Source organism: Emticicia sp. BO119, from assembly GCF_013912375.1.
GTDB lineage: Bacteria > Bacteroidota > Bacteroidia > Cytophagales > Spirosomataceae > Emticicia.
This window is the reverse complement of the sequence record NZ_JACETV010000006.1, coordinates 346,029-403,699: the sequence shown is the minus strand read 5'-3', so window position 1 is coordinate 403,699 and position 57,671 is coordinate 346,029. Positions and strand designations below refer to the sequence as shown.

The following is a 57,671-nucleotide window of genomic DNA, read 5'->3' as shown; positions in this document are numbered from 1 at the left end:
CTGTAAAAGTGGGATAATGAGCTCTTTCAGTTGAAAACCATTAATCTCAATAAAATACTCAGGGAAGAAATACGCAATAGAAACTGCTGCTATCAGGCAGAGTGTATAAATGTAATTTCTCATTAATTAGATAGAGTTTTAGGTTGAATGTTATGGGTCTTGTGTGGTGTGCTATAGCGATCAATCTTTCAATCAGGCTTTAGGGTGTGCCTGCTGAAAAACTTTCTTCAGTTTTTCAATAGTATTATGGGTATATACCTGTGTAGCAGCAAGGCTTGTATGCCCTAATAAATCTTTAATAGCATTAAGGTCGGCACCACGGTTCAGTAAGTGAGTGGCAAAGGTATGCCTTAATACATGAGGGCTGCGTTGTTCAAGAGAGGTAACCAAAGACAGGTATCGTTTCACCAGGCGTTGAATAAACATCGGGTACGCCTGTGTACCATTATCTGTAAGAATCAAATAGTGCGAATCTTTGTTTTCCTGATTTTCAATAAGCACTTCCTCTCTATAACTTAAATAGGCATTAATAGCCTCCATAAGACTTTTACTGATAGGAATCACCCGATGCTTATTTCTTTTACCAAGAACAATCAGTGTATGATTATACAGATTAATATCGTTTATTTTTAAAGCTATCAGTTCGGCAAGCCGCATACCTGTACCATAGAGTAATTCTAACACTAATTTGTCTCGCAGACCTTTAAAATCACTGGCAAACTCCACATCATCAAGCATGGTTTGCATCGGTTTTTCTTCTACAAATTTGGGTAGGCTACGGTCAGTTTTTAATGCTTTGATTTTAAGCATAGGGTCGGCAGAGATAGCCTTACGCCGAAGCAGAAAATTATAATAGCTGCGTAGTGTAGCAATCTTACGATTGATACTGCGGTTATCCATCTTTTCTTCGGCCAGACTCGCAATCCAGGATCTGATCATCTGAGAGTCGGCCTTTTCAGGTTCTTTTAACTCATATTGAAATTCGAGGTAGAGAGAAAACTGCTTCATGTCATTTTCATAGGCCATAAGCGTATGATGACTGAGCCTTTTTTCGAATTGTATATGCTGTAGAAAATAAGAAACCATACTACCAGTAAACAATTTGCGTGGGCAAATGAAACTGCTAATATGGTTTAAAATATATCAGGAAACAATCAACTACACGAAATTTATCGCCTTTGTTAATCGCTTATTGACTAAATATCTTCGTTGCTTCTTAATTGACCAACGTAACGGGCATGAATAATTTCGTTACGACGAGCTACAGAAGGTTTTTCAAAAGCCTGGCGTTTACGCAACTGGCGCAATACACCCGTTTTTTCAAATTTCTTTTTAAAACGTTTCAATGCTTTATCAATAGACTCGTTTTCTTTTACATTTACTACTAACATATTAATACACCTCCTTTTGTTTGGGGTTGCAAAAGTAAGGAGAATTATTTGCATTTTCAAATAGTTTCTTGATTTTCAGTAAATTAAATCAATGATATCATTCATGTTTTCTGAAATGATGTAGTTTTGTACATTAATCTTCATTTAACCTGTTCTTCATGAAAATCGCAATCATTGATTTGGGCACGAATACTTTCCATTTATTAATTGCCGAAAACAACCAGAAACTACATATGGAGTCTATTCCAGCAAAGATTGGCAAAGGAGGTATAAGTCAGGGAATTATTTCAGAAGAGGGTATTCAAAGAGCTTTAAATGTGTTAAAGCATTTTAGAGTAATAATAGATACGCATCAGGTAGATACCAGAAATATTTTTGCTATTGGTACCAGTGCAATAAGAAATGCTTCAAATAAAGAGGAGTTTATGAAAAGAGCAACACAGGAGACAGACATAAACATTCAGGAGATTTCAGGTGATAAGGAAGCAGAACTCATTTATTATGGCATTAAAGAAGCACTCCAGATCAATGAAACATCTATGATTATGGATATTGGTGGGGGTAGTGTAGAGTTCATCATCTGTAATCAGGATAAGATTTTCTGGAAACAGAGTTTTGAGATAGGAGGGCAGCGATTGATGGATAGATTTATGAAAAACGATCCGATTTCGATGCGCTCAGTACACCAAATGGATGATTATTTCCGTGAAAAACTATTACCTCTTGCCAATGCCTGCCACCAATATGCTCCGCAAACATTAATTGGTTCATCAGGTTCATTCGATACCCTGATAGATATGCTTTTTATGAAAGAAAAAGGCCAGTTACCGCCTGCTGACCAGGTGGGCTTTGAATACTCATTAATGGAGTTTTACCAGGCTTATGACGAATTACTTTTCAAAAACCATGAAGAAAGGATGCAGATTCCGGGTATGATTGAGTTAAGGGTAGATATGATAGTTGTTGCCGTATGCCTGATTAAGTATATTATACAGACTTTTGAAATCAGTCATATCCGGGTATCCAATTACTCATTAAAAGAAGGGATTCTCGCTAAAATCTTATCTGATAATTCTCTTCAGTAAATCTACTCTATATATCAGCAAATAAATTCTTGATGTGCAGTTAGATGTATGGTAAAACAATAATCGCAACTCTCATATCTGTTATGATAAAAGGTTGCGTTGTCAACAAAATGTTTCTTCATCTACTAAATCATTTTATGCTCGCTATAAAGCAAGAAATTAGCTAAAACAACCCATTTATAGGTACATTTATTAACAAATAATAAAATATCCAGTTCCTGTTATTGAAAACGGTTGTCCTAACATGGGCAAAACGTTTAATCACGTATAACATCAGTATAGTCTATCAGTTAAGAATTTGGTGAGCCAATCAATTTATGATCATTTCATTTAAACCTTACAATAATAATAAAACCTGTAAGCGTACGGTCTGACTTTTAACCGTCCTTTAATTCATCTTCAATTTTCTTTTTATTTCTCTGTCCTTAATTTGTCTCAACAAGATGCCCGTCATTTTGGTTAAGATTTTATAGTATCATAATTAGACCTTTTTCATATAAAATTCTAAGGGGGAATTCAGCATGGCAGAGAAAAAATTAGCAGGACAGTCGGCTCTGGTTACGGGAGCAAGTTCAGGTATTGGCGAAGGCGTAGCATTAGCTTTAGGCGAAGCAGGGGCAAATGTTATTGTCAATTATAATTCTAACCCTGATTCTGCCAATGCAGTAGTCGAAAAAATCAAAGCTTTTGGTAGTAAAGCTATTGCCATACAAGCCGATGTAAGTAAAGAAGAATCAGTGCAATCGATGTTTAAACAGACAATTAAGGAGTTTGGAACAATTGATATTTTGGTAAACAACGCTGGCTTGCAAAAAGATGCCAAATTTGATGAAATGACCTTGGCTCAATGGCAAACAGTAATAGACATTAACCTGACAGGCCAGTTTCTTTGTGCCAGAGAAGCTATCAGAGAATTTCTCCGCCGTGGCCCGGTGCCTGAACGCTCATTGGCTACCGGAAAAATTATTTGCATGAGCTCAGTACATGAGTTAATTCCGTGGGCAGGGCACGTAAACTATGCCTCGTCTAAAGGAGCTATCAAAATGCTTATGCAAAGTCTGGCCCAAGAATATGGCGATAGAAAAATCCGTGTGAATAGCATTTGCCCGGGTGCTATCCAGACGCCCATTAACAGAGCAGCATGGGAAACACCACAAGCCTTGAACAGTTTGATGACCCTGATACCTTATAACCGTATCGGACAGCCCAGCGATATCGGCAGGTTGGCGGTCTTTTTAGCATCAGACGATTCAGACTACATTACAGGAACCAGTATCTTCATTGATGGAGGTATGACAGTATTTGAAGGCTTTGCAACCGGGGGATAATTGCCAATCTATATATAAATTACGCTACTAAATCCACTGCCTGAATATCAACAAACTTAAAATGGTTGCATGAATCCAGAACAAGAAAGGCTCAGAAAAAATGAACAAAAGGAAGTTCCTTTAGAAAAATGGGGTCCCTATTTGTCTGAAAGACAATGGGCAACCGTAAGAGAAGATTATAGTGCCAATGGTGATGCTTGGGCTTACTTTCCGCACGACCACGCTCGCTCAAGAGTGTATCGCTGGGGAGAAGATGGATTGGGAGGGATTTCAGATTCACGCCAGAACCTATGCTTTGCTTTAGCACTCTGGAATGGCAAGGATAGTATTTTAAAAGAAAGGCTTTTTGGATTAACCAACAGCGAAGGGAATCATGGTGAAGATGTAAAGGAATTATACTATTACTTAGATAATACTCCGACACATGCCTACATGAAGTTTCTCTATCAATATCCTCAGTCTGCATTTCCTTATGAGCAATTAATAGAAGAAAACCGAAATCGTAACAGACTACAACCAGAGTACGAACTCTTAGATACGGGAGTTTTTGATAATAACCGATATTTTGATGTTTTTGTAGAATATGCCAAAAATAACTCCGAAGATATTTGTATTCAGATAGAGGCATGGAATAGAGGAGATGAAAGTGCAACTATTTGGGTTTTGCCAACGTTATGGTTTCGGAATAGGTGGGCGTATGGAGAGTTAAACCAGAAGCCATTGATTCAGGCCTATCAAGATGGTTGTGTGCGGGCAAGCCATGAGTTCCTGGAAGATTATTTCCTTTATTTTCAGTCGGCGAAAAATACCTTGTTTACTGAAAATGAAACAAATATAGAGCGGGTCTTTGGTGACACAAATAGGAGCCCCTTTGTAAAGGATGCTTTTCATGAAGCTATTTGTAAGAAAAATGAAGAACTCTATTCTTTGCTGAAGAATACCCACCAAGGAACAAAATTTGCCCCGATTTACGAACTAAACATAGAGCCGAAGTCTTCACAAAAGATTTTGCTCCGATTATCTAATACAGAAAATGCTGACCCTTTTAATCATAGCTTTAGCCAGATATTTTCAGATAGACTTCAGGAAGCTGAAGAGTTCTATCAGCGATATGTGCCGCAAAAAAGTAAAGAATCAGAACAAGATAAATCATCTGATTCCAAACCCACAGACCTCAGGTCAGTCGATTTAAAGAATATCCAACGGCAAGCCTTTGCAGGTCTTTTGTGGAGCAAGCAATACTATCATTATGATGTAGAACGCTGGCTCGAAGGAGACCCGAATCAGATTGCACCACCCGATGAGCGTTTTCTTGGAAGAAATGCCGAATGGACACACCTGAAAAATCAGGATGTGATTTCAATGCCCGATACCTGGGAATATCCCTGGTATGCTGCCTGGGATCTGGCCTTTCATTGTGTGCCTATGGCCATGCTTGACCCAACCTTTGCCAAAAATCAACTCATTTTAATTACAAGAGAATGGTATATGAGCCCAAATGGGCAGATACCAGCTTATGAATGGAATTTCTCTGATGTCAATCCCCCTGTACACGCATGGGCAGCTTTGTCAATTTTCCGTATCGAAAAAACCTTGCATGGCAGAGAAGATATTAACTTTCTGAAAAGGATATTTCAGAAACTTCTTATCAATTTTACGTGGTGGGCTAATCGTGAAGATGAAAACGGCAACAATATTTTTACAGGAGGCTTTTTAGGCTTAGATAATATTGCGGTAATAAATAGAGATAAACTCCCGCTTAATTCACATTTAGAACAGGTAGATGCCACAGCATGGATGGCAATGTATGCACTGAACATGATGGATATCGCCTTGGAAATTGCCCAACATGATACAAGTTTTGAAGACACCGCCACAAAATTCTATGAGCATTTTGTTCTGATAGCCGAATCATTGAATAAAGGACTATGGGATGCCGACGAGCATTTTTTTTATGATTTGCTATATTCGCAGGGTGGGCGAATCACTCCTATGAAAGTACGCTCTATTGTAGGTTTAAGTGCTTTATTTGCTGTGTCGATTATTGATCAGAAGAAAATTGCCAATTTGACAGACTTCAAGAAACGTATTGCTTATATTAAAGATTACCGGACTAAAGCCAACAAATTTCTGCCAAGCGAGCAAATGGCAGAAGATGGCAATATTCTCCTTTCGTTAGTAAACAAAACAATGCTTGCCAGGCTTTTGCAGGTAATGCTCGATGAAAAAGAATTTTTATCAGTTGGCGGTATCAGGGCTTTATCAAAATACTACGAAAAAAATCCTTATTCAGTAATAATACGTAATCAGGAATATACTATTAACTATGTCTCGGGCGATTCAGATTCAGAAATGTTTGGAGGTAACTCTAACTGGCGCGGGCCGGTATGGATGCCTATTAATTACTTAATTATTAAGTCTTTGAAGAAATATTATCAGTTTTATGGTGATAGTTTCAAAATAGAGTTTCCTACCGGGTCTGGTCTGACAAAGAATCTGAACGAAGTTTCTGGTGAAATATCAAATAGAATATTGGGTATTTTTCAAAGAAACGAGGAAGGAGAACGACTGGTACATGGAGTATATCAGGAATTTTATAACCGACCGCACAACAAAGATTTAGTCCTGTTTTATGAATATTTTGACGGCGATACCGCGCACGGGGTGGGGGCTTCACATCAAACTGGCTGGACAGCCACCGTAGCAGAATTAATTAATGAGGCTGTTTGGGAGAAGGAGACCGAAGAACATGAAATTCCTCGTTAATAAAAAAGACAAGGAGCAGACGTCTTCGTTTTTCCTTGTCTCTACTATCTTTATATTATTCAGTAACGATATTACACACCTTCTGCAACCACCTCTTTCACTTCCGGTACCATTGTTGTCAATAAACGTTGGATACCATCACGAAGAGTAACTGTTGATGACGGGCAACCGCTACACGAACCTTGAAGATATACTTTTACCTGTCCTGTTATCTCATCAAAAGAAGCAAAGTTGATAGCACCCCCGTCTGATTCTACCGCAGGGCGTACATATTGATCAAGCGTTGATTTGATTTTTGCAACTACTGCCGAATCGTTTGCGTCGATTATCAAAGTATTTTTGTCAATCGTTTTTTGCGCAAAAACAGGGTGATTCTGCTCGAAATATATCTTTAAAAATTTCTTTACATCATATACCACATCTTCCCACTCGGTTTCCTCATCTTTTGTCATCGTGATGAAGTTAGAAGCGATGAAAATTCTTCTTACAAACGGAAACTGAAATAAGTCTGCGGCTAAAGGAGAGGCCTTCCCTTCTTCAGCAGTAGAAGCGATTGTGGGGTAATCGAACGATAAGCCTTCAGGAGCTAATTCAAAATTCAATACAAATTTCATTGAATTCGGATTAGGGCTTAGCTCTGTATAAATCATTGTTTGGCGTTGAAGCATGACAATCGAATATATATTAAATGAATAATGTCTGTTTTAAAACAGTATTCCACTAAAATAAGTTTGGTAGACCATAAAAAAACCTGCCCCTTGAGGCAGGTCCTAAAAAGTCTTTACAGCGGTTTATGCTTCCGCAACAACATTAACGAAAGATTTTCCGTCACGCCCTTTTTTAAATTCTACGATACCGTCAGTTAATGCGAAAAGTGTATGGTCTCTACCAACACCTACATTGACACCAGGATTATGTCTGGTACCACGTTGACGAACAATGATATTACCGGCGATAGCCGTTTGGCCGCCGAATAGTTTAACGCCTAAGCGTTTGCTTTCTGACTCGCGTCCGTTTTTCGACGAACCTACACCTTTTTTGTGTGCCATGACCTTATTCTCTTTTAATTTTGAATTGCAATGAAATAATTTTGTGGTTGAATTTCACAACCAAATGACTTACGCTGCGATTTCGTCGATTTGAATTTTAGTCAAATACTGACGGTGACCGTTTTTCTTAACATATCCTTTACGGCGTTTTTTCTTGAAAACGATTACTTTTTCGCCTTTAAGGTGTTCTAAAATAGTTGCTTTTACAGAAGCACCTTCTACGGTTGGAGCACCTACTGAGATAGTCCCACCGTTATCAACAAGAAGAACCTTGTCGAATACAAGCTCAGCGTTCGTTTCGCCCTCTAATCTATGAGTATAGAGCGTACGACCCTTTTCAACTTTAAATTGCTGACCTGCGATTTCTACGATTGCGTACATTTTGAAATGGTAAATTTACAATGAATATTATTTTCTTTTTCGGATAAGTAGTTTCTGTCAGACAGACTTACTGATTCGGGGTGCAAAGTTAATAATATAATTTTGTTTTTCAAACTGTTGGATTCTATGTTTTTTTTTATAAAATTGTATTCGTTTATTCATCTATAACTCGCAGAACCTATGAAAATCCGTCAGATATTACAAAAAAAGAAAATAAATGCCCTTTTCTCGGTTTCATCAGATACAACCGTTTACAATGCCTTGGTAAAAATGGCAGATAAAAATATCGGGGCAGTTTTAGTGATAGATAACGAAAAACTATCAGGAATTTTTTCGGAGCGTGATTATGCGCGCAAAATTGTGCTGAAGGGTCTTCATTCTGATGAAACTCTGGTGAAAGATGTTATGACAGCTAAAGTAATTACAATAGATCTGGAAGGTAAATTAGAAGATGCTATGCAGATTATGTCTGATAAACATATCAGGCACTTACCAGTAATGGATGGTGAAGAATTAGTAGGCATTATCTCAATCAATGATTTAGTAACTACGATTATAAATGAGCAAAAAGCTCAGATTGCTTCATTGGAAAGTTATATTTCGGGGAGTTATGCATAATAAGAATTTAGCGAATGAAAGATTGAAAAGTTTAGTGAAAATAGACTGTTCAATCTTATAATTGCCTGAATTTTATAATAGAATATTACCCATATAAGCGAAGCCATCAGCTTCGCTTACTCACAATAATGGAACTTACTATCAGTACACCTGCACTTCTTTTTTCTACAGTTTCATTACTGATGATTGCTTTTACGAATCGGTTTCTGGCTTTGGCAAGTCTGATACGCGATTTGCACGTCAAATACAAAACCGAAGAAGAAAAAGAGAATATTATAGCCCAGATAATAGGACTAAAACGTCGCCTCAGAATTGTAAGAAACATTCAGATAATCGCTATTTCAAGCTTGCTTCTGAGTGCTGTGTGTATGTTATTGATTTTTATAGAGAAAGAATTGGCAGCCAAATGGTTTTTTGGTGGTGCCTTAATGCTACAAATAGTGGCACTCACTTTATCAGTAAGAGAAATAACCCTATCTATGAATGCGCTGGAATTGGAACTCAGCGATATAGCAGAATTGATTTCTCCTGTTTCTCTTAGAAAGCGTAGAAAGAATGAATCTCATCCTGATTCTTAATTATTCCTCATCACCGATGACCAATCAATAGAATTTTAGTAAAAAATGAGTAGTGGCAGGATGATAAAGTTACTTTTATTATTCATTTTTATAAAATGTTTTATAGAAAAATCATACCTGCCTTACCCTTGCAGGCACTCGTAGAATGTTATTACATCTGGGAGTGTGGCGATTTAGTGAGCCAACCCGTTATTATTGAGTCACCTCCCTCAGGTTTTACTTCTATAGTTTTCAACTATGGCGATTGTTACAAAACTTCTTCGACAGATATTTCAGATTTTAAATTCGCACCAAGAAACTTTATTGCAGGCCAGGCTACCAGAACGTATAAACTTTTAGTTGAAGGAAAAATCGCAATGCTTGGTGTAGTTTTTCGTCCAGCGGCAATAAATACTTTATTTGGCCTACAAATGTATGAGTTAAACGATGAAAGATTAGATTTAAGAGATGTTTTAGGTAAAGAAATTGTACCCATTCAGGAACGCCTCGTGGAGGCACATACTAATCAGGAAAGAATTGATATTATTGATAAATTTCTGCTTTTTAAACTACTCAATTGCAAAGCCCAACCAAACCAGACCGATTTTGCTGCAAATTTGATTGTATCTCGCAATGGTATTATCAATGTATCAAAGATGATGGAAGAGCTCTACGTTTGTCGGAGACAGTTAGAACGCCAGTTTTTACAAAAAGTGGGAGTTAGCCCGAAGTACTATGCCCGGATACGCCGGATTAGCTACCTATGCTCAGTTATGGCTAATAAACGATGGCAGGTTGCAGATTGGCATGACTTGATTTTTCAGATGGGGTATTACGACCAATCACATTTTATTAAAGAATTTACAGCTTTTACAGGCAAATCACCCTCTTTCTATTTAAAAAATAATTTTGAATTAAGTAATTATCTTCAATCATCAACGTAGTGTTGTGTATCGGCTGAAAGATGTCGCATTTTTACAATAGATTCAATAGGTGTTTATTCAATTTTGTAAAAGTTTTACGAGCGAACAAATAAATCATGGTTATTTTCTTATCCATAGGTTTTAAGCAGTAAGATTTAACAAAAATTGTAATTGAACAAACACCATTTTTATTTATGAGAAAACTCATTCTTTTTCTATTGATTTCCGTTTCTGCCAATGCACAAAATAAACTATGGACAGAAAATGACAGACAGGAATTAATAGCCAATCTAAAAAAGACAAGAGATAGCCTGATTAAAGAAACCCAGAATCTGAGTATTGAACAATGGAGTTTCAGAGAATCGCCGGAACGCTGGACAATTGGAGAAATAGTTGAGCATTTGGGCTTATGGGAAAGGATTTTTGCACGCGAAACAAATATAGCCTTACGTAGCAAATCAACCCCTGAACTGAATGCTTCATCAAAACCGGATAGTTGGTACATAGACTTTATCATGGAAGAAAAGGTACATAATGCACCTGACTATGCCCGTCCGACTGGCTATATGCAAGGTAAAGATAACCTGACTACCTTTCTGAAAATCAGAGAACAAACAATTAACTTTATTGAAACTACTCAGGCCGATTTAAAAGCACATTTTGAGCCCGTTGGTGGTGAGAATTACCGCAATGTGCACCAGATATTTATTGTTCAGTTTGGCCATGTATCTCGCCATATCAGACAAATTAAAAAGGTGAAAAATCATCCTGATTATCCGAATCTATAAATCTTAAATATGTTATTCATATGAAAACTATTGAACAAACCGAAACAACAATTGATCTTACCCGTAAAGGAACCTGTGTTGAGTTTTTCTCAGCATATCAGGACCTTGATATTGATCGCATGGTAAACCTATTTACACTTGATGCCACCATTGATTTTAAGCCATTAGGCGAAAATGGAAAAGGTAAAGTGAATGAATTAGGAAAAGGTTTATGGAGTGCTTTAATCGATGCCTTCCCTGAGCTTGATAATACAATTGATACTTTTAATGTTGACGGAGATAAAGTTACCTGCTATGTTACAATTTTTGGCACACAAACCAAAGAATTTGCCGGAATCCCAAGCAAAGGCCTAAAATTTGAGAGCGACCATGTTTTTGTATTTGAATTTAATGAAGACGATAAAGCGACTTCACTCTCTGTTGATTGGAATCATACAAGTTTTACACAACAATTGGGATTAATATAGCCATCAAAAACTTTTATGATAAGTAGTAATAATATTCTTCAGAGTTATTACTACTTATTTTTATATTGCTATTTACGCTTTGCGACTAACTAATAACCCTTGAATAATCATGTATTGGGCTACCACATAAGTAGCCATAATCCAAAGCCCTGATAAAGGAATATTAACCACAAATTTGCTGAGAGCAATTAAGGAATCTGAAAGGATGAATATAATAGCACCAATAAGCACTAATTGATAACTCTTATCACTTACTTTTCTCTCACTGGCTCTGATTCCCATCAGTGTAATCACTACTGAATAGATTATAATAGGAATTTTAAAATCACTTGGGAGTTTGTTCAATAAGAAAAATAATAACAAACAGGAATAGGAGATAAAGGGTAACCAGCGGAAATGGCGTGATTCCCCCTCTTGTTGAAAGAGTATTACATAGCATACCTGTGCCAATAAAAATGAGCCTAAGCCTAATAAGAAGAATAGCTGGTTTTGTTTCTGAAACATCAGAAAGGTATCGCCCAGACAAGAGAATAACAAGGCCAATAAAACAATTTTATCTCTTGTATTAAAGGTTGTTTGTGTATGTTTGAAATAAAAAAATCCTAATGTAATCATCAGGAGAGGTTTTGTGATATAGCCAAGCCATTCGTTTTCGATAATACCCGAAACTATATTTATAATCGAAAGAGTAAAGAAAATTACAGTCTGGTTACGGTTCATAGCGTGAGGAAGGTTAAGTTTGGTTGAGGTGTTCTCCGATTTTCTCTGCTAATATAATAGCCTTTTCCATAGGGATGAAATCTACATTAGAAAGAATATCAGTCGGTCGATGAATATTGGGCATTCTGCCATTAGAATCAAGCGCTGCTAAAGTCACAGCAGGGATACCCGCCCTCTGAAACCAAACCGAATCAAAATCAGCCGTATGCCATGCTCCGGTGGTTACTTCTTTCAGGGTCGATAGCTCAGAAACCGATTGTTTGGCTATTTGAATCAACTTATTATCATAAACAATATTCGACCAGCTACCTGTTTGAGTAATGATTTTCAGATTCCCGTTGCCCAAAGTATCGAAATTAACCAGATAAGTTTCTTTATTAAATTCAGTATAATGTTTTTTCAGATAAGCTCTTGAGCCAATCATGCCTACTTCTTCTGCGCCTGTTAAGATAAGTTCAACTTCAAGGTCAGATAGGTTTTTTGCCCATAACTTCTGTGCCGTAGCAATAGCCGCAGCCGCACCCGTAGCATTATCAGAAGCACCATTTGAGTACCCTAATCGGAAATAATCAACCGTACCCACCACTCCTTGCAGCAGAAAATAAAAAGCTAAAATATTACCTAATAGTAAGATAAAAGCATTAGGTACAAGAAACTGAGAAATAGCCACAAACTGTGCTAATATCATCAAAAACAAACTTATTTTTAATGATTGTCGGAAGTTGCCTACCAACTCAGGCCGATACAATACCGAAATAGGGGCTGTATCCCAATGAGCCATTAAGATAAGTTTTTTGGGTTTTACTTGCCTATTGTTTTTAGGCTTAACAATAAGATTATAAGAAGTAACCAACGGCGGGAAATTGGTAACAGGCGAGGCATACCAATTAAAGTAGAGCATAGCCATCGTTACAAAAATCAATGTCAGAAACAGCCCAACGATAGGAGAGAAGTTGAGTGCCAGTAAACCTATTACTAACCCACCAATCAACCACCAAACGATGGAGATATACGTTTTAGGCGTTTTGAAAGATTCTCTGGCTACCTCCTGTTCCGCAAACAAACTGGTCAGATACTCAAGCACAGGAATTTCATTGGGCGTAGCCACACCTCTGTTTGAAAAAGACGCTAATTTCTCTACAATTTGTTTTGCAGTCATTGGTATAGCATTATAAATGGCTTAAGTTTTACTCATTATCAAAAAATGCCTCAATCTCTTTCCAGGATTTGAATCTCTGATACCCTTCAACTTTCTGGTTATGAATCGCACTGAACATCAACGTTTTACCTTTAAAAGTCTTCAGGTTTTTCTCATGGTCGTCAATCATATAATCAGCCGCCACAATACTTTTATCACCACAAAGTACAATGTTTCTCCACGAAATAAACGGGAAGTGCTCTTCCAGCCAATCCTTTTTATCTTTCAATGAGTTAGGAAACTCCGTAGCCGCCGAAACGATAAATACCTCATATTTTTCATGCAATTTTTGCACTACTTCTATCGCATCAGCCATTACTTCTACATCTCTGAAAAAACCAGGTTTAAATACTTCTTCTCTGATTTTGTGGTAGTTTTTTTCTTCGAATATTTCAAAATAAGACTTGTTTTCAAAATGTTCTTCTGTGAAAGCCGTGCCGATGATATGGTTATAAGTTTTGAGAATCTTTCTTCCGGTAGCCGCCATTACGTCGTCCATATCAATGGCAATTCTTTTTTTGGTCATGAGTATTTCGGTTTTGTTTGTGCGAATATAAACATAGATTTTACAACATTCGAAAACTAATTACATCTGTTTTAATAATTACTACTGAAAGCAGAGAAACTACTATTTTTTGCAGAAATTCTTATTCTTTTCAAAAATCGTTTATACCTTTGCATCAGTTTTAGGTGCCTTATATGGTTTTCAAGAGTCATTTCAAGGCTTAATAGGGAATCCCGTTTAAATCGGGAGCTGTCCCCGCAACTGTAAGTTTCATCTAAGCATTTCTTCTACATGGCCACTGGTAATCGGGAAGGCCGGAAATGTTGAAACAAGTCAGGAGACCTGCCCAAGACTATCCTTATTTGTGCTTTACGGCGGATAAAGACAAGTGAGCGACAGATTATCATTCATCTTTATTATTTCAATATTTGAGCATTTCGGTTAAATGCTTTTTGTCTAAGGTTTCTCCCTTGGTCATGGCGTGGTTTTTACTATCGTCTGCTTATGTCTTTGCCCAGACTGACTCAACCAGAATGCTTGACGAAGTTTCGGTCAAAAGTTTTGCGCCAACCCGCTTCATGGCAGGTCTAAAAATTCAAAGTATTGACTCTGCTTCATTGCAACAGGCAAAGTTTCAGACACTGGCTGATTTTTTATCATTTCAGGCGCCTGTCAATTTCCGCCCTTATGGGAGTGGACAATTGACAACAATCGGGTTACGCGGTACCTCAAGTAACCACACAGCAGTACTCTGGAATGGTATAAACATCAATTCACCAAGTACCGGCCAAAGTGATTTTTCTACACTACCCGCCGCAGGTTTTGATTTATTGGCTATTCAATATGGTTCTTCGTCTTGCGTAGTAGGCTCTGATGCCGTAGGAGGAAGTATCCTTTTGGATTCTAAACCCGTCTGGGAGAAAAATGTACAGGTAAATCTGGGGCAACGAGTAGCCAGTTTTGATAATTGGCAAAGCCAATTCAATGTTCGTTTATCAGACAAACGTGTTTCTTCTAAAACCCTTTTTTATAAAGGTATTCTCAATAATAATTTCCCTTATACTGAAAGAAAGTACTACCCAATCGAATACTCTACCACAGACTCAAAAGGCTTTATTCAGGATTTGTTTTTTCTGACTAAAAAACAAAATCAGATTTCGCTGAATATCTGGTTGTCAGATAATAACGTCGAGATTTCACCACAATCAATTCACACGCGAGAGGTATTACAAACCCAAGCTGTCCGGGTTCTGAATACCTATCAGTTTAAAAAACTGACAATCAGAGGTGGCTATGTGCAGGATATAACCAATTATGGTAAAGGAGATTTTATTAAACCAAGTCGCACAGCAATCGACCGTTTCTTAATTCGTGCCGAGCATGAATGGAAAATTTCTAAGTTTGTAGTGCATATAGGTACTGAAGCCGCTCATGTAATAGCGCATGTAGATGGATATGATAAAGCCAATATTGCTGAAAACAGGCTTGATTTTTTTGTTTGGTTGCGCTATCAGGTTTCATCAAAATTTTTGACTACACTTAATGTCAGACAAGCCTTCATTAAAAGTTTTGACCCACCCATGGCACCTGCTTTAGGGGCTGAATACCAACTCGCTAAATTTGTTAAACTCACAGGTAACCTTTCCCGCAGTTACCGGATTCCCACAATGAACGAACGTTACTGGTCTGAATTAGGCGACCCTAATCTCAGACCAGAAGACGGCTTTAACAAAGAACTGGGTATTAACTGGAATTATTCAAAAAATGATTTCAGTTTCAGTTCTTCGCTAAATGCCTATCATAACCTGATTAATAATTGGGTGTACTGGAACCCCGAAACTAACTATCGGGTACAGAACCTTCAACAGGTTTTAGCCAAAGGAATCGAGTTTTCGAACAAGGTTTTATACCAACATGGCCAAATCTCTTCTGGATTAACAGTACAATATGCTTTTACGCATTCTTCTCAGCAAAAGGCTTATGACAATTTTTCAGCCGATGTGATTGGTAAACAACTGATTTATATTCCAAAACACAATTTTACGGCTAATCTTTTTTATCAGACTCAAGCTCTTGGAAAAGGAGAGTTCTTTAAAAAACACGGAATGCCACTCCGTGCTACGCTCCAATGGCAAGCCAATAGCCGACGATACAATACATTCGACAATTCTAAATGGTTTGACGGACAACAGATTTTTAACGTGATTCTGGAAAACGGTTTGAAATGGAAACACATAGATGGAAGAGTATTTTTTCAGGTCAATAATGTGTTCGACGAACTATATCTGAATTCCAAACGCAATGCCATGCCGGGCAGAAATTACGCAATCAACTTAGTATTTAATATAAACAAGTAATACAATGAATTTTAGAAAATTAACACTACTCAGTTTTGTTTCAATCGCACTTTTTTCTTGCGAAACCAAAGAAACAGAACCTGCACAACCTTATGACTCTGGCGTATTTGTAATTAATGCCGGAAATTTTTTTGATAATAACGGCTCTATTTCTTTGGTGCAAAGAGATTCAAAAACTGCAATGATTGACATATTTCAAAAAGAGAATGCACGGACTATTGCAGGGGGAATTACAGATTATGCAGAAGTAGATAATAAAGGAATTATTCTGGTTGATAATTCTACAGATGGGCAAGATGCCATTGAAATCGTAAACGCCCGTACTTTTAAATCAGAAGCTACAATTAAAGAAGTCGAGAATCCACGAAATGCCATAAAAGTAGCTGCCAACAAAGCCTATGTTGTTTGTTGGGATGTGCTTAATAGCGATTACTCGTATAAACCTGGATATGTACTGGTAATTGACCTTCTGACAAATAAAGTAATCAAGAAAATTACCGTGCAAAATGGAGCAGAAGGAATTGTGGTAGTAGGCAACGAGGCTTTTGTTGGTAACAACCCGTATTCAGGCAAAAGTGAAATTTCGGTTATAGACATAAACAAGGATGAAGTATCTACTAAAATCACTTTAAAAGGCGGTACTACTAACCTGATAGTTGATGCCAATAATAAAATCTGGTGTTCGGTCGATAAAGAATTTTTACGAATTAATCCATCCACTAAAGCAATAGAAACCACGATAAGCACTGAAAAAACTACCGAAAAAGTACCGGGAATGTTAGTCTTAAATGCTAATAAAACAACTATTTACTTTGATTATTCACATTGGAGTACAGGCGGCGAAATATATAGCTTTAATATAGCTGATGCTACTATTTCAACAACTACACCTTTAATCAAACGCACTTTTTCGGCTTTGGGATATGATGCAAAAGAAAATGTACTATATACTGCTATTACGCCATCATACAAACAAGCAGGGTATGTTTTCAGATATAAACCAACGGGGGTATTAATCGATTCAATAAAAGCTGAAATAGCACCAGTTAAGTTTTTGTTCAAATAAAAAGTTGGTTGGTCAGGCATAGACTAAATAAAATTTAAGTTTAATCAGCTGTTAAATTAATGGCTAAATGAAGGGTGTGTAGAATCTCTGATATTTCGTTTTTCTACACATTTTTCATTTATTAATGTTATATTTACATTTTACCAATTAAAATTCCTGACTAATACTTGCAATTTAACGAACTTAATCTGCACCATGACCTGCTATCGGGTGTAGATGCCATGAATTACATTCAGATGTCTCCCATACAGGAGCTGACCATCCCTATTATTCTTGCCGGAAAAGACCTGATCGCTTCTGCCCAGACAGGTACAGGCAAAACGGCTGCTTATCTTATCCCGTTACTTGATCAGGTAATACGTTCGCAAAGTAATCAGACCTCTGCACTTGTGCTTGTGCCCACTCGTGAGTTGGCCAAGCAGATTGATGAACAGATTGAAGGATTCAGCTATTTTATTAATGCTACAAGTATTGCAATATATGGTGGTGGTAAAGGAGAGGATTGGGATCAGCAAAGAAAAGCCCTTGTGCATGGTGCAGATATTATTATCGCTACTCCTGGTCGCCTGATGGCTCACATGAAATCCGGAGAAATAAAATTTGACCATATCAAGTGCCTTGTATTAGATGAAGCCGATAAAATGCTTGATATGGGTTTTTCGGATGATATTCTTTTCATAATTAAACATCTTCCTGCCAAACGTCAGAACCTGATGTTTTCGGCAACAATGCCCAAAAAGATAAGAGATTTTGCCAATAAAATTCTGAATCACCCCGAAGAAGTAAGATTGGCCACTTCAAAACCGGCTGAAGGAATAGACCAACAGTTTTATTTGGCTAATGATACCCAGAAGATTCCTTTACTTGCACATTTGCTTAAGAGTGCCGATGTTCAGTCTGTCATTATATTTTCCTCTCAGAAAATGATGATAGATAAAATCATCAGGGCATTAACAAAACTCAAATGGGATGCCAGAGGAATTTCTTCCGATAATTCGCAAGAAGAACGTGAAAACGTATTGCGGGATTTTAAGAATAAGCAATACAAAATTCTGGTTGCTACTGATGTACTTTCACGAGGAATTGATATTAATAATCTTAGTCATGTCATTAATTTTGACGTGCCGCGCGATGCAGAAGATTATATTCACCGCATCGGTCGAACAGCCCGGGCAGAAACCACAGGCACGGCTATCACCTTTATTAATGAAAAAGACCAGTATCGCATTCGAGGTATAGAAAAACTCTTAGAAAAAGAGGTAGAGAAACAGAGCATTACTGAAAGTTTAGGGTTAGGTCCGGCTCCCGAATACAAAGTTGCCAGTACAAAGAAAGAATTTAAGAAATCATCAGGCCATAAGAATAAATCAAAACGAAGATTTTTTCGTCCGGCTAAAAAACCTTCTGAGAATTGATAATAAATAATGGGGAAATCTTTAAAAATTCAGTTTAGGCTCTAACCAGAGAGCAACAAAACCCAATATAATGAGTCCGTACCACATCCAATCAGGTAGGGTAGCTATTAAAGTTTGGGTTGATGAAATGCTATCAGCACTCTCAAAGTTTTGATGTAACAGTATAGTGTCCTGAATTTGTTTGCTATTCTGAAGAGAATTGTTCTTTTCTTCTACAAAAATAAATAGTGAATCCTGAAAATTTTGCCAGCCTTTTTTTCTGAAAACGTAGTTAGCTGTGAAAGATAATGGATTAATCACTGATTGTGTTAGTTGAGTAGTATCCTTAGCTAATTTCAGGTTGCCCGATGTTACTGAAAGATTATTTAACACAACAGATGCTTGGGTATCAACAAAAATGGGTGCCGCTATATTGATATTATTCTGAGAAGCCGGATTGAGTTGCTGAAATACACTATACCAGATTTTGTTGTAACCCAGACTATCACCACTCAATTTCAAGGGAAAAGTTTCATTTAATAGGCTTAAACCAACCTTGCCAACTTTTTTCTGAACTGCAATAGGATAATTGTTGATGGATTTCTGATTGATTTTGTCTTCAAAATTGTAAGGTAAAGCCGTCAGATTTTCATTGATAGTAATAAATTGCTCATTAGAAATCTTCTTGATACGCCAGTTTGTACCTAATGCCTGATTAATTTTTTTTATGTCTTGCTCAGGAGAAACACAATTAATAAATAGCACACTTTTACCATCTGCTAAAGCCTTTTTAACCAGGGGATGAGTGGTATTACCTGGATCAGTTATAATTAAATCAGGGTTGAATCCTTTTGTTTGGGAAGTTTTATTAATAGAAACCTTGCTTTGCGCATCTTTGGCAATAGTAGTGACAATTTCAACACGATGATTATTTTTTCCTAACCATTCTGATAGATTTTTACTTTCAAAATCCGGGTTTTCTAAAATAAACAATATGCTAAAAGGCGTCGGCTGATGGCTATAAAAATGAATTGCTTGCAAAGGCTCATTATCTAATGCTAAAAAGGCTTCTGTCTGTCCGATTGTAAAGGCCGGAAAACTAAAATGAAAAGAATTAAAGCCCTTTTGCAATGTCAGACTATCCAGAACCTGAATTCCGTATCTGATACTTAATGTTTTAGTTTCATCTACTGCTATCTTTCCATTTACCTCCTGTATATCCCCTTTTCTGACAATTCCTTTCCATTGCAAGTCTTGTAGTTGATTACTACTATAGTAAGGCAACCAGTTCAATTTTTTCTGACTTAGCTGGCTAAGCGTTTGTGAGCTGAAATCTTGGCCTAATAGATAAATATTGCCTGATTGCTTAATCAGATGAGGGTTTTTAGCAGTTGCTTTATTGAAATCCCGGCTATTGAAACTTTCACTGATATGTAGGCTATCTTTAATTTTTTGTGTATAAGTGGCAGGTATATTTGTCGCAGTCAATAGAATTTTATTGGTATCAGTAGTGTACTTCCATTCAGGTTGAAAAATGAAAAAGAAAATCAATAGCCACACAATTATATTTAAACCCAGGCGTATATATAAACGTTTTTTAGGCAACGATTTGGCTTGAATAAGCAGCCATAACTGTATAAGCAATACAATGCTTATACAGGCATAGAGTATCCAGTTTGATTGAAAAAATACCAATATAAGTATCAAAAATGTCATTGTTCAGGTTTAGCTGTTTCTTAAAAGTGGATTATTGGATATTTTTCCAGAATGCCTTTTCTAATTTTTTCTCTCCTATATAAGATTTATTCAAAATTCCCTTTGATTGGCTAATGGCAGTCAACTGATAAAGTTTAGCTTTTAAATCTGCCTTTTCGGCGGCCGTTAAATCTTTGTCATTAATTAGTTTTTGTAGCTGATTCAGAACCGACCAGTTAGACAATTGGCTATTCATCACTTTTGTACTAAGGTAATTACCTAATACCAGAATCTTCTGCTTTTGTTGTCCATTAAGTTTATTAGTTTCTGCTTTGGTATCAATTATACCTAATACTTCTGCCACTAACCTTTCTATTTGTTGCTGAGAAAAACTCTTTTCGTAGCTGAAAGCTTCATTGAACTTTGTCAATTCACCTGTCAGGCGTTTTTCTTTTTCTTTAATAGGAGGAGGGTCGAAGCTGGTTTTCTTCACAAAGGTTCGTGCCTTTTGTTGAGCCGATTTCAAAAACTCCAGAGCTTTTTTCTCAAAAGGCAGCGCTTTCTCTGGCTCATATAATCTGAGGTGTAGTTCTGACTGCCACATTTGCTCTAAGGCCATTTTTAATAAACTACGTGTCGATTGTTCATAAAATGTATTGGTTTCTGCATCATCATGATTATGAACATAATCTTTCAGAATTGCAGCTACCGGATCATCATTTTCTGCATTATTATGTGTTCCATGGTCATGGCCATCGTTATGCGGTTTTTCGCCATCTTCATGGTCGTGTTCACCCTCATCGTGTGCGTGTGTAAAACCTTTCAATAATTCTGCTGTTTCGGTACTTGCATCAGTCGGTAAGGCACTCCCACCACCAATAGAGTTTTCAAACTCTTCACCTAAGTATTGTCCATAGCGCAGGCGCAATGCCTTCTGGTCGAAACCTATTTCGTTTGAAGTACTATTAAAATCTTTCTGGTTAATCTTATTTCTTTTAGCAATCAGCTTTTCAGTATCTATAATAATCTGCCTCTGGCTTCTGAAATATTCAGGTAGAATGTTCATAGCCATGGTTGCCATTTCGGCCTCTTCGGTTTTAGAAGTATCTTTATAAACAATAAAATAAGTATCCGATTTGGTATAATTGGGTTCCGGTCGTTTATTATCAAAAGCCGCCCAGTAATAGTATAATTCATCACCTGGAGCAAAATTCAATGCTTTTAAATCAATACTTTTGCTTACATTGGCTTCTTTAAAATTAGCTTGGTTAATCGGGAGTTTTACTTCTCTGAACTTCACATTTTCACCCGAACCTCGGGCAACTGTAGCTACAATAAAAGCCTGTGTCACCAAAAAATCATCAGATATTTTTGCAGAGACCTGTACTGTTTTCGGGTCTTTCAGAAAATGGTATTTATATAGTTCCTTAGACCCAGGGTCTATTTTTGGGGCTAAATCAGGTGTAGCTTCTAACCGGTAATAATCTGACTGATAAATAAGCGAGTCTTTCCAATAGGCTTTGAAGGCATACAGACCCGAACCTTGCAATATATCCGAATGCTCAAACACTTCGCCCAACTTCTTAAATGCTAATTCTTCACCTCGGTTATTACTAAGTTTAACGACTAAGTCCTGTGAATGACTAAACTCCAATTGCCATTTTAAAATAGAACCACCTATGGCAGAAGCATTCAAGTCATTAGTTGCTCTGATTGGAAGTTTAGTATAGGCAGGAGGGGTAATAGTTAATAAAGCCTTGTTAAAGACAGGAGTTGTAATTGTTTTTTCTGCTGGTTGATTGATTTGTGTTCGATTGCCGGGTATTTTTTCTGATGGTTTCGCTTTTAAAAGTGGATAACCCAAATAAACACCGATGGATACTAGAAGTGCTACTGCTGGTATCCATATTTTTGGACTGATTGCCTTAGGAATCTTCTGATTATTAAGTTTGTCGGCTAACCTCTCTAACTGCAATTGCTCGGCAATATTTGGTTGAGAAACAGTTAATAGTTGAAGGCTATATTCAGCATCGTCAATGTTTTGATGGATAAATTGTACGGCATCATTTTGTTTATCCTGAAAAAGTCCGGTAAAATAAGCACTGACTGCAAACCCAATAAGCCCACCTGTCAATGACAGAGTCATAGATTGACTAAATGCTGAAAGCAATAAAAATAAGGAAATAGCTATCAAGGCACTCGTCACTAAAGCAGTGGCATATAACTGGTAGCGTACACCTGATATAATATGTTTTACCTGATTCATGCGTTTTTGCGAATAGCGATATAACGTTCGATACCTAAAATAATGATAAATGTTAAAAGTATTATCTTTGAAAACTCACTTTCTTCCTGTATATGCCCATGCCCTGCGTATCTGAACAAACTATTCAACTGCTGTTGACTTAAAGAGTATGAAACAGGATTTAATTGATAATGCTGTACGAGTATTTCTCCCAACCATTCAGGCAGCTCTCCATTAAAAACAAGCTCAGATGTTTGCGGACTTAAGCTAAAAGGGATATTTATAATATTTTTCTGATAATCCAGTTGACTATTTGGTACCTGAAAGGAGTTGGACAAAATAAACAAAGTTGATGGCGAAAAGACTTCTGATTTTGATGGGACTTTATTGCTAAATACCCAATCATATTTTTTTGTTGATGAAAGTTCAGGATCAATGTTTATTTCTATCTGATACACTTCTGCCAATGCCTTTAATGAGGCTGCAATAGTTTGTCTTTCAGTTTTATCTGTATTAAGTAATAATACGTTAATGGTATTATTGTGAATAGCATTAGATACGTATCTGCCATTTCTGTCTAATTCATTGTTCCCTACTAACTGATTTGCAGCATTGACAAATAGTTTTTGGTTATTGGCAAAAGCTAAAAAAGGTTTCGGAGTTTTACTCAAAGAACCATTAACTGTGTGTAGATTGAACTCGTTAGGTATAAAAATATTACTTCCCCGTGCTAATCCTTGTTGATTGATAAAGTATATTTCTAAATGCTCTTTATCCGCTAAAACCGCCATTTGGTTCAGGCAGGATTGTAATATAATCGGGTTAAAATCTTTTGCTACTGGTAGCTGACTCAAGTCCTCAATGGGTATTGGTTTAGCTTGAATCCAATAGAGCTTTTCTCCTTTTTTCTGTGCTTCTTCTAATTCAAATTTGAAATTATTGACAATCAGATTATTGGGTTGTATCAAATGGATTTTTTTAGTTGCACTTTGATTATTTGACCAATTGATAAGCGGTTTGCTCAAAAAGAAGCATAGTAGCAGGATAAGTAGGCAACGGAGTAATAGCAATAGAATATTGTCTAAACGAACCCCCCTTGACTGCTGAAGGTTTTTTTCGATTAGCCATTGGGTAGCTGCCCAGTCTATTACTTTTCCTTTCTTTTGATGCCAGAAATGGAGTATTATTGGTATGGCAATAGCCAGACCTCCCCATAGCATTAAAGGATTTAACAATTCCATACTTATAATTTCCGTTTCTTTAATGATTCTGTAATGACCCTCGCAATGGGCTCATTAAGTGTTATTCTGATTAAATTTACGTTTGGTATTCGCAGTGCTTCTTCTAAATTTTTCAGATAGGCCAATGAAGCTGTTTTAAATTCTTCTTTAATAGCTTCTGCCTGTAATTCTATTTCCTGTTGCGTTTCCAAATCTCTGAAACGATAAAAACCCTTTAAATCAAAATTTACCTCTTCTTCGCCTAATACCTGAAAAATTACAATATCTCGTCTTGGATTAGCTATATTCTGAATCAATTTTAACCATTCATCACTTGCCTGTAAAAAATCAGAAGCAAATACGATTACTTCTTTTTGCTTCTGCTGAAATTCAGGAAACTTAGGATTACTGTTTTTCCAAGGTCCGCTTGCTTCGGCTTTCTCTAATGAATACAAAATACGTTGGAATGATTGCTTACCCGCCGGCACTAATGTCTGCAAGTTGCCGTTTTGCAAGGCATATAAACTCATCTGGTCGCTTTGGCGATAACCTAAATATGCCAGAGATGCCAGTAAAAGCTTGCAGTAGTGTAGCCGACTCACTGATTTCTCCTGATAATTCATAGAGCCTGATAAATCTAATACAAAACGGATATGCAGGTTACTTTCGGTAGATGATTCCCTGACCAGGTGTTTTTGTGTACGGGCATAGAGTTTCCAGTCAATTCTTTTGGGGTCATCACCTGGTTCATAATGTCTGTACTGCTCAAATTCTGTTCCGATACCCGAACGTTTGCTACCATGGATGCCCAACATAACTTCTTCACTAACCAATCGGCCAGCCAGTTGCAGATTATTTAATTTAATGAGTTCGGTAGTGAGCATCAGATTATTTTTTCAACAATTCCCCAATCACATCATCCGCAGTAATATTCTCAGCCTCCGCACGGAAATTCAATGCGATTCTATGTCGTAATACCGGATAAGCTAAAGTTTCAATATCTTCCGGTATCACCGAAAAACGTTCGTTCAATACGGCTCTGGCTTTTGAACATAGAATCAATGCCTGCCCTGCACGAGGCCCAGCTCCCCAATCACACCATTGTTTCACAAAAGTAGAAGTACTATTGGCAGGACGTGTATTTCTAACTAATTGGTTCACTCTTACAATTAATTCATCACTGATATGTACCTGTCTCGTAAGTTTTTGTAAGTCAATAATTTCATTATCTGTCAATACTGTTTGCAAGGTTTGTTTACCAATACCAGTAGTGTTTTTCAATACATCCAATTCTTCCTGTTCTGATGGATAGTTAAGCTTGATATACAATAGAAAACGGTCTAATTGCGCTTCTGGTAATGGATAAGTACCTGCCTGTTCAATAGGGTTTTGCGTAGCAATAATTAAAAAGGGTAGGGGCAGGGCATAGTTTGTACCGGCATAGGTAACTTTATATTCCTGCATGGCTTCTAATAAGGCTGCTTGCGTTTTAGGAGGTGTACGGTTAATCTCGTCAGCAAGAACAATATTGGCAAAGATGGGGCCCTGGTTAAACTTGAAAAACTTCTTGCCTGTTTCATGGTCTTCTTCCAGAATCTCGGTACCGATAATATCGCCTGGCATTAAATCGGGTGTAAACTGAACACGTTTGAATTTCATGTCGAGTGCTTCTGCCATGGTTTTTACCATCAATGTTTTGGCCAGTCCGGGTACACCTTCCAGCAAACAATGCCCACCTGCCAACAGACTGATTAATATTTCATTGATAGCCTCTTGCTGACCAACAATGACCTTACCGATTTCTTTTTTTAAGTGTGGTAATTTAGCTACCAGTGATTTATAATGGGTTAATGCTTGTGTTTCCAATGTTTAAACTGTTAATGCGTAATTAATGATGTTTACACCAAATTTGGTATTGTCTTCGGCTAACCACCGTTTATTTCTGAAATCATAGTCCCATTCGCAACCATAATCTTTATTGCTGTATAATACTCCGATTCTTCCGTTAATCTGTATGGCTTTCAGATAATCGTGCACAAGGTCATCACCCCAGCCGTTCAGCTCGAAACTGGTGGTAGGAGGCCCATCAAAATGAAAGAAAGAGTGATAAATAGGGTGAGTATTGGGTATTTTCTGGAGTGCTTTTGGACCAAAAGTACGACTCATTTCCTGCTCGAAAGATTTGGCAAAGAGCCCGTCAACGTCATGATTGCAATCATCAACAAAGACAAAGCCTCCGTTTTCGACATACCTCCTGAAATGGTCTCTTTCCTGACTTGAAAATTCTACTAATTTATGACCACTCAGGTAACAAAAAGGGCTTTTAAATATTTCGTTACTATTCAACAATACCACCTTTTCTTTTTCGTCGATAGGTATGGTAGTATATTCCACCAGCGAATTCAGGATATTGACGGGCATACGTTGATCAGTATCCCAATCCCCCGAAGTATATTGAATCCGAGTGAAAACGAATGGTTTCAAATTTGATGAAGTGCTGATTATCAATTCTTTTCTTTGGTGATTTTGGTTTGGAGAAAGGCAAATGGAACATAGAGAAACGAAAAAAATCAAAAACTTTTCATCATTTTTCTTTTTTCTTGTTCCATTCGCCTTTTCCTTACTTAAACCGCATCCGAAAGTGAAGAGAAGGTAAATTCTCTGATTTTCATTGGCGGTACTATATAATTCTGATTCGATTCTGTACTTACTACACGCTCTGGTTTACCCAATGTTTCAAGGTTATTAAGCATGATAATCGGACTTTCATTAAAACGGAAATTCTTGATTGGGTGTTTGATTTTACCATCTTCAATATAGAAAGTTCCGTCACGTGTTAGTCCCGTTTGCAATAATGTTTGTGGGTCAACTGAGCGGATATACCATAATTTGGTTACTAAAATACCTCTTTTGGTACTTTTAATCATATCTTCAAGTGTAGCTGTACCCCCTTCCATAATCATATTATTCGGAAAAGGTACAGGTTTAACCCCTTTTTCTTTCGCCCAGAATCTTGAGTAAGCAAGGTTTTTTACAACACCTTTTTCAACCCAGAATAATTTCTTCTGAGCCTGACCATCGCCTGACCATGCTGCAGCAGGCAAATCAGGATGCTGAGGATCTGAGTAGAAAGTTACTCGCTCATCTACTATTTTTTCACCTAATTTGGTCTTGCCACCCGGTTTACTCATTGATGAACGTCCTTCGTCTGCACTACGGGCATCCATATCAAAGTAAAGGTTTTCTAAAAGTACTACTCCGGCAGTTGGCTCTAAGATAACCGTATATTTGCCTGGCTCTAAAGCCTTTGCTCCTACAGAACCAACCGATTTCTGAATGGCAATTCTGGTAGCTGCGGCTGTATCTAATTTGTTAACATCACTATAACCCTTGGCAACATATCCCGAACCTGTGCCATCCGGGGTGCGGACAGTCAGTGAGAAATTAACATTCGAATCGAGGTAGTAGGCAAATAAACCTTTAGAGTTCATCATAGCATTATAGCCTTTGCGGTCTTCTAAAAATCCTGCTGCAACCAGATTCTGATCTCTTGATAGTTTAAGACTTTTCTCTACGGCATCTGCACGGGTGGCAGGAGTGATATTGGCAGTAGAGTCAAAATAACCACTCGATTTTACATATTGTTGCGGCTCCAGAACCCCTACATATTCTGGATTTTCAGGAGCTAATTGTGCTAATTCTTCCGAACGACGTACTACTTTTTCAATAGACGCGTCGTCTAATTCGTCAATAGTAGCAACACCTACTTTTTTGCCGTAGGCCGATTGCACCTGTAAATTTACATTAGTGAGTGCACCACTGGTAGATACCTCGTTACGAGCATATCTTATATTACCACGTGTTTCACCCAGCAGATTCACTTCACATTCATCTGCTTTGGAATATTTTAAAACCTTTTGTAACAAGGCTTTAGCTTCTGCTTCGGTTAGTATAACAGCCATTGATTTTAAGATTAAAGGTTAATGGAACAAGGAAAAAGGTTAAAGCAATAAGCGAACACCGCGCGGGTCAAAAGGAGAAGTATTTGTTATCAAATCAAATTAATATTTTCTACTTTCTCCATTCTCCGTTTTCCTTTCTCCGATAAAAGTATTAGATTTTACGAGCCGTATTAATGACATTAACACCATTAAAACGAGTCGTTGAACTACCATGAGATACCGCACTTGATTGAGAAGGTTGCCCCTTCCCATCAAAGAACGAACCGCCTAAACGATAGTCTCTTTCGTCGCATATCTGCGTACAAGAATTCCAGAATTCCTGCGTGTTCGATTGATACGCCACATCTTTTAACATTCCTTCAATCTTACCATCTTTGATTTCATAAAACAATTGTCCGCCAAACTGGAAGTTATAGCGTTGCTGGTCAATTGAGAAAGAACCATCGCCGATAATGTATATTCCTTTCTTCACATCTTTAATCATTTCTTCAACCGAAAGCGGGGTTTTACCCGGTGCTAACGATACATTGGCCATACGTTGGAATTGAACCGACGACCAGCTATCTGCATAGCAACATCCGTGTGATTCTTTTTCGCCAATAATATGTGCCTGATCTCTGATAGCCTGATAATTTACCAGCGTTCCGTCTTTCACTAAGTCCCAGCGTTTGGTTTGCACACCTTCGTCGTCCCAACCTACAGCACCTAATGAACCTACCTGTGTTTTATCAGCAAATAGATTTACTTGTTTGCTACCATAGTTGAAGTTTTTGCTTTGCCATTTATCTAATGTAGCGAATGAGGTACCTGCAAAGTTGGCTTCATAACCCAATACACGGTCAAGTTCTAATGGGTGACCTACCGACTCATGGATTGTTAACCATAAGTGAGATGGGTCTAATATTAAATCATATTTACCTGCTTCTACTGATTTGGCTGTCAGTTTTGCTTTGGCTTGTTGAGCTGCTGCTGTTACGTCTTCCAGCATATCATAACCTTTGTTATAACGGGTAGTAATACCAGTTACTTTATCGGATGGATTCACCTGCAGGTATTCATACCCCATACCAACCGGCGCACTCAACGCCTGTCGGGTTTCAAATTTACCTGTTTTGGGGTCAATAGCTGTTACAGCAGCAATAGGCCAGATACGGTGAATATCCTGGTCGATATATGAGCCATCGGTTGAAGCAAAATATTTTTGCTCGTTCACCATAAATAATACCGAGTTAACATAGTTAGCACCATTTTTCAGTGCAGCATCGTTAACACTTAATAATAAATCTACTTTTTCTTTGATAGGTACTTCAAAGGCATTCTTTTTAATCGGAGCTTTCCAGCTTACTTCTCCAAAACCTTTTTGTGGAGCTAATTGTACAGGCTCTTTCAACAATTTGGAATTGGCTTTTGCAATAGCAACCGCTTCTTCAGCAGCCTTGGCTGTATCGGCTTCTGTTTTGGCATCTACCACAGCGGCAAATCCCCAGCAACCGTTGGCAATTACACGCACGCCTACCCCATAAGATTCAGTATTGACGATATTCTGCACTTTGTCTTCACGTGTTACGACAAACTGATTGAGGTATCGGCCGATACGAATGTCCGTATAGGTTGCTCCTTTGGCTTTAGCAGCATTTAAGGCAGCATCAGCCAAACGCTTTTTGAGTGCTACATCAATGCCTCCGTCCAATAAGGCTTCTTGTGAAACCGAATTGCCTATAATCGGAATATTGGGCAACATCATTGCGCCAAATCCCATACCAGATAATTGGATAAAGTCTCTTCTTTTCAAAGCTTTTTCAGTTTTTAGTGAGTGAAAGATTAATAAATTAGTACAATTATAAAAGTAAGAATTAAAATGGACTTAATACTAACCCAGTACGGGGGATTTTGATAAATGGCCCGATAATGTGCTAAAAGGCCTGTTAAATGATGTTAAAAACCCTAAAACCCCTATCCCTAAATCCCTTTCCCCAACAGTGGGGAAAGGGACTTCTTCGTCCCCTCCCCACTGTTGGGGAGGGTTAGGGAGGGGTATTGTTTATTTACACCGCATCAGAAAGCGATGAGAAGGTAAAGTCTCTGATTTTCATTGGAGGAACCATATTGCCACTTACACGAACCGGAGCACCTAATGCTTCAAGATTGTTCAACATGATTACCGGGCTTTCATTGAAACGGAAGTTTTTTACAGGAAATTTGATTTGTCCTTTCTCTATATAGAAAGTTCCGTCACGTGTAAGACCTGTATAGAGTAAGGTCTGAGGGTCAACGGCACGTATATACCAGAAACGCGTTACAAGAATACCTTTTTCGGTGCCTTTTATCAAATCGGCTAAAGATTGTGTACCACCCTGCATCAGGAAGCCATTGGGTGGTGGAACCGCCTTTACTCCTTTTTTATCTGCCCAGAATCTTGAGTAGTATAGGTTTTTAACCACACCATTCTCAATCCAGTTAATTTTTTCCTGTGGACGACCATCGCCTGAGAATCCTGAATTAGGCACTTCCTGATTTGTTGGGTCAGAATAGATATTTACCCTTTCATCGAATAGTTTCTCACCTAACCGGGTACCACCACCTTTTTTACTCATAAAGCTTCTGCCTTCATCGGCATTACGGGCATCTATGCTGCGCATCATATTTTGCAACAAATCAACAGATGCCGCAGGCTCTAAAATAACGGTATATTTTCCTGGCTCTAAGGCCTGAGCGTTTACCGAAGCCATCGCTTTTTGCATGGCAACTTCAGTCGCAGATTTGGTATTCAGTTTCGATACATCATTATAATCTTTGATTGCATAGCCTGAACCCAGACCATCAGCCGTACGAACTGTAATAGAGAAATCAACCGAAGTTGATTTATTATAACCGAATAAACCCTTGCTATTACCAATAGCAAAGAAACCTGTCGTATCTTCTAAATAACCTGCGGCCACAAGATTCTTTTTAGAGCAAGGATCAATACTGTCAAAAGCTGCTTTCGCTCTGTAATCCGGGTTAATATCTGCCGTGCTTTGCGAGAATGTATTCGATTCTAAATAGGTTTGTGGGCCTAACATCGGCATATACTCAGGATTTTCAGGAGCAAGCCTGGCGATTTCTTCTGCCCTGCGAACTGTTTTTTCTAAAGAGGCATCATCAAACTCGTTGATAGTTGATGTACCTGAGCGTTTGCCGTAAACGGCCGTAACCGCCAATGATAAATCAGTTGATTCGCCACTGGTAGAAACAGTATTACGGGCATAACGAATATTTCCTGTGCGACGGCCTGTCAGACCTACACTCATTTCGTCTGCTTTTGAGTAGGCTAAAACCTTGTCAATTATCTTTTTAGCTTCTTCTTTTGTTAATATTGCCATTGTGAATGTTCTTTTTGAGAGTGTTTAGATTAACCAAGTTTTCTGCCTGTATTAATGACGTTAACACCATTAAAACGAGTAGTAGAACTACCATGCGACACCGCGCTTACCTGCGATGGCTGACCTTTTCCATCGAAGAATGAACCGAAAGTACGGTAATCATCTTTGTCACAAATCTGTGCACATGAGTTCCAGAACTCCTGCGTATTTGACTGATAAGCTACATCATCAAGCATTCCAGCTATCTCGCCATTTTTGATTTCATAAAATAGCTGTCCGCCAAACTGGAAATTATAGCGTTGCTGATCAATTGAATACGAACCACGACCGATGATATAGATACCTTTCTCTACACCCTTAATCATATCCATCACGTTCAGTTTTTCTGCACCCGGACGAAGCGATACATTCGGCATACGTTGGAATTGCACCGAGTTCCAGTTATCAGCATAGCAACAGCCATGCGATTCTTTTTCACCCAGAATATTCACCTGGTCTCTGATAGCCTGATAGTTAACCAGAATACCGTCTTTAATCAAATCCCACTCTTTGCAAGGCACGCCTTCGTCGTCGTATCCAACAGTTCCTAAGGTATAAGGCTGAGTTTTATCGGCAACAATGTTTACTTGTTTGCTACCATAATTAAAGCTCTTGGTTTTCCATTTATCTAATGTTGCAAAGCTGGTTCCGGCATAATTGGCTTCATATCCCAATACACGGTCTAATTCAGTCGGGTGACCTACTGACTCGTGGATAGTTAATCCTAAATGGTTAGGGTCAAGCACTAAATCATATTTCCCCGGAAGAACCGACTTAGCTGTCATTTTTTCTTTGGCTTGCTTGGCAGCATTAATAGCATCTTCTACCATATCATAAGAGTTACGATACCCTACCAGACCATTTGGTCCGGGTATTTTCTCGCTTGCTAATCCATCTAAATACTCATAACCCATACCCATTGGCGAGCTGATAGCATCACGGGTTTTGAATTTTCCTGCTTGTCGGTCAACGGCTGTTACCGTGAATGTAGGCCAGATACGGTGTACATCCTGGTCAATATATGAGCCATCAGAAGATGCGAAATACTTTTGCTCGTTTACAAAAAACAGATTGGAAGTAACAAAGCCTGCGCCATTTTTCATGGCTTCACTGTTTACTTTCATCAATAAGTCGATTTTCTCCTGTACCGGAATCTCAAAAGCATTCTTTTTGATTGGCGTTTTCCAGGCAACTTCGCCTACACCTTTTTGAGGAGCCAATATCACAGGCTCTGTCTGGATTTTTGCATTGGCTTTAGCAATGGCAACGGCAGTTTCTGCTGCTTTGGCGATACCTGCATTGCTCACATCGCTGGTGGCGGCAAATCCCCACGTACCATTGGCAATCACTCTGATACCCACACCATACGACTCAGCGTTTACGATGTTCTGAACTCTGTTTTCACGGGTGAAGAGGAACTGTTGAAGATAACGTCCGATACGTACATCGGTGTAAGTAGCTCCTTTGGCTTTAGCGGCGTTGAGTGCCACATCGGCCATTTTCTTTTTCGTAGCGGCGTCAGCCCCGGGCTCGAGCAGGTGTTCAACCGGAACTATGTTACCTAAAACAGGTATGGTTGAACCCATCATAGCCCCCAGACCCATACCCGACAATTGGATAAAATCCCGTCTTTTCATAATTGGGTGAGTAATTGAAGTTTGAAAGATGAAATACTATTCGTAAAAATGAAAAAAAACTCGATACTTCGCAATTTTTACCGTAAAATTCACCCAATATGGGTGAATAGCAGGTACTTGGAGAGGGTATAAGTTTAGTTTATTTTAAAAATTCTTACTTAAACATAAGAAAAAATTAAATGACGACCGCCTCGTTACGACCAAATAAGGCTTTTTAGCGACTTAAAAACATGAAAAGATGGTAGCAGAATTGTATTTAATTAATTTATGCAACATTGTTGCAATTAAAGTAATTGTGTTTTATATTTGCAACGTAAAACCCTATACAGGTAGGTTTTAATCAGTAGAAATACTGTTTATAGATGTTTTTATTTCGAAATCCGAAGGTTCTTGACTTTCGGATTTTTGTTTCGGATGGTTTCAATTGTTTTGCTTTAGTTCATCACGTTTCTGCGCAAACAACCAATCCAACAACCCGGGCGTATCACTTACCTCAGTCCATATATTATGGGCTTTGTCAGGATATTCAGTGTATTTTGGTTGCCCTCCTGCTTTTTTCATGGCTTCAATCATTACCCGTGAGCCAATTACCGGAACATTGATGTCTTTAGCCCCATGAAAAGCCCATACAGGTATATTGATAATGTTTTTAGCCAGGGAAGCATCTCCTGCCCCTGAAATCGGAATGGCAGCCGCAAATAAGGTAGGGTGAGTAGAAATAAAATGCCAGACACCATAACCCCCTAAAGAATTACCAGCTACATAATACCGATTGGTGTCAAATGGAAGTTTTTGTTGTAATTTGGCAATTACTTCGAAAACCAGGGAATCGACAGTCAGAAAATTAGGGATACCTCCCCAGGTAGTACCTACAGGACATTGGGGCACCAAAAGAAAAGCAGGATATTTAGCTCTGTTTTCAGGTTTGGAAAGTAAAGGTACGGGCAATGATGAGCCAATCTGTTTCAGATTATCTACCCCACTGCCAGAACTGCCATGCAAACAGACTACTAATGGATAACGCCTGGTTGAATCATAATTAAGGGGTTTCAATAAGCGATATCGGAGGGTATCGTTGTGGGTATTGATATAGATGCCTGCTTCAAAGGGTTCAGCGAGTTTTTTCAGATGGGCATCTTCTCGTCTGGCATTTTTATCAATATACAGACTATCCATCAATAAATTGGAACAGAAGTACAATCCTCCCATAACTATAATAAATATAGAAAAATTGATAGTGTTTATCCACAATTCCACATTAGCCGCAGGTTTGTCTGTACCTGTTTTCTTTTCTTCCAGAAAATGAAAAATAAAGGCAATAGGCACTAATGTTCCTGCTAATCCGATCCATTGTTCTATATGCATCAGCATGCCACTTTGCATAAAACTGGTAGAGTTTATGGTCAGAATAATAGCTGAAGTCATAATGATTCCTACAATCAATAACACAATTCCAGCTGTCCTCAACCATGGCTTTTTACTTGTATCGGAACTGAGCAGACCAATAGCGTACAAGATGCCTGCCACAAGAGAAATGATAATAAACAGAATATGATAATTGAGTATCTCCTTCGTCTGCATGAGTCTCAGAAAGGAGAAAAAATGCAAGGTAGAGGCAGCAATAGACAGAATTAGTGCCCAGAAAACAAATGAATATCGATAGAAATGAAAGTATTTCAACAAAATAATTGCCCATACCAACCATACCAGAAACTCAAAAGTAAACCAACCACTGATTGATGGCAGATTACTGGCTTGCACACCAATCAACAGATAGACGATGCTCTTAAACAAAATAAGAACAGCATAGATAGCAGTAAAAGTAATGGCAGAGGAATAGAAATTTCGCGGCATAAATGGTATGTGGTTGAATAAGTCGAGAGAGGAAAGATAAGAAGACTATTGCAAACATACAATAGGGTAGGTATGTACGTTTTTTATTCAGAAAGATAGAGCCGCAAGCATTGCAACTCTATCTTTCTGAAATATTATTCCATTTCCCGCACTCCTTCAAACATTCTTAACATTTTCTCTATAGCACCTTCAGAATGAAGCATTTCGGTAGAATCCAGAGTCATTTGCGTAACGGCTGAGGCTCTTTTAAGCATTTGTTTTTCGTAGGAGGCAATCGCTTCCTTAACGGAATGGAAATCATCACTGGTCAGACAATCAGCTAATTCATAGGCATCCTGCATAGCCATATTCACACCTTCTCCGGCATAAGGAGGCATGCGATGGGCAGCGTCGCCCAACATAGTCAAATTTGGTAGGGTTCCCCAATACTGGTCTAAAGGATAATGATACATCGGACGAGGCACGAACCAGAGTTCATCACTGGCAAATAACTCCTGCCATTGACTATCCCAACTACCAAAGGCATCTTTAAACCAGGCAAATACCTGTGCTTTGTCAGTGAAATCAATACCACTTTCTGTTACCCAATTTTCTGGTACTTTGCAGCCTGTATAAAATGATAAACTACCATCACCTTTTGCACTCAAAATCAACGATTGTTCATCACCAAACGCAAAAATTTTACCACCTTTTACCAAATCATATAATTTTGGTGCATGAATAGCGGCGTTATACAAATTACCTTCTACGGCCGTAATACCTGAATAAATAGGCTTAATATTATTAATATTAGGGCGTATTTTTGAGTTTGCTCCATCGGCAGCAATCACAATATCGGCATACGCAGAAGTACCATTTTTGAAGTACAAAAGCCAGCCTTCTCCTTGTTGTTCCATCCAAAGAAAATGAGAATCCCACACGATAGCCTCATCCGGCAATGCATCCAAAAGGATTCTACGCAAAGGACCACGGTCTATTTCAGGGCGATGTTCGCCAAAATCATCGGCTGTGTGGTTGTCCATTTTAATGTTACCTTCTTTATCTAAGATTCTTAATTTACCCGCATCTGGTCTGTAATTGGCATAAAATGCATTGAGTAAACCGGCTCTGCGAAGTGCCTCTAATCCTGACTCTTCGTGTAGGTCAAGTGTAGCACCTTGCACCCGAACATCTTTATTTACATCACGTTCATATACTTTAACATTTGCTCCTTTTATTGCCAATAGATTGGCTAATGTCAACCCACCAGGGCCACCACCTACAATTGCTATTTTTTTGTCTTGTAATATCATACCATAATTGATTTATGGCACAAAATTAGGATTCCGGTAGGGTTGATAATTGAATAAATCGGTCGTTTTTATTGCGGAGAAATTCTTTGGGGGCAACACCTGATAACTTTTTGATTTCTCTGATAAAGTGTGACTGGTCAGCAAAATTCTGCTCAGGAAACAGCTTGCCTTCTCTTATGTGCTTAAACGACGCCCTGAAACGCAGAATATTGCAATAGGCTTTCAGCGAAAGCCCATATTGTTGACTAAAATAGCGGTTTATCTGACGGCTGGTCCAATAGACATTTTCAGAAAGTTCCTTCACACTCATAGCTCCATCACAGGCATAGATAAGCTGGAAAAGTTTGCGCTTTCTTTCATCTATCTTGTCTTTTAAATGGGCTTGTATCTGTATAGTAGCTTTTTGGCAGAAAAGCTCAAAGTCTGTTAAGTCATCTATACTAAAACCCCAGAAGTCATGGGCTAAGCGCAAGGTATTATCTAATAAATCGGCTAACGCTCTTTGCAATACATATTCAGCAGCTAAGGGCTTGAAACTGACGGCAAATGTCAATAAATCAGGGGCAATAATGGCTTGCGTAGGCTCAGTTTCAAGGCCTAATAGCATAATGTGAAAAGGTTCTGTACCTGATTTTGATAAAAACAAATCGATGCGGCCATCTGGTACTATTACTACCTCTTTCTCTTCTGCTGATTGATTATGCAATAACCAGAAACTCTCCACAAAGTCGGCAATAGAAGCATCAGGTTTTATATATTTTGTTATAAGAGTCATGAGTAGATTAAAGCTATTCTCGCCGAAATATCGGCATTATCAATCAACTTGCCATATTAAGCACGATATATTGTACACTGCAATGGAATAGAATGGAAGTAATGCCATCCTTAAATATTTTGATTTGCATAATTTTGTATCATATAAAGAGTTAGTAAGAGAAAGTTTTTTAATTTTAATCTATAATTCTGCATCTGATAAAATTGAGCGAATAAGCTGACAAATAGCCTTATAACTGGCTTTTCAAATTTTCATATTCAAATTATGATAAACAACGAACGATTTTATATTGAAAAATGCAAAGAGCTATTGGAGGCACAATTGGCGTGGGGTGACAGTGCAAACTGGCAGAATCAGGATTTTGAGGAGTTAAGTGAACTGATATTTGCCAAGACAAAAGTTTCGTTAAGCAATTCAACGCTCAAACGGATTTGGGGAAAAGTAAAATACGATAGCTCACCTAATCTTGCTACACTTAATGTGCTGGCGCAGTTTATAGGCTTTGAAAACTGGCGAGAATTTATGAAAAGCGGAGTAGTTGGCAGGGTTGAAGAGCCAGCTATAGCTTATAAGCCTGAACCAGATTTACCTACACAATACACTCCAAAGAAATTCAATTGGGGATTGGTCGCCACGGTAATCATACTTTTTACCGGAGCTTTGTGGGCTTTTCAGAAAAAATCAGACCGCCTCACTTACAGCAATGTCAGTTTTACAAGCACACCTGTAGCCAAGGGATTACCTAATACTGTTATTTTTCAATACAATGCAGCTGATTCTAATGCTGACTCGGTTTTTATTCAGCAAAGCTGGGATCCTTCAAAGCGTTATAAAGTGGATAAAAATAAGCATGAATACACAAGTACTTATTATACGCCAGGGTATTTTCAGGCAAAACTGATTCTGAATAATACAATAGTAAAAGAGCATGATTTATTCATAGAATCAGATGGTTGGTTGGGAATGATTGATAAAGAACCGGTTCCGGCGTATTTATTCAGACATGAAATAGACAAAATTGATAGGAACACCCCTATAGAAATAGACGAAAAGGGCTTTAAAAATTTAGGAATTGATCTGAACAAAGAAAAACTTTGGTCGAGCATACATAAAGTTTCCAGAAAGAATACAGTTTCAAGCGAACATTTTTTGATGGAGACTGAAGTTAAAAATACCTTTTCAAGAGGCGAGGGGGTTTGCCAGTACACCAGAATCTTATTATTAGGTACAGAAGGTGTGATTATAATTCCTTTAAGTATTAAAGGCTGTGTCGGAGAGCTACAACTGAATATACATGAGAAAATTGTTGATGGAAGAACGAATGATCTTTCAAGTTTTGGCGTAGATTTTAAGGATTTTATTAAGGTGAAATGTGAAGTACAAAATCAGAAAATTAGGATATGGATTAGTGATAAACTTGCTTACCAAGGGGGTTTTGTAAGCCCGGTAGGTAAAATAGTTGGTACACGTATCAGATTTTCAGGTACAGGAGTAGTTAGGGCTTTTAATATAAATGAAATTTAATTGTTAACCTGCGAATAAGCAATTTTATACTGAACTCCTCTGAATTAAGATTTTCTCAATAGTTCAATTTTACTCAAAACCACCTGAAATCCTTTGAAAACCCGACTTAAAGGCGCAGATTTACCAGATTAAAATTCATATAATAACAAACTGATAACTGAAAAAAAGAGAAGGTAAATACAGGCAACTGAGGTATCACTGTTATAAACCAGAATATAACGAGCGAGCCTGCAATTACGAATGTACCGATAGGTCTTGTTAGGTACAATCGTTAAGAGCCTGCCATGGCTTTCTGGTTTTTCTAATATCATAAAAAATGAGTAAATAAGTATCCGGTTTTTGGAGAATGTGCCAGAAACGAGAAACAAATGGCTGACATAAAGTTTGTCATTTCCTATGCTTATCAGTAGAAAGTTTCTGAGCTTGTAAGAATAAAAGGCCCGGAAACGTTTCTCAAAAAGGTTACCAATATGGTGGGAACCTTTTTGAATCAGAACAGTAATAGTTCCGGATTTTCAAAGTAGTAATACCAGATTCAAAAGCTCAGCAACCATCAGTACTATGGAAAGACAAGCGCAGGTTCGGCCACACATCAGAAGATGAAAAACGGAATATCGCTATGCTGTTACACTATTAGCTTGTTTGAATTAAAAAAGTGAATCAATTTAACAATTAATGAACCTTCTTTTTGTATGTAGCAGGAACCAATGGCGCAGCCCGACTGCTGAAGCTATTTTTAAAAATTATCGATATTGTCAGGCACAGAACCCTCTGCCCGTATCAGGCTGACAGAAAAGCTATTACAATGGGCAGATATAGTTTTTGTGATGGAGAAAAAACATAAGCAGCGCATTCAACAAAAATTCACTGACCTCGTTAATGAGAAAGAAACCGTTGTACGCAATATTCCGGACGAATACCAGTTTATGGATGAAGAACTTGTATCGTCGCTGAAAATGGCAGTTTTGCCTTATTTGTAAATTTTTTTAATGTTTTGTTTATTTATCAGATTGACAATTAGTAAATTTAAGAATTCAACCAGGCGGACATTACCGTAATCTATCAAAAAACCTATCAGTATTACTATGAAAAGAAGAGACTTCTTGCAAAAAGGAGCTATGGCGCTTGCAGCCTCTACTGCTTTATCTCATGATTTGTTTGCTGCAAAAAAGAAAGGAGAACTCGTGGGGGTTCAGCTTTACTCGGTGCGTGCCGATATGCAAAAAGACCCAATGGGTACTTTGAAAAAAGTAGCCGAAATGGGGTATAAAAATGTGGAACACGCCAACTACGTCAACCGCAAATTTTACGGTTATTCAGCCACGGAATTTAAGAAGATCCTTGATGATTTAGGACTGAAAATGCCAAGTGGGCACACTGTAATGGGAAAGCAACACTGGGACGAAGCCAAAGGAGACTTTACCGACCTTTGGAAACAAACGGTTGAGGATGCAGCTATTTGCGGACAGCAATATGTAATAAGTCCGTGGTTAGATGTCAGCCTACGCAAAGACATGGATAGTCTGAAGCGTTTCATGGATGTTTTCAATAAATCAGGTGAATTATGTCAGAAATCAGGGATGAAATATGGCTACCATAACCATGATTTTGAATTCAGTCTCAAATTAAATGCGATACCCGTTTATGATCTCATTTTACAAAATACAGATCCTAAACTCGTAATACAACAATTGGATATAGGTAATATGTATGGTGGTGGTGGAAGAGCCGCCGATTTATTGAAACGTTATCCGGGTCGTTTCGAGTCAATGCATGTGAAAGATGAGATTGCCGTAACAGGTGCCAATGAAAAATATGAAAGTGCGGTGTTGGGCACAGGAATTATCAATGTAAAAGAAATCATTGATATGGGTAGAAAATCCGGTGGCACTACGCATTTCATTATTGAACAGGAATCTTATCAGGGCAAAGCTCCGTTAGATTCTATCAAAGAAGACTTGGTGATAATTAATAAATGGGGATATAAGTAAGAATTTAGCGAATGAGTGAGTGTGTGACTGAGTGATTAAAATATTGTTATTTATTGGGGTATAATAAACGACATTAATTAATCACGCAATCACTAATTCACAAAATCTCTCAATAGATTTCACTATGAACCGACGAAATATTATTAAAGGATTAGGGGGAGGCATGATGGCCTCCTTTTTCCATAATGAACTGTTTGCGTTTTCAGACAGTAAGTTTCGCATTGGTGCCTGCGATTGGTCAATCAATAATACTGGTAATCTTGGTGCAATGGAAATGGCGAGACGTATAGGCTTAGATGGCGTGCAGGTAAGTTTAGGTTCCGCAGAGAACAATATGCATCTGCGTCAGAAAGAAGTGCAGCAAGCCTATAAAGCCTTGGCCGACATTTTTAAAGTCGGATTCACCGGCTTGGGCATAGGGGAGTTGAATAACATTCCCTATAAGTCAGACGACCGTACTGATGAATGGGTTTCTGACAGCATAGATGTTGCAAAAGCTTTGGGTATTAAAGTCATTTTATTGGCCTTTTTTTATAATGGTGACTTAAAAAATGACTCTAAAGGGCAAGAAGTAGTAATAAAGAAATTCAGACAGGTGGCACCTAAAGCCGAAAGATTAGGGATAACTCTCGGTATAGAATCATGGCTAAGTGCCGAAGAACATATGCACATCATTGATGCTGTAGGTTCAGAGGCTGTGAAATGTTACTATGACGTAGCCAATTCGAATCACATGGGATATGATATTTACAAAGAGATTCGGTGGCTGGGCAAACAAAACCAGATATGCGAATTTCACTTCAAAGAAAATGGGTCTTTATTAGGCAAAGGCAAAGTAGATTTTGCCGAAGTAAGACGTTGCATTGACGAAATCGGTTATACTGGCTGTATCCAGATTGAAGGTGCAGTACCAGAAGGAAAAAGTATGTTTGAAAGCTATCTGCAAAATAATGAATTTGTGAGAGGACTGATGAAATGAGTGAATGAGTGATTATCCTGAATTATGATTACCTGATTGCACTGAATTTTTATTGATTTTAATGAATAGTACTCATTATTATTATTTCTGGAATCATCTTAATCATAAAATCAGGTAAATTATAGTTCAGGATAATGGGCTATAATCATTCACTCGATAAATATACTTTATCTATAACTCTACTAAATTGATAGATATTTTTTCTGAAAAACAAAACGTCTTTAGGCAAAAATAAAACTAAACTGTTTCTTTCAGATTAAAATTATCTGATCTTCAACTCAATTGTTTCGACAACTAAATTCTAATTTTATTATATTTGCAGAACAATCTGGAATGAACTCATTGTTGTACTAATAATAGGTCATTTACCGCTGCGGCGGGGCGTTCAATTACACATTTAAACTTCCCGATGAAAATCAATCTCAATACTCAAGAATCCTTTGAAAGCCGACACCAAGGCAAAAGCGAACATGATTTACAGGCAATGTTGAAAACCATAGGTGCCGATTCGCTTGAAACACTCATCAATCAAACAGTACCCGAACAGATTCGTCTGCAAACCCCCTTAAATCTGCCAACAGCGAAATCAGAAACTGAGTTTTTAGCTGATTTCAAAGTACTGGCGCAAAAAAATAAGATATTTAAATCATACATCGGTACAGGGTATTATGATACAACAGTGCCTAATGTTATTCTAAGAAATATCCTTGAAAACCCTTCATGGTACACTGCCTATACACCTTATCAGGCCGAAATTGCTCAGGGGCGTTTAGAAATGCTTTTGAATTTTCAGACGATGGTCATCGACCTGACAGCTATGGAAATTGCTAATGCGTCTCTTTTAGATGAAGCCACAGCAGCAGCAGAAGCTATGACGATGTTGCACAATGTCCGTCCACCTGCCAAGAAAACCGCCAATACTTTCTTTGTTTCAGAGCTTTGCCATTCGCAAACCATTGATGTAGTATTAGGCCGTGCTAAACCTTTGGGTATTACGGTTGTAGTAGGTAATCATGAAACTTTCGACCTTACCCAGGAAGATGTATATGGTTTATTGCTACAATATCCCGCCACTAATGGAGAGGTATATGATTATACTGATTTAATTACCTCAGCACATGAACTTAATTTAACTGTAGCTGTAGCTGCGGATTTATTGGCTCTGACTTTGTTAACACCTCCAGGTGAAATGGGTGCCGATGTAGTGGTTGGCTCTGCACAGCGATTAGGTGTACCTATGGGTTACGGAGGTCCACATGCAGCTTATTTTGCTACTAAAGATGCTTTTAAACGTCAGATTCCGGGTCGTATTATTGGAGTTTCGGTAGATGCTCAAGGCAATCGTGCTTTGCGTATGGCCTTACAAACCCGGGAGCAACATATTCGTCGCGAAAAAGCTACTTCTAATATCTGTACCGCACAGGTACTTTTATCAGTAATGGCAGCTGCCTATGGAATATATCATGGCCCGCAAGGTTTAAAAAACATCGCAGCTAAGGTTCATGGCTTAACCAGATTATTCGCTGAGTCGGTAGAAGGTTTGGATTATCAGTTATTAATACATAATTATTTTGATACTATTACACTTCATACAGAAGACAGTGCAGCTCTTCGTATAATTGCTGAAAGACAGGGTGTAAACCTAAGATACCTTGAACAAGGCAATGTAAGTATCTCTTTTGACGAAACAAAAACGCTATCTGATGTAGAAGAATTGCTTGGCATATTTGCAGAAGCCAGTGGCAAGAAAACGAAAATAAATCTGAAAAATGAGATTGAGATTTCTTTTGCTCCAAGCCTGAATCGTATTTCTACTTATATGACTCATCCGGTATTCAGTTCTTATCATACCGAGCATGAGATGCTTCGTTATCTTAAATCATTAGAAAACAAAGATTTGTCTTTGGTACACTCTATGATTTCTTTAGGAAGTTGTACCATGAAACTCAATGCGACAGCAGAGATGATTCCTGTAACATGGCCAGAATTTGGCAAGATGCACCCATTCGCACCGCAAGACCAAACACAAGGATACCAACAACTATTTGAAGAACTAAACGACTGGCTGTGTACTATTACAGGTTTTGCAAAAATGTCGCTACAACCTAATTCAGGAGCACAAGGTGAGTATGCAGGCTTGATGGTTATCAGGGCCTACCATGAAAACCGTGGCGAGGGTCATCGTAATATTGCCTTGATTCCTTCATCGGCTCATGGGACTAATCCGGCTTCAGCTGTAATGGCAGGTATGGAGGTAATCGTAACTAAATGTGATGAAAGAGGAAATATTGACTTAGAGGACCTTAAAGCTAAAGCAGAACAGCATGCCGACAGACTTTCGTGTCTCATGGCCACTTATCCATCAACACATGGTGTTTTTGAAGAGTCAATCAAAGAAATCTGCGAGATTATTCATCAAAATGGTGGACAGGTTTATATGGATGGAGCGAATATGAACGCACAGGTAGGCTTAACCTCTCCGGCTTCTATCGGAGCAGACGTTTGCCACCTTAATCTTCATAAGACATTCTGTATTCCACATGGTGGTGGTGGCCCTGGAATGGGGCCAATCGGTGTTGCCCAACACCTTGTGCCTTTCTTACCAAATCATAAAGTAGTGCCGGTATCTGGTTATCACGGTGTCCATGCTATTTCGGCAGGGCCTTATGGAAGTGCAAGTATCCTGACGATCTCTTATGCCTATATTGCCATGATGGGTGCTGATGGTTTAACCAATGCCACCAGATATGCAATTCTGAATGCTAACTATATCAAGGCTCGCTTAGAAGAAAAATATCCGATTTTATATACCGGAAGCAACGGCCGCTGTGCGCACGAAATGATTGTAGATCTGCGTCCGTTCAAATCAACGGCTGGAGTAGAGGCAGAAGACATAGCCAAACGTTTGATGGATTATAATTTCCATGCGCCAACGTTGTCATTCCCGGTGGCAGGAACTTTGATGATTGAGCCAACAGAATCAGAATCTAAAGCAGAGCTTGACCGTTTCTGCGATGCATTATTGACTATCAGAGAAGAAATAAGAGAAGTAGAAGCAGGCAGTACTGATAGATTGAATAACGTATTGAAAAATGCCCCACATACCGCAGCTGTAGTATTGGCCGAGCAATGGGACAAACAGTACACCAGAGAAAAAGCAGCTTTCCCATTACCATATGTAAAAGCCAACAAATTCTGGGCCACTGTAAGCCGTATCGATTCTGCGTATGGAGATAGGAATTTAGTATGTGCCTGCCCTCCTGTTGAGGAGTATGAAGGTAACTCTTAGTAATTTATTGCATTATTTATTGAGGTGTAGTTTCGGCTACACCTCCTTTATTTTGGCCAGTATGGCTTTATATCTTTGTATAAGAAATCTGTAAGTTTTAATTATTGAAACCCGCGTTTAATTGGTGAAATAGTAAATTGGGGCGTATTTAAACCGAGTAACTCGTTTCTGGATTCACATTTTAACAATTGTATTATATAGTTGAGAGCAATAGATAGATTTGTATTATTCCATTTACTTTGATAGCCTGTGATTTTTGTAATATTAGCTCTAAATAATAATACTGTTTTAGTTAAATCTCTTATTTTTGCTTTTTAAATATTATACGCATATTTATCTTGTGACTTTTTAATGAAAAAACTGCTAACTCTGTTATCACTTCTCGGTATTATTTCTGCTCACGCCCAACAAAAACGTCCCATCAACCCAATACCTAATATGGTTGCTGATGCTAATTATCGCATTGGGTGCTCGTTATTTGCCGATCCTAATAATTATTCTACAGGTTCATCTTTCTCTTTCAGTGCACCTGTCAATAATAACTCATATCTTACTGGGCCTAATGGTGCTGATTATGGTTGTTTGTATTCTGCTCCTAATCAGGCCTGGTTTATGATTACTGTCAATACAGGAGGGAATCTATACTTTAATTTCGCTAACAGTTACGATTATGACATTGACGCGGCTATCTGGGGTCCAATTAACAATAATGATGTTGCTAATGCCTGTGCATCTACACTGAATTCTCCGCTAACATGCGATTTCGACGGGAGTCGACCAGATTTGTATATTAATAACGCACAGGCAGGACAAAAATATTTGATGTTGGTGACGAATTACTCTAATGCTAACACCACTATTAATATTACACAGCCCAATGGCGGAAGTGTTACCTATGCTATGGTAAATCTTCCAAATTGTTCGTTGATCCCTACTGCAACTTTAACGGGTGCAAGTACTACTATCACAGAAGGACAATCTGCCACATTGAATCTTAGTTTTACGGGAAGTTCCCCATGGAATTACTCGCTTTCAGATGGAACAATAGGAACTACCTACACTTCTCCAATAAATATTAATGTTTATCCCACATCATCACAAACCTATACCATAAACTCAGTCAGCAACTTGTGTGGAACCAATAGTGGTTCAGGAAGTGTAGGAATTTCAGTTCTAAGAAACATTTTAATGAAGTCTTGTTTTCCATTAGATGGAAATATCACAGATTCAAAAGGATTAAATTCAGGGACACTTCAGAATGGCGTATTAGCTACTACTAACCGGCATAATGAAATTAATAAGGCATTACAGTTTGATGGCACAAACGATTATATAAGTATAACAGCTGACCAGCTAAATAATACAACTTTTTCATTTGCTACCTGGGTAAAATTAGATGAACTGCCTACAAGTATTAATGCAGAAGAAATAATCTTTTCATTAGGAGGCTCAAGTGATGAGCATTATCTTGGTGTTGAATATTATAACGGCGCACCATCATGGAAATTTTCATCCAATAACTCAAAAGTATATTCAACTGCTATTGTTGATACCGAATGGCATTTGCTGATTGGCGTAAGAACAGGAGGATTGTTAAAACTATACGTTGACGGTGTAATGACTGCTTCAACTTTTGTTTCGGGGACAGCAACTTATAGTAACCCATTGTCAGGCAGAATAGGAGGTGGTATTGCTAATACTAAGTTTTGGAAAGGTAAAATCGATGATATTAAGATTTTTAACAGTTCATTACTTGACCCTGAAGTTTTAATACTTCAGAATTATAATAATTGTAATGATGTATTTTTAGATACCTATATTTCAGTTCAGAGCATCAGCACCTCTCTTATCTGTACTAATACCTCATTTACCATCAGGGCTTTTACTAATAGTTTAACTCCCGAAACAGGAACGCCATTTGTAGTAGAACTCTCTGATGAAAGCGGGAGTTTTGATAATCCTACAATTATTGGTTCTTCAGAATTCTTGCCTTTAACAGCCAATATTCCTAATACAGTAACCGGCGGAAGCCATAAACTCAGGATCAGATATGGAGCAATTATAAGCATCAATACTTTTGATATATACGTTAATAAATCAGCAAATTATAACGTAACAGGTACCACAACTATTAATGATGGGCAATCGGCTAATATATCTTTGAATTTTACAGGTAGCGGTCCGTGGAATTATGTTTTATCAAATGGCCTAAGTGGTGCTGCCACTACGAGTCCGTGGGTAATTCCGGTAACGCCAGACCAAAGCGCGACTTATAGTGTTATATCGGCACAGAATGTTTGCGGTAATGCAATTTTAAATGGCAGTAATAGCGCAACGATTACGGTTAATTTTACAAAACAGAATGTAACCTGTTTGCCTTTCAACGGCAATGCTACTGACCAGAAAGCTAATAATACCACAACTGTCAATGGGGCTTTACTTACTGAAAATCGGTATGGACAAACTAATGCTGCTTATACTTTTGATGGCACCAGTAATTACATAGAGTACACTACTAACCTTCTTCGTAAACGTGAATATACCATGTCTGCCTGGGTTTTAGCAAATAATATTACAGGTGGGACACAATATATATTATCTCAGGGTGAAACAGGTACTCAGACATTTCAGGGTTTGGCTCTGACAAATTCTGGCTGGCAATTTACTTCTTATAACAGTTGGGGAGCTTATTATGCCACATCTACTACAGGCTTGGTTGCCAATCAATGGGTTCACCTGACTGCTGTGAGAACCTACCAGCAATTGAAATTGTATGTGAACGGTAACTTGGTAGCTACGTCTTATAGTACCGACAATATTCCTTTCAAAACTTCTGATATTGGTCGTATTGGTGCCAGTAGTTCAGGTTTAAGTAATTATTTTAACGGAAAAATTGACGATGTAAGATTATATAAAGGAGCATTGAACGATGAGGAGGTTTATGCCTTATATGCAAATACTGGTAATTGCCCAACTATTGAGAATTCTTCTGTCATTTTAGTGAAATCTTTATCACCATCCACTGTATGTGCTGGTGGTACTATCAGCGTAACTTATGCATCAAGTGGTATAAACCCTACCATGGGCGCACCACTAAAAGTACAACTATCTGACCAGAATGGAAGTTTTGCTAACCCTACAATTGTTGGGAGTGGAATTAGTAGCCCAATTGTTGCTAACATACCCTTTAATAGTCAGAATGGTAGTCTTTACAAGATTAGGATCATTTCAAGTGGTGAAAACCCGGTAACGAGCCTTACAACTGCTTCCCTTAATATAAGTGGTGAGCTTCCAACAGCTACTCTATCTGGTGGAGGGAATATTCCATATGGCGGAAGCACAAGCCTGACTATTACTTTCACAGGTTCATCTCCCTGGACATACGCCATCAATAATGGTTCAAACCAGACCACAAGTACTAATCCTTTAACAGTTTCGGTTTCTCCAACAGTAACAACTACCTACACAATCACTTCCTTAACTAATCATTGTGGTGCAGGAACTACAATAGGTAGTGCTGTAATTGCGGTGAATTCTACTATTATTTTAGGTAGTACCAATACAAATTTTTGTGAAGGTCAAACTATTTCTGTTCCTTTTACGCTTAATTTCTCACCATCTGCAACCTTAAGATTAGAATTATCAGATAGTACAGGAAGTTTTACAAACCCACTTGTTTTAGGTACAGGAACGAGTAGTCCTATCAGCGCATTAATTCCAGCAAGTATTACAGGAGGTACAAGATATAAAGTCAGAATTGTTAGTACTTCTCCTGTGGCTATAAGTTCGGTTTCAGATAATATCCTCCTAAAAAAGAAACCAACGGCTGCTATTTCAGGTACAAAATCTATCATCGAAGATTTTTCTGCCGATTTAACTATTACCTTTACCGGGATAGGTCCTTGGACATATAAGATTAATAATGGAACAAATCAGACCGCAACGGTTAATCCAACTATAGCGAGTGTTTCTCCGACTACAAACGCAACTTATGCAGTTACTTCTGTTTCAAATGCCTGCGGAAACGGTACCGTCAGTGGCAATGCCATTATAACTGTAACACATGATGCTTATTTAGTTTCCTGTTATCCATTTAATGGAAATGCAAATGATAGCAAAGGCATTAATAATGGCGTCACATATGGGGGTGTTAGTTTAACCACTGACAGATTTAATACTGCAAATAGCGCATATTTGTTTGATGGCTTTGATGATTATATTCAGCTACCAATCAATAGAATGGGCAACATGAGTGCTTATAGTGTTTCATTATGGGTTAGTACTACTGGTTATGCTCACCCAAACGGAGAAAATCTATTTACTGTTATTCCAAATGGTATTGATGGAACTATGCATTCATTAATATTTACAAACTGGGATGTAAATATTGAGCAGACACAGGCTTTTTATAGAATACCATGTGGAAATTTTAGTTGTCAAACCTGGTTTTCTCAAACTTTTACACCTAATACCTGGTATAATATCGTGGTTACAAGGCAAGGCAGTGCATTACGTTTATATAGCAATGGCGTTCTTTTGAGTAGTGTTACACAAACAGGGACAAATTTTGATGCAACCATGGATAACCTGATGGCATTTCTTGGAAAGAAATTTCGTGAAGTATCCGGAGGCGATGGTGGGTATTTTAGAGGGAAAATTGATGACGTTCAGATTTATAAAAGGGCTTTAAATGATACTCAGGTAACAGCCTTATTCAGGCAGACAAGTTGTGATGATATTGTTGCTTTACCTTTTGTGAATTTAGTTTCAGTATCTACCAGCACTATGTGTAAGGGACAGAATGTCACTATACAATATTCGGCTCAAAAAACGGCAGCATTAATAAAAGCAGAATTATCTGATGCTAACGGAAATTTTGCTACACCAATTGTTATTGGTTCAGGAACTGGTAGCCCTATAGTTGCCCAGATTCCGGCGAATCAGGGGGTTGGTGCGGGCTATAAGATCAGGTTAGTTTCAACTGATAATACCCCTGTAGTAAGTAATTTTTCTCAGACGCTTTCTGTAAATAGTGTAAGTACGGCTTCACTAACAGGTAATACAACTATCAATGAAGGCGAATCAACAAATCTTACTGTTAATTTTACAGGCTCAGCACCGTGGACCTATAAAATTAATAATGGAACAAATCAGACAACAAGTACTAATCCATTGTCAGTTACTATTTCGCCAATCACTAACACTACTTATAACATTACATCTCTTTCAAATGCCTGTGGCAATGGTACAACAAATGGTAGCGTATCTATCAATGTATTAAATTTACCTTTTTTAATTTCCTGCTATTCATTTAATGGAAATATGACTGATGGTAAAGGAAACAATAATGGAACTCTTTTAAGTAGTGCCTATACTACCGACCGTTTTAATAACTCAAATGGAGCCTTGATATTTGATGGAAATGGTACTAATTATGGTGAAATTCCTTTAGATGAATTGTCAAATATGACGGCCTATACTGTTTCACTATGGTTTAGTATCCCAACGCACGAATCCTTTATGTATGGACGCAACCTTTTTGCATTAATGCCCCCGTATAATACGCAAGAGCCTGCTCAATCAATTACAGAGGCTGAATGGCTTTCAAGCATGACTAATTTTGGAGAAGAGGTGACTAAAATTACTTATGGTAATAGTTATAACGGTTTCTTTAGTGATGCCTTTATCGTTAACCTAAATACTTGGTATCACGTAGTGCTAACCAGACAAAATAATGTAATAAAATTATATCAGAATGGAGTCCTTTTAAATACCAAGAATGCTGTTACTGGTAATGCCTATTTAGGTAATTTAAAAGGATATATTGGACGAAGATTTGGAAGTGGTTCAGAAAATGCGTTAGGGGATGGATTTAAAGGTAAACTTGATGATCTGCAAATCTATAGAAACGCTTTATCGGCAGGTCAGGTGCAAGCACTTTATAAAAATAATACAAGTGCTTGTTTTGACGCATCCAAGTTTACCTGTTTAGCTGATGTTGTTTATGATTCAATGATCAATGGACAACAAGTTTTATCAGTTAAAAATCAGATAACCGGAATTGGTATTATTCAAGCAGGAGCAAATATTTATTTTGATGCGAAAAACGCAGTTTTATTACAACCAGGCTTTAAAACAGAAACTAATACTATATTTACTGCAAAGGCCGGAACAGGATGTATAGATTAGAGGAGAGTTGATTTTTAATGAATAGATATTTTATCTTATAGGTTTATACTTTATTTGATAATAAAATCTAAACCATCTGATAATGAAAAAAGCGCAATACAAAGGAGTCATAACAGGGGCCGCTTTTCTGATGGCAACTTCTGCCATCGGACCTGGTTTTCTAACGCAAACTACTGTCTTTACGGAGCAATTACTTGCAAGTTTTGGCTTTGTTATTTTATTGTCGATTTTTCTGGATATCGCTTCACAACTAAATATCTGGCGGGTAGTTGCAGTAAGCAACAAAAGAGCACAGGATTTAGCTAATGATTTGCTTCCAGGACTTGGCTACATATTAGCTTTTTTAATTGTAATCGGAGGACTGGCTTTTAATATAGGCAATGTAGCTGGCGCAGGCTTAGGATTTGAAGTACTTTTCGGGATAAATGTAAAAATAGGAGCAGTAATAAGTGCTATCATTGCTATCGGCATATTTCTCTCAAAAGAGGCGGGCAAAATAATAGATAATTTTACAAGATTTTTAGGCTTTGTGATGATACTCCTGATTTTGTATGTTGTGTTTGTTGCCCAACCACCTGTTTTTGATGCTATGTATTATACTATTATCCCACAGAAATTTGATGCCTTGGCTACTATTACATTAGTTGGTGGAACAGTAGGGGGGTACATTACCTTTGCTGGTGTACATCGCTTAATTGACGCTGGAATAAGCGGACAAGAGAGCCTATCTCAGATAAACAAGAGCGCAACTACAGGTATTTTAGTAACGGCCATAGTTCGTTATTTGCTCTTTTTAGCGTCTTTAGGAGTTGTTGTGACGGGCTTTGTTATGAATAAAGACAATCCCGCAGCTTCAGTATTTCAGCAAGCGGCAGGAAATGTAGGCTACAAGATTTTTGGTGTTGTTATCTGGTGTGCAGCTATATCTTCGGTGGTTGGAGCTGCCTACACATCTGTTTCTTTTTTTCGTACTTTTCATCCAGTCTTCGAAAAGTTTCACCAGCAAATTATTATTGGTTTTATTATTTTTTCAACAATTGTTTTCGCATTGGTTGGTAAGCCTGTAGAAATTTTAGTTTGGGTTGGTACACTTAATGGTTTTGTCTTACCTATTGGTTTAGCTATTGTTTTGTTGGCAAGCAGGCAAAAAAGACTCATTGGTACTTATAAACATTCTGTCTTTCTTCAAATAATCGGCTGGTTAGTTGTTATTGCTATGCTTGTTTTAGCTATTAAGGCTTTTGTAGAAGTTAATTAAAGAAGACATTAAATTTTTCAGTTTTTTTAATGACAAACACCTTTACTTATAGGTTTTTGTTGTATTTTTGCAGGGTTGAAACTTAAAACTCAAAACGAATATGTTCGGTTATCAATATCCAACTTGGCTTGCTATTGCATTTTTTGTTGTTTTAATGGTTACTTCTTATGCCGTTGGTAAATGGTTAATTAAGAAAGAAAGAAACTACAAATGATTCGAAGCCAATACATAAATATCAATAGGTAGTCGTCAGATTACTTATTGATATTTATCAGAAAATTCCTTCTTCTAAGTGTAATATCTCCTTATCAGATAGCTTCTTTGTAAGAAGACGTGCTACAATGCTACTTCTGGTACCATTCGAGCAAGCCACTATAATGGTATCATAGTCTCTCAATTCATCTAATCTTTCAGTAATTTCGTGTGGTGGAATATTGATTCCCCCAATATTAAAATCAGCAAATTCCCATACTTCCCGAACATCTACTAATAAAGTTTTGGGTTTATTGAGAGTAGCCTCAAGGTCTTGTTGTAATATTTCTTTGAAGTCGGGCAATTGATAGGTAGTATTCAGCTTTTATTTGAAGAATCATATCCTAAACTATGTAAGTATAACTAAGAGTAGGATATGATTAAAATATATTGATTATCTGTAATCACGCATATAATGCGTCTCTCTGAGACTTTACTTTTTCGTTAGTCAGATAATCATCAAAATCCATCAGTTTATCCAAACAACCATTCGGTGTCAATTCTATCACACGAGTTGCAACGGTTTGTGTCAGTTGGTGGTCATGACAAGTAAAGAGAATATTGCTCGGGAAATCTTCCATACCTTTGTTAAGCGCTTGAATTGATTCAAGGTCTAAGTGGTTGGTTGGTTCGTCGAAAAGCAATACATTCGCTCCAGAGAGCATCATTCTTGAGAACATACAACGTTGTTTTTCTCCTCCAGATAGTACTGTACATTTTTTCAAGGCTTCTTCACCTGAAAACAACATTCTACCTAAAAAACCTCGAATAAAAGTCTCATCTTTTTCAGTGGAGTACTGGCGTAACCAATCTACCAGATCAAGATTGCCGTCTGTGAAATACTCAGTATTATCATTTGGCAAATAACTATTGGTAATAGTTATACCCCATTTAAATGTACCACCAGTTGCTTTTCTTTCTCCCATCAAAATATCAAACAATGCAGTTACTGCCAGACCATCTTTGCTCAGGAAGGCAATCTTTTCATTACGGGCTACCTGGAAACTCAAATTTCTGAATAGGTAAGTGCCATCTTCTAATTTGTAGCTCAGGTTCTCTACCAATAAAATCTGATCACCAACTTCACGTTCAGGCTTAAAGCCGATATAAGGGTATTTACGAGAGGATGGTTGAATTTGTTCGATATTCAGTTTTTCAATCATCTTCTGACGAGCAGTAGCCTGTTTCGACTTAGCAACGTTAGCAGAGAAACGACGAATAAATTCTTCCAATTCTTTCTTTTTCTCTTCTGCTTTCTTATTCTGGTCAGCTTTTTGACGAGCCGCTAATTGACTTGACTCATACCAGAAAGAGTAGTTGCCACCATATAAAGTGATTTTCTTGTAATCAAGGTCGGCGATATAAGTACACACGTTGTCAAGGAAGTGACGGTCGTGAGAAACTACTATAACGGTGTTTTTGAAGTTCATTAAGAAGTTCTCTAACCACAAAATAGACTCAATGTCTAAGTTGTTGGTAGGTTCATCTAATAGCAGAATATCGGGATTTCCAAACAAAGCCTGTGCCAACAAAACCTTTACTTTGTCAGTAGGGTTCATGTCTGCCATTATATTATAGTGTAAGTCTTCTTTAATTCCTAAACCTGATAACAACGAAGCTGCGTCAGAATCTGCTTCCCAACCATTCATTTCTGCAAACTCTGCTTCTAATTCAGCAGCACGATTACCATCCTCTTCCGAGAAATCAGGTTTTGCATAAATGGCATCTTTTTCAGCAATGATTTCAGATAGACGTTCATTACCTCTGATAACTGTATTCAATACAGTCTCGTCGTCAAAAGCATTCTGGTTTTGTTTTAAGACTGACATTCTTTCACCCGGGTCCATACTTACATTTCCAGAAGTAGGCTCGATTTCACCCGAAAGGATTTTTACAAAAGTTGATTTCCCTGCTCCGTTAGCGCCTATAAGCCCATAAACGTTGCCAGAAGTAAATTTTAAATTAACCTCTTCGAAAAGTGTACGTTTTCCGAAACGAAGCGAAATATTTGAAACAGTTAGCATTTATATCAAAAGAATTTATAATGTCGATTATGATTGGATTTAAACTTAAAGAACAGATGTCTGTTGGAAATTCTAAAGAATACCTTTGTCGGCAAAACTGAAATAACCATTATCACCGAAAATCAGGTGATCCAATATCGGAATATCTAATAAACGTCCAGCTTCTTTTACACGCTTAGTCAGATCTAAATCTGCCTGGCTTGGTGTAAGATTACCCGAAGGATGGTTATGAACTAAAATAATAGCTGAGGCCAGATATTCAATCGCACTCTTGAAAATTATCTTAGGGTCGGCTACAGTGCCCGCTACTCCGCCGATGCTTATCTGAAAAGGCCTGATTATTTCACTGGCACGATTGAGCAACAAAACCCAGAATTGCTCATGAGATAAATCAAGCAAATATGGTATCATGGCCTGATAAGCATCTCCTGACGAAGTTATCTTTGCTTTTCTTACTACTTCACTCTCTTTCCTTCTTCTGCCTAATTCAAGGGCTGCTGCTATTGAAATAGCTTTGGCATCGCCAACACCTTTAAATTTCATCAGGTCGTTGATAGTTAGTTTGGCTAATTCGTTGAGATTATTGCCGACACTACGTAAAATAAGTTTTGATAAATCAACAGCCGATAATTCTCTTGTGCCTGAACCAATCAGAATAGCAATTAATTCTGCATCAGAAAGGGCGGCTTTGCCTTTAAGCATTAATTTTTCTCTCGGACGGTCTTCTTCAGCCCAGGAAAGAATATTGTTCATAAGTTTAGTAAGGTTGTAACAATATATTTTTATACAATACTAAACAAAAAATGCCCACGGAGGCGTTTCCATGAGCAAAATATTGTATCACACACCGATTATGCTAAAGCGGCGATGTGTTTCGCTAAACCAGATTTCAAGTTTGCTGCTTTGTTTTTGTGGATAACGTTTTTACGCGCTAATTTATCCAACATAGAAGCGGCTGATTTAAACAACTCCGTTGCTGCTACTTTATCTGTAAGACCACGTAGTTTTCTAACAATAGTACGAGTTGTTTTGTGTTGGTAACGATTTCTCAAACGCTTTGCCTCGTTCGCTCTGATGCGTTTTAATGCCGACTTATGATTTGCCATTTTATTTAAAAAAATTTGTCTGTGCTTTCTTTAGAACTCCAATTGAGGGTGCAAAAATAGTAATTTTATTATTAAATACAAAACAGAACAATAAAAATATAACAATAAGTGTCTGATTTTATGCCTGTAAAAGTGCTCTTTATGTATGCATAAGAAAAAAGCACGCGTTTGCGTGCTTTTTCTGAATATTCTTTGATAAACAGAAATAAAATTATTTTATTTCTGAATTAATAACTAATACTTTTTCCCAATTTGCTTCATTTGATTTCTCAAATGCCTGATATTGGGTGCTTTGACGGAATTTCACTAATTCACTATCAGTTCTGAAAGTGAGGTAGTGCATTACGTCATATTCAGCGTTTGAACCATTCGAAATTGTATTTCCTGCTGAATAGTTGACGATTTCAGGCAGCTCGCGTTTCAAGTCCTGAAATTGTTCCAAATGTTTTTTCATTGCTTCTGCCGAAGTTCCTTCCTTGAATTTATAGCAAATAATGCTTTGCTTTTGTGCTTTAGGTGGTGTATAAGCAGAACCATATGCTACCATTAAAAAGGCAAATACTCCTAAAGCAATTGCTGGCATTACATATCTTAATAACGATTTTTTCTGTGTATGACTCATTTTGATTTTCCGAATAATATTTTGTACTACACTGCAAATATAACGGAAATTATTTTAAATCATTGCACTTTTTCAAGAAAATATTTTATTGATTTTATATTTTTCTATTTTGACAGAATATTATTCCGTATTTGATATTTATTGCCAAATCAATTGGACTACGCAGAAATTGTAAAAAACAAAGAATAAGTTTGATTTTTAAGTATTTTTTCTTGAAAAATGATAAATCTCGAATTTGTATGTTTCAAATTCGAGATTTTAAAAGAAAAAAGTATTTTTTTTGTGATTTTAAGGGTGAGAAATGGACTTTTTACGATTCATTAATATTAAAAAATAAAATTTTGTGATTTTATAGAAACTCTGCTATAGCTTTTCTTACTTTATCACCCTCGCAACCTGGGGCAAGGTGTCCGCAGTCTCCTGTAAGCTCTAAATAATTTGTGTTTAAAGCCTTAGCAAACTCCATAGCTGAATGGGGATTTACCATTGCATCTTTTGTAGCAACTATTACCAATACTTTTGCTTTGATATGGCTTGTCATCTCCGTCAAAGATTTACCAGAAGTCTGATAGATGTCCTGTGAGAGCATAGCTTTTATCTGACAAATCCAGTTTTCTGGATTATGCTCTCTTACTCTGTCCTCTCCTGCTTTCTGCATTTCAGTATAGGCATTTTCAGCCTTTTCTGTTCTTACATAAAAATCTGGTGTTGCCAGATTCAGATTATGTACAGTTGCTACCTGTCTCATCGCATTTTTGCGTGCTATCGGATTTTTGCCAGCCTGTTCAATAATATTCCACTCTGTTTTCCATAGTAGTATATCGTAATAAGACTGCTTAGCAGACCCAACAATCGGAATAGCTTTTTCCATAAAATCAGGATAAGCTGTCAGCCATTCAAAAGTTTGCATGCCACCCATTGAAATGCCCATTACTGCATATAAATGATTAATCTGAAATTTTTTGGTTATCAAAGCATATTCTGAATTTACCATGTCTCTGATAGTAATATCAGGAAAACCAGGTATGTTGGAGGGCGAAGAAGAAATTCCATTGCCTAAAGCATCAACTAAAATCAGATAAAATCGGGTAGTATCAACCATCGTTCCGGCATTACCAACCAGGTTTTCACTTTTACCTCCAAACCATGTCGGGAACAAAATGGCATTGCTTTTCTCGGCATTCAATTGTCCGAAAGTGCGGTAACCCAATTTGCAATTTTGAATAGTTTTACCCCCCTGGGTTTTGAACTGACCAATGGAAGCAAATTTCAGGGTATTCTGGGCAAAGATTTGAGTAGTGCATAAACAAAAGAGCAACAGATTTTTTTTCATTTTAATGAATTAGGTATAATATTAGGGGAATAATTAAAACTATTACGAATGAAGCAAATAATACCACTTTTTGCAAGACTAACAAAGATTTTTAACTGGCCGAGATTTCTATTGATAATTGTAAGCTCGCCTATTATTTGTGCTTTTGCATATATTGAAAATTCATCAAAGGAATGTATGCCTTGGCAACGTCCTCTATGGGGATTTTTTGCGCACAAAAAGATTAATCGTTTAGCAGTATTTACTCTGCCTCCTGAAATGTTTGGCTTTTATAAGAAAAATATCGACTATATTACAGAAAATGCTATTAATGCTGACCAGAGACGTTATGCGATAAAAGAAGAAGCCCCGAGACATTTCATTGATTTAGACAATTATGCTGATTCTGCCAAACGGCAATTAGCTAAATTTACATGGAAAGATGCCGTAG

The 57,671-nt window shown here is 37.7% G+C and carries 48 protein-coding genes and 1 riboswitch (2 of these 49 cut by a window edge); of the genes, 20 read left to right on the top strand and 28 right to left on the bottom strand.

What is annotated here, in order from left to right; translation table 11 throughout:
* From H1R81_RS20265 to rpsU, 3 genes are all read right to left on the bottom strand, one after another.
* Positions 1–123 carry the beginning of a bile acid:sodium symporter family protein gene (locus tag H1R81_RS20265; protein WP_181842559.1) on the bottom strand. It extends 801 nt beyond the left edge of the window, so only the first 123 of its 924 coding nucleotides appear in the window; the start codon lies at positions 121–123; its stop codon lies off the left edge, out of view.
* A gap of 69 nt (positions 124–192) precedes the next feature.
* A complete protein-coding gene (locus H1R81_RS20260; RefSeq protein WP_181842558.1) occupies positions 193–1,086 on the bottom strand; it encodes a tyrosine-type recombinase/integrase in 894 nt (297 codons plus the stop codon).
* A gap of 110 nt (positions 1,087–1,196) precedes the next feature.
* Entirely contained in the window at positions 1,197–1,391 is a 195-nt protein-coding gene (rpsU, locus tag H1R81_RS20255; RefSeq protein ID WP_130023557.1) for a 30S ribosomal protein S21, read from the bottom strand.
* Between the two features lie 158 nt (positions 1,392–1,549).
* Here rpsU and H1R81_RS20250 point away from each other — a divergent pair, with 158 nt between their 5' ends.
* From H1R81_RS20250 to H1R81_RS20240, 3 genes are all read left to right on the top strand, one after another.
* Positions 1,550–2,476 carry a phosphatase gene (locus tag H1R81_RS20250; protein WP_181842557.1) on the top strand — a complete coding sequence of 309 codons (927 nt, stop codon included), beginning with the start codon at positions 1,550–1,552 and terminating at the stop codon, positions 2,474–2,476.
* A 521-nt stretch (positions 2,477–2,997) separates the two neighbouring features.
* Positions 2,998–3,804, top strand: a complete 807-nt coding sequence (locus H1R81_RS20245; RefSeq protein WP_181842556.1) for an SDR family oxidoreductase — start codon at positions 2,998–3,000, stop codon at positions 3,802–3,804.
* Between the two features lie 69 nt (positions 3,805–3,873).
* On the top strand, positions 3,874–6,570 hold the full coding sequence (locus H1R81_RS20240) for an MGH1-like glycoside hydrolase domain-containing protein (protein ID WP_181842555.1): 2,697 nt from the start codon (positions 3,874–3,876) through the stop codon (positions 6,568–6,570).
* Positions 6,571–6,641: 71 nt separating this feature from the next.
* Here the strand turns inward: H1R81_RS20240 and H1R81_RS20235 are convergent, their stop codons facing one another.
* The 3 genes from H1R81_RS20235 to rplU form a co-directional block, all read right to left on the bottom strand.
* On the bottom strand, positions 6,642–7,238 hold the full coding sequence (locus H1R81_RS20235; RefSeq protein ID WP_181842554.1) for a NifU family protein: 597 nt from the start codon (positions 7,236–7,238) through the stop codon (positions 6,642–6,644).
* Positions 7,239–7,361: 123 nt separating this feature from the next.
* Positions 7,362–7,619, bottom strand: a complete 258-nt coding sequence (gene rpmA / locus H1R81_RS20230; protein WP_181842553.1) for a 50S ribosomal protein L27 — start codon at positions 7,617–7,619, stop codon at positions 7,362–7,364.
* Between the two features lie 69 nt (positions 7,620–7,688).
* Positions 7,689–8,000: a 50S ribosomal protein L21 gene (rplU, locus tag H1R81_RS20225; RefSeq protein WP_116984919.1), complete on the bottom strand. Its 312-nt coding sequence runs from the start codon at positions 7,998–8,000 to the stop codon at positions 7,689–7,691.
* A gap of 180 nt (positions 8,001–8,180) precedes the next feature.
* Here rplU and H1R81_RS20220 point away from each other — a divergent pair, with 180 nt between their 5' ends.
* From H1R81_RS20220 to H1R81_RS20200, 5 genes are all read left to right on the top strand, one after another.
* Positions 8,181–8,618, top strand: a complete 438-nt coding sequence (locus H1R81_RS20220) for a CBS domain-containing protein (protein WP_181842552.1) — start codon at positions 8,181–8,183, stop codon at positions 8,616–8,618.
* Between the two features lie 128 nt (positions 8,619–8,746).
* Entirely contained in the window at positions 8,747–9,196 is a 450-nt protein-coding gene (locus H1R81_RS20215; protein ID WP_181842551.1) for a DUF2721 domain-containing protein, read from the top strand.
* 95 nt (positions 9,197–9,291) lie between these two features.
* Entirely contained in the window at positions 9,292–10,119 is an 828-nt protein-coding gene (locus H1R81_RS20210; RefSeq protein ID WP_181842550.1) for a DUF6597 domain-containing transcriptional factor, read from the top strand.
* 173 nt (positions 10,120–10,292) lie between these two features.
* Positions 10,293–10,886, top strand: a complete 594-nt coding sequence (locus H1R81_RS20205; RefSeq protein WP_181842549.1) for a DinB family protein — start codon at positions 10,293–10,295, stop codon at positions 10,884–10,886.
* A 20-nt stretch (positions 10,887–10,906) separates the two neighbouring features.
* The gene (locus tag H1R81_RS20200; protein WP_181842548.1) at positions 10,907–11,353 is read left to right on the top strand and encodes a nuclear transport factor 2 family protein; all 447 of its coding nucleotides are present in this window, start codon (positions 10,907–10,909) and stop codon (positions 11,351–11,353) included.
* A gap of 72 nt (positions 11,354–11,425) precedes the next feature.
* On the opposite strand, the gene H1R81_RS20195 is transcribed toward H1R81_RS20200, so the two are convergent.
* From H1R81_RS20195 to H1R81_RS20185, 3 genes are read right to left on the bottom strand one after another with little or no spacing between them, the layout of a single operon-like run.
* Entirely contained in the window at positions 11,426–12,073 is a 648-nt protein-coding gene (locus H1R81_RS20195; protein WP_181842547.1) for a lysoplasmalogenase, read from the bottom strand.
* A 13-nt stretch (positions 12,074–12,086) separates the two neighbouring features.
* Positions 12,087–13,232, bottom strand: coding sequence for a M28 family metallopeptidase (locus tag H1R81_RS20190; protein ID WP_181842546.1), 1,146 nt, complete (start codon positions 13,230–13,232; stop codon positions 12,087–12,089).
* Positions 13,233–13,260: 28 nt separating this feature from the next.
* Positions 13,261–13,797 (bottom strand): 5' nucleotidase, NT5C type, encoded by a 537-nt coding sequence (locus tag H1R81_RS20185; protein WP_181842545.1) that lies wholly within the window; start codon positions 13,795–13,797, stop codon positions 13,261–13,263.
* Between the two features lie 145 nt (positions 13,798–13,942).
* Positions 13,943–14,141, top strand: a riboswitch (cobalamin riboswitch).
* Positions 14,142–14,252: 111 nt separating this feature from the next.
* Between H1R81_RS20185 and H1R81_RS20180 the strand changes: the two genes are divergently transcribed.
* From H1R81_RS20180 to H1R81_RS20170, 3 genes are all read left to right on the top strand, one after another.
* Positions 14,253–16,133, top strand: a complete 1,881-nt coding sequence (locus H1R81_RS20180; protein ID WP_181842544.1) for a TonB-dependent siderophore receptor — start codon at positions 14,253–14,255, stop codon at positions 16,131–16,133.
* Between the two features lie 4 nt (positions 16,134–16,137).
* Positions 16,138–17,199: a YncE family protein gene (locus tag H1R81_RS20175; RefSeq protein ID WP_181842543.1), complete on the top strand. Its 1,062-nt coding sequence runs from the start codon at positions 16,138–16,140 to the stop codon at positions 17,197–17,199.
* Positions 17,200–17,366: 167 nt separating this feature from the next.
* Positions 17,367–18,614 (top strand): DEAD/DEAH box helicase, encoded by a 1,248-nt coding sequence (locus H1R81_RS20170; protein WP_229251179.1) that lies wholly within the window; start codon positions 17,367–17,369, stop codon positions 18,612–18,614.
* A gap of 21 nt (positions 18,615–18,635) precedes the next feature.
* Here H1R81_RS20170 and H1R81_RS20165 read toward each other — a convergent pair whose 3' ends face one another.
* From H1R81_RS20165 to H1R81_RS20105, 13 genes are all read right to left on the bottom strand, one after another.
* Positions 18,636–20,309 (bottom strand): hypothetical protein, encoded by a 1,674-nt coding sequence (locus H1R81_RS20165; protein WP_181842542.1) that lies wholly within the window; start codon positions 20,307–20,309, stop codon positions 18,636–18,638.
* Positions 20,310–20,340: 31 nt separating this feature from the next.
* Positions 20,341–22,554 (bottom strand): DUF4175 family protein, encoded by a 2,214-nt coding sequence (locus H1R81_RS20160; RefSeq protein WP_181842541.1) that lies wholly within the window; start codon positions 22,552–22,554, stop codon positions 20,341–20,343.
* Positions 22,551–23,774 carry a BatA domain-containing protein gene (locus tag H1R81_RS20155; RefSeq protein ID WP_181842540.1) on the bottom strand — a complete coding sequence of 408 codons (1,224 nt, stop codon included), beginning with the start codon at positions 23,772–23,774 and terminating at the stop codon, positions 22,551–22,553. Before H1R81_RS20155 ends, H1R81_RS20160 begins: the two co-directional genes overlap by 4 nt.
* Positions 23,775–23,776: 2 nt before the next feature.
* A complete protein-coding gene (locus H1R81_RS20150) occupies positions 23,777–24,637 on the bottom strand; it encodes a DUF58 domain-containing protein (RefSeq protein ID WP_181842539.1) in 861 nt (286 codons plus the stop codon).
* Between the two features lie 4 nt (positions 24,638–24,641).
* Positions 24,642–25,619, bottom strand: a complete 978-nt coding sequence (locus H1R81_RS20145) for a MoxR family ATPase (RefSeq protein ID WP_181842538.1) — start codon at positions 25,617–25,619, stop codon at positions 24,642–24,644.
* A 3-nt stretch (positions 25,620–25,622) separates the two neighbouring features.
* Entirely contained in the window at positions 25,623–26,237 is a 615-nt protein-coding gene (locus tag H1R81_RS20140) for a DUF4159 domain-containing protein (protein WP_181842537.1), read from the bottom strand.
* Positions 26,238–26,377: 140 nt separating this feature from the next.
* Positions 26,378–27,715 carry a TldD/PmbA family protein gene (locus tag H1R81_RS20135; protein ID WP_181842536.1) on the bottom strand — a complete coding sequence of 446 codons (1,338 nt, stop codon included), beginning with the start codon at positions 27,713–27,715 and terminating at the stop codon, positions 26,378–26,380.
* A 151-nt stretch (positions 27,716–27,866) separates the two neighbouring features.
* On the bottom strand, positions 27,867–29,507 hold the full coding sequence (locus H1R81_RS20130) for a TldD/PmbA family protein (protein ID WP_181842535.1): 1,641 nt from the start codon (positions 29,505–29,507) through the stop codon (positions 27,867–27,869).
* A 253-nt stretch (positions 29,508–29,760) separates the two neighbouring features.
* Positions 29,761–31,077, bottom strand: coding sequence for a TldD/PmbA family protein (locus H1R81_RS20125; protein WP_181842534.1), 1,317 nt, complete (start codon positions 31,075–31,077; stop codon positions 29,761–29,763).
* Positions 31,078–31,106: 29 nt separating this feature from the next.
* Positions 31,107–32,753, bottom strand: coding sequence for a TldD/PmbA family protein (locus H1R81_RS20120; RefSeq protein ID WP_181842533.1), 1,647 nt, complete (start codon positions 32,751–32,753; stop codon positions 31,107–31,109).
* Between the two features lie 420 nt (positions 32,754–33,173).
* Positions 33,174–34,607 (bottom strand): alpha/beta hydrolase-fold protein, encoded by a 1,434-nt coding sequence (locus H1R81_RS20115; protein ID WP_181842532.1) that lies wholly within the window; start codon positions 34,605–34,607, stop codon positions 33,174–33,176.
* A gap of 134 nt (positions 34,608–34,741) precedes the next feature.
* Positions 34,742–35,899, bottom strand: coding sequence for an NAD(P)/FAD-dependent oxidoreductase (locus H1R81_RS20110; RefSeq protein ID WP_181842531.1), 1,158 nt, complete (start codon positions 35,897–35,899; stop codon positions 34,742–34,744).
* 25 nt (positions 35,900–35,924) lie between these two features.
* A complete protein-coding gene (locus H1R81_RS20105; protein ID WP_181842530.1) occupies positions 35,925–36,674 on the bottom strand; it encodes an AraC family transcriptional regulator in 750 nt (249 codons plus the stop codon).
* Positions 36,675–36,938: 264 nt separating this feature from the next.
* On the opposite strand from H1R81_RS20105, the gene H1R81_RS20100 reads away from it, so the two are divergent.
* From H1R81_RS20100 to H1R81_RS20070, 8 genes are all read left to right on the top strand, one after another.
* Positions 36,939–38,198, top strand: coding sequence for a hypothetical protein (locus H1R81_RS20100; RefSeq protein ID WP_181842529.1), 1,260 nt, complete (start codon positions 36,939–36,941; stop codon positions 38,196–38,198).
* Between the two features lie 675 nt (positions 38,199–38,873).
* Positions 38,874–38,987 (top strand): hypothetical protein, encoded by a 114-nt coding sequence (locus H1R81_RS27495; RefSeq protein WP_229251178.1) that lies wholly within the window; start codon positions 38,874–38,876, stop codon positions 38,985–38,987.
* On the top strand, positions 38,951–39,178 hold the full coding sequence (locus tag H1R81_RS20095; RefSeq protein ID WP_229251177.1) for a protein tyrosine phosphatase: 228 nt from the start codon (positions 38,951–38,953) through the stop codon (positions 39,176–39,178). The genes H1R81_RS27495 and H1R81_RS20095 overlap by 37 nt, the downstream gene beginning before the upstream one ends.
* 105 nt (positions 39,179–39,283) lie before the next feature.
* Positions 39,284–40,189 (top strand): sugar phosphate isomerase/epimerase, encoded by a 906-nt coding sequence (locus tag H1R81_RS20090; RefSeq protein ID WP_181842528.1) that lies wholly within the window; start codon positions 39,284–39,286, stop codon positions 40,187–40,189.
* Between the two features lie 124 nt (positions 40,190–40,313).
* Complete coding sequence (locus tag H1R81_RS20085; protein ID WP_181842527.1) at positions 40,314–41,168, top strand: sugar phosphate isomerase/epimerase; 855 nt, start codon at positions 40,314–40,316, stop codon at positions 41,166–41,168.
* A 409-nt stretch (positions 41,169–41,577) separates the two neighbouring features.
* Positions 41,578–44,457: an aminomethyl-transferring glycine dehydrogenase gene (gene gcvP, locus H1R81_RS20080; RefSeq protein WP_181842526.1), complete on the top strand. Its 2,880-nt coding sequence runs from the start codon at positions 41,578–41,580 to the stop codon at positions 44,455–44,457.
* A 351-nt stretch (positions 44,458–44,808) separates the two neighbouring features.
* Entirely contained in the window at positions 44,809–50,646 is a 5,838-nt protein-coding gene (locus H1R81_RS20075) for a LamG domain-containing protein (protein WP_181842525.1), read from the top strand.
* A gap of 82 nt (positions 50,647–50,728) precedes the next feature.
* Entirely contained in the window at positions 50,729–51,904 is a 1,176-nt protein-coding gene (locus H1R81_RS20070; protein WP_181842524.1) for an NRAMP family divalent metal transporter, read from the top strand.
* Between the two features lie 271 nt (positions 51,905–52,175).
* On the opposite strand, the gene H1R81_RS20065 is transcribed toward H1R81_RS20070, so the two are convergent.
* The 6 genes from H1R81_RS20065 to H1R81_RS20040 form a co-directional block, all read right to left on the bottom strand.
* Positions 52,176–52,460 (bottom strand): rhodanese-like domain-containing protein, encoded by a 285-nt coding sequence (locus H1R81_RS20065; protein WP_181842523.1) that lies wholly within the window; start codon positions 52,458–52,460, stop codon positions 52,176–52,178.
* A gap of 100 nt (positions 52,461–52,560) precedes the next feature.
* A complete protein-coding gene (locus H1R81_RS20060; RefSeq protein WP_181842522.1) occupies positions 52,561–54,180 on the bottom strand; it encodes an ABC-F family ATP-binding cassette domain-containing protein in 1,620 nt (539 codons plus the stop codon).
* A gap of 72 nt (positions 54,181–54,252) precedes the next feature.
* Positions 54,253–54,933 carry a RadC family protein gene (gene radC / locus H1R81_RS20055; RefSeq protein WP_181842521.1) on the bottom strand — a complete coding sequence of 227 codons (681 nt, stop codon included), beginning with the start codon at positions 54,931–54,933 and terminating at the stop codon, positions 54,253–54,255.
* Positions 54,934–55,031: 98 nt separating this feature from the next.
* Positions 55,032–55,286 carry a 30S ribosomal protein S20 gene (gene rpsT, locus H1R81_RS20050; RefSeq protein WP_181842520.1) on the bottom strand — a complete coding sequence of 85 codons (255 nt, stop codon included), beginning with the start codon at positions 55,284–55,286 and terminating at the stop codon, positions 55,032–55,034.
* A 211-nt stretch (positions 55,287–55,497) separates the two neighbouring features.
* A complete protein-coding gene (locus tag H1R81_RS20045) occupies positions 55,498–55,908 on the bottom strand; it encodes a Dabb family protein (protein WP_181842519.1) in 411 nt (136 codons plus the stop codon).
* 349 nt (positions 55,909–56,257) lie between these two features.
* Positions 56,258–57,241: an alpha/beta fold hydrolase gene (locus tag H1R81_RS20040; RefSeq protein ID WP_181842518.1), complete on the bottom strand. Its 984-nt coding sequence runs from the start codon at positions 57,239–57,241 to the stop codon at positions 56,258–56,260.
* A gap of 177 nt (positions 57,242–57,418) precedes the next feature.
* Between H1R81_RS20040 and H1R81_RS20035 the strand changes: the two genes are divergently transcribed.
* A protein-coding gene (locus H1R81_RS20035) for a zinc dependent phospholipase C family protein (protein WP_229251185.1) crosses the window boundary here: on the top strand, positions 57,419–57,671 show its 5' portion. Its footprint extends 683 nt past the window's final position; the window shows 253 of its 936 coding nt (coding positions 1–253); the start codon lies at positions 57,419–57,421; the stop codon falls past the right edge of the window.

Excerpts from the sequence above, each read along its gene's own strand:
- H1R81_RS20260 (WP_181842558.1), bottom strand. The coding sequence starts at position 1,086 with ATGGTTTCTTATTTTCTACAGCATATACAATTCGAAAAAAGGCTCAGT.
- rpsU (WP_130023557.1), bottom strand. The coding sequence starts at position 1,391 with ATGTTAGTAGTAAATGTAAAAGAAAACGAGTCTATTGATAAAGCATTG.
- H1R81_RS20250 (WP_181842557.1), top strand. The coding sequence starts at position 1,550 with ATGAAAATCGCAATCATTGATTTGGGCACGAATACTTTCCATTTATTA.
- H1R81_RS20245 (WP_181842556.1), top strand. The coding sequence starts at position 2,998 with ATGGCAGAGAAAAAATTAGCAGGACAGTCGGCTCTGGTTACGGGAGCA.
- H1R81_RS20240 (WP_181842555.1), top strand. The coding sequence starts at position 3,874 with ATGAATCCAGAACAAGAAAGGCTCAGAAAAAATGAACAAAAGGAAGTT.
- H1R81_RS20235 (WP_181842554.1), bottom strand. The coding sequence starts at position 7,238 with ATGCTTCAACGCCAAACAATGATTTATACAGAGCTAAGCCCTAATCCG.
- rpmA (WP_181842553.1), bottom strand. The coding sequence starts at position 7,619 with ATGGCACACAAAAAAGGTGTAGGTTCGTCGAAAAACGGACGCGAGTCA.
- rplU (WP_116984919.1), bottom strand. The coding sequence starts at position 8,000 with ATGTACGCAATCGTAGAAATCGCAGGTCAGCAATTTAAAGTTGAAAAG.
- H1R81_RS20220 (WP_181842552.1), top strand. The coding sequence starts at position 8,181 with ATGAAAATCCGTCAGATATTACAAAAAAAGAAAATAAATGCCCTTTTC.
- H1R81_RS20215 (WP_181842551.1), top strand. The coding sequence starts at position 8,747 with ATGGAACTTACTATCAGTACACCTGCACTTCTTTTTTCTACAGTTTCA.
- H1R81_RS20210 (WP_181842550.1), top strand. The coding sequence starts at position 9,292 with ATGTTTTATAGAAAAATCATACCTGCCTTACCCTTGCAGGCACTCGTA.
- H1R81_RS20205 (WP_181842549.1), top strand. The coding sequence starts at position 10,293 with ATGAGAAAACTCATTCTTTTTCTATTGATTTCCGTTTCTGCCAATGCA.
- H1R81_RS20200 (WP_181842548.1), top strand. The coding sequence starts at position 10,907 with ATGAAAACTATTGAACAAACCGAAACAACAATTGATCTTACCCGTAAA.
- H1R81_RS20195 (WP_181842547.1), bottom strand. The coding sequence starts at position 12,073 with ATGAACCGTAACCAGACTGTAATTTTCTTTACTCTTTCGATTATAAAT.
- H1R81_RS20190 (WP_181842546.1), bottom strand. The coding sequence starts at position 13,232 with ATGACTGCAAAACAAATTGTAGAGAAATTAGCGTCTTTTTCAAACAGA.
- H1R81_RS20185 (WP_181842545.1), bottom strand. The coding sequence starts at position 13,797 with ATGACCAAAAAAAGAATTGCCATTGATATGGACGACGTAATGGCGGCT.
- H1R81_RS20180 (WP_181842544.1), top strand. The coding sequence starts at position 14,253 with ATGGCGTGGTTTTTACTATCGTCTGCTTATGTCTTTGCCCAGACTGAC.
- H1R81_RS20175 (WP_181842543.1), top strand. The coding sequence starts at position 16,138 with ATGAATTTTAGAAAATTAACACTACTCAGTTTTGTTTCAATCGCACTT.
- H1R81_RS20165 (WP_181842542.1), bottom strand. The coding sequence starts at position 20,309 with ATGACATTTTTGATACTTATATTGGTATTTTTTCAATCAAACTGGATA.
- H1R81_RS20160 (WP_181842541.1), bottom strand. The coding sequence starts at position 22,554 with ATGAATCAGGTAAAACATATTATATCAGGTGTACGCTACCAGTTATAT.
- H1R81_RS20155 (WP_181842540.1), bottom strand. The coding sequence starts at position 23,774 with ATGGAATTGTTAAATCCTTTAATGCTATGGGGAGGTCTGGCTATTGCC.
- H1R81_RS20150 (WP_181842539.1), bottom strand. The coding sequence starts at position 24,637 with ATGCTCACTACCGAACTCATTAAATTAAATAATCTGCAACTGGCTGGC.
- H1R81_RS20135 (WP_181842536.1), bottom strand. The coding sequence starts at position 27,715 with ATGGCTGTTATACTAACCGAAGCAGAAGCTAAAGCCTTGTTACAAAAG.
- H1R81_RS20125 (WP_181842534.1), bottom strand. The coding sequence starts at position 31,077 with ATGGCAATATTAACAAAAGAAGAAGCTAAAAAGATAATTGACAAGGTT.
- H1R81_RS20120 (WP_181842533.1), bottom strand. The coding sequence starts at position 32,753 with ATGAAAAGACGGGATTTTATCCAATTGTCGGGTATGGGTCTGGGGGCT.
- H1R81_RS20115 (WP_181842532.1), bottom strand. The coding sequence starts at position 34,607 with ATGCCGCGAAATTTCTATTCCTCTGCCATTACTTTTACTGCTATCTAT.
- H1R81_RS20110 (WP_181842531.1), bottom strand. The coding sequence starts at position 35,899 with ATGATATTACAAGACAAAAAAATAGCAATTGTAGGTGGTGGCCCTGGT.
- H1R81_RS20105 (WP_181842530.1), bottom strand. The coding sequence starts at position 36,674 with ATGACTCTTATAACAAAATATATAAAACCTGATGCTTCTATTGCCGAC.
- H1R81_RS20100 (WP_181842529.1), top strand. The coding sequence starts at position 36,939 with ATGATAAACAACGAACGATTTTATATTGAAAAATGCAAAGAGCTATTG.
- H1R81_RS27495 (WP_229251178.1), top strand. The coding sequence starts at position 38,874 with ATGAACCTTCTTTTTGTATGTAGCAGGAACCAATGGCGCAGCCCGACT.
- H1R81_RS20090 (WP_181842528.1), top strand. The coding sequence starts at position 39,284 with ATGAAAAGAAGAGACTTCTTGCAAAAAGGAGCTATGGCGCTTGCAGCC.
- H1R81_RS20085 (WP_181842527.1), top strand. The coding sequence starts at position 40,314 with ATGAACCGACGAAATATTATTAAAGGATTAGGGGGAGGCATGATGGCC.
- gcvP (WP_181842526.1), top strand. The coding sequence starts at position 41,578 with ATGAAAATCAATCTCAATACTCAAGAATCCTTTGAAAGCCGACACCAA.
- H1R81_RS20075 (WP_181842525.1), top strand. The coding sequence starts at position 44,809 with ATGAAAAAACTGCTAACTCTGTTATCACTTCTCGGTATTATTTCTGCT.
- H1R81_RS20070 (WP_181842524.1), top strand. The coding sequence starts at position 50,729 with ATGAAAAAAGCGCAATACAAAGGAGTCATAACAGGGGCCGCTTTTCTG.
- H1R81_RS20060 (WP_181842522.1), bottom strand. The coding sequence starts at position 54,180 with ATGCTAACTGTTTCAAATATTTCGCTTCGTTTCGGAAAACGTACACTT.
- radC (WP_181842521.1), bottom strand. The coding sequence starts at position 54,933 with ATGAACAATATTCTTTCCTGGGCTGAAGAAGACCGTCCGAGAGAAAAA.
- rpsT (WP_181842520.1), bottom strand. The coding sequence starts at position 55,286 with ATGGCAAATCATAAGTCGGCATTAAAACGCATCAGAGCGAACGAGGCA.
- H1R81_RS20045 (WP_181842519.1), bottom strand. The coding sequence starts at position 55,908 with ATGAGTCATACACAGAAAAAATCGTTATTAAGATATGTAATGCCAGCA.
- H1R81_RS20040 (WP_181842518.1), bottom strand. The coding sequence starts at position 57,241 with ATGAAAAAAAATCTGTTGCTCTTTTGTTTATGCACTACTCAAATCTTT.